At 69.9% G+C, this 56,049-nt stretch carries 55 protein-coding genes and 1 tRNA gene (2 of these 56 running past the window's edge); 13 read left to right on the plus strand and 43 right to left on the minus strand.

Annotated elements, in window-relative coordinates:
* A protein-coding gene (locus OH802_RS20010; RefSeq protein WP_406021378.1) for an LLM class flavin-dependent oxidoreductase crosses the window boundary here: on the minus strand, positions 1-904 show its 5' portion. Its footprint begins 443 nt before the window's first position; the window shows 904 of its 1,347 coding nt (coding positions 1-904); its start codon is at positions 902-904; its stop codon lies off the left edge, out of view.
* Positions 905-1,071: 167 nt separating this feature from the next.
* Between OH802_RS20010 and OH802_RS20015 the strand changes: the two genes are divergently transcribed.
* Together OH802_RS20015 and OH802_RS20020 are read left to right on the plus strand one after the other, a co-directional pair.
* The gene (locus OH802_RS20015) at positions 1,072-1,968 is read left to right on the plus strand and encodes a LysR family transcriptional regulator (RefSeq protein WP_406021379.1); all 897 of its coding nucleotides are present in this window, start codon (positions 1,072-1,074) and stop codon (positions 1,966-1,968) included.
* Entirely contained in the window at positions 1,968-2,492 is a 525-nt protein-coding gene (locus OH802_RS20020; protein WP_406021381.1) for a cupin domain-containing protein, read from the plus strand. Before OH802_RS20015 ends, OH802_RS20020 begins: the two co-directional genes overlap by 1 nt.
* 246 nt (positions 2,493-2,738) lie before the next feature.
* Here OH802_RS20020 and OH802_RS20025 read toward each other — a convergent pair whose 3' ends face one another.
* The 6 genes from OH802_RS20025 to OH802_RS20050 form a co-directional block, all read right to left on the minus strand.
* Entirely contained in the window at positions 2,739-3,209 is a 471-nt protein-coding gene (locus tag OH802_RS20025) for a DUF6325 family protein (RefSeq protein WP_406021383.1), read from the minus strand.
* Positions 3,210-3,402: 193 nt separating this feature from the next.
* On the minus strand, positions 3,403-3,930 hold the full coding sequence (locus tag OH802_RS20030; protein WP_406021385.1) for an RDD family protein: 528 nt from the start codon (positions 3,928-3,930) through the stop codon (positions 3,403-3,405).
* Positions 3,927-4,406, minus strand: coding sequence for a hypothetical protein (locus OH802_RS20035; RefSeq protein WP_406021387.1), 480 nt, complete (start codon positions 4,404-4,406; stop codon positions 3,927-3,929). Before OH802_RS20035 ends, OH802_RS20030 begins: the two co-directional genes overlap by 4 nt.
* Before the next feature lie 408 nt (positions 4,407-4,814).
* A complete protein-coding gene (locus OH802_RS20040) occupies positions 4,815-5,624 on the minus strand; it encodes a class II glutamine amidotransferase (RefSeq protein WP_406021389.1) in 810 nt (269 codons plus the stop codon).
* A gap of 250 nt (positions 5,625-5,874) precedes the next feature.
* Positions 5,875-5,948 (minus strand) — tRNA-Pro (locus OH802_RS20045).
* A gap of 61 nt (positions 5,949-6,009) precedes the next feature.
* The gene (locus OH802_RS20050) at positions 6,010-6,747 is read right to left on the minus strand and encodes a FadR/GntR family transcriptional regulator (protein WP_406021391.1); all 738 of its coding nucleotides are present in this window, start codon (positions 6,745-6,747) and stop codon (positions 6,010-6,012) included.
* A 123-nt stretch (positions 6,748-6,870) separates the two neighbouring features.
* Here OH802_RS20050 and OH802_RS20055 point away from each other — a divergent pair, with 123 nt between their 5' ends.
* The 3 genes from OH802_RS20055 (at position 6,871) to OH802_RS20065 (ending at position 9,496) form a co-directional block, all read left to right on the plus strand.
* Positions 6,871-7,374 carry a gluconokinase gene (locus OH802_RS20055; RefSeq protein ID WP_406029354.1) on the plus strand — a complete coding sequence of 168 codons (504 nt, stop codon included), beginning with the start codon at positions 6,871-6,873 and terminating at the stop codon, positions 7,372-7,374.
* A 76-nt stretch (positions 7,375-7,450) separates the two neighbouring features.
* Positions 7,451-8,836 (plus strand): GntP family permease, encoded by a 1,386-nt coding sequence (locus OH802_RS20060; protein WP_406021393.1) that lies wholly within the window; start codon positions 7,451-7,453, stop codon positions 8,834-8,836.
* A gap of 81 nt (positions 8,837-8,917) precedes the next feature.
* Positions 8,918-9,496, plus strand: a complete 579-nt coding sequence (locus tag OH802_RS20065; RefSeq protein WP_350658041.1) for a hypothetical protein — start codon at positions 8,918-8,920, stop codon at positions 9,494-9,496.
* Between the two features lie 57 nt (positions 9,497-9,553).
* On the opposite strand, the gene OH802_RS20070 is transcribed toward OH802_RS20065, so the two are convergent.
* Entirely contained in the window at positions 9,554-10,048 is a 495-nt protein-coding gene (locus OH802_RS20070; protein WP_406021395.1) for a VOC family protein, read from the minus strand.
* Between the two features lie 114 nt (positions 10,049-10,162).
* On the opposite strand from OH802_RS20070, the gene OH802_RS20075 reads away from it, so the two are divergent.
* Complete coding sequence (locus tag OH802_RS20075) at positions 10,163-10,654, plus strand: MarR family winged helix-turn-helix transcriptional regulator (RefSeq protein ID WP_406021397.1); 492 nt, start codon at positions 10,163-10,165, stop codon at positions 10,652-10,654.
* A gap of 73 nt (positions 10,655-10,727) precedes the next feature.
* Here OH802_RS20075 and OH802_RS20080 read toward each other — a convergent pair whose 3' ends face one another.
* Both OH802_RS20080 and OH802_RS20085 read right to left on the minus strand, forming a co-directional pair.
* Positions 10,728-13,631 (minus strand): S8 family serine peptidase, encoded by a 2,904-nt coding sequence (locus OH802_RS20080; protein ID WP_406029356.1) that lies wholly within the window; start codon positions 13,629-13,631, stop codon positions 10,728-10,730.
* 51 nt (positions 13,632-13,682) lie between these two features.
* Entirely contained in the window at positions 13,683-14,528 is an 846-nt protein-coding gene (locus OH802_RS20085; protein ID WP_406021399.1) for a hypothetical protein, read from the minus strand.
* A 116-nt stretch (positions 14,529-14,644) separates the two neighbouring features.
* Here OH802_RS20085 and OH802_RS20090 point away from each other — a divergent pair, with 116 nt between their 5' ends.
* On the plus strand, positions 14,645-15,676 hold the full coding sequence (locus OH802_RS20090) for a helix-turn-helix domain-containing protein (protein WP_406021401.1): 1,032 nt from the start codon (positions 14,645-14,647) through the stop codon (positions 15,674-15,676).
* Here the strand turns inward: OH802_RS20090 and der are convergent.
* The 17 genes from der to OH802_RS20175 all read right to left on the minus strand — a co-directional run bounded on the left by der (position 15,673) and on the right by OH802_RS20175 (position 32,233).
* Positions 15,673-17,058, minus strand: coding sequence for a ribosome biogenesis GTPase Der (gene der, locus OH802_RS20095; protein WP_406021403.1), 1,386 nt, complete (start codon positions 17,056-17,058; stop codon positions 15,673-15,675). The genes OH802_RS20090 and der overlap by 4 nt on opposite strands.
* Positions 17,051-17,734: a lysophospholipid acyltransferase family protein gene (locus OH802_RS20100; RefSeq protein ID WP_406029358.1), complete on the minus strand. Its 684-nt coding sequence runs from the start codon at positions 17,732-17,734 to the stop codon at positions 17,051-17,053. The genes der and OH802_RS20100 overlap by 8 nt, the downstream gene beginning before the upstream one ends.
* A 53-nt stretch (positions 17,735-17,787) precedes the next feature.
* Entirely contained in the window at positions 17,788-18,483 is a 696-nt protein-coding gene (gene cmk, locus OH802_RS20105) for a (d)CMP kinase (protein WP_406021405.1), read from the minus strand.
* Between the two features lie 10 nt (positions 18,484-18,493).
* Positions 18,494-19,594: a prephenate dehydrogenase gene (locus OH802_RS20110; RefSeq protein ID WP_406021407.1), complete on the minus strand. Its 1,101-nt coding sequence runs from the start codon at positions 19,592-19,594 to the stop codon at positions 18,494-18,496.
* A gap of 102 nt (positions 19,595-19,696) precedes the next feature.
* A complete protein-coding gene (locus OH802_RS20115; protein WP_406021409.1) occupies positions 19,697-20,095 on the minus strand; it encodes a VOC family protein in 399 nt (132 codons plus the stop codon).
* On the minus strand, positions 20,092-20,895 hold the full coding sequence (locus tag OH802_RS20120; RefSeq protein ID WP_406021411.1) for a helix-turn-helix domain-containing protein: 804 nt from the start codon (positions 20,893-20,895) through the stop codon (positions 20,092-20,094). The genes OH802_RS20115 and OH802_RS20120 overlap by 4 nt, the downstream gene beginning before the upstream one ends.
* Before the next feature lie 126 nt (positions 20,896-21,021).
* Positions 21,022-22,260: a threonine--tRNA ligase gene (gene thrS / locus OH802_RS20125; RefSeq protein ID WP_406021413.1), complete on the minus strand. Its 1,239-nt coding sequence runs from the start codon at positions 22,258-22,260 to the stop codon at positions 21,022-21,024.
* Positions 22,261-22,464: 204 nt separating this feature from the next.
* Positions 22,465-23,232, minus strand: coding sequence for a pseudouridine synthase (locus OH802_RS20130; protein WP_160023742.1), 768 nt, complete (start codon positions 23,230-23,232; stop codon positions 22,465-22,467).
* The gene (scpB, locus tag OH802_RS20135) at positions 23,229-23,909 is read right to left on the minus strand and encodes an SMC-Scp complex subunit ScpB (protein WP_406021416.1); all 681 of its coding nucleotides are present in this window, start codon (positions 23,907-23,909) and stop codon (positions 23,229-23,231) included. Before scpB ends, OH802_RS20130 begins: the two co-directional genes overlap by 4 nt.
* Positions 23,902-24,798, minus strand: a complete 897-nt coding sequence (locus tag OH802_RS20140; protein ID WP_406029360.1) for a segregation and condensation protein A — start codon at positions 24,796-24,798, stop codon at positions 23,902-23,904. Before OH802_RS20140 ends, scpB begins: the two co-directional genes overlap by 8 nt.
* A gap of 11 nt (positions 24,799-24,809) precedes the next feature.
* Entirely contained in the window at positions 24,810-25,178 is a 369-nt protein-coding gene (locus tag OH802_RS20145; protein WP_160023748.1) for a hypothetical protein, read from the minus strand.
* Complete coding sequence (locus OH802_RS20150; RefSeq protein WP_355017245.1) at positions 25,160-26,155, minus strand: AAA family ATPase; 996 nt, start codon at positions 26,153-26,155, stop codon at positions 25,160-25,162. The genes OH802_RS20145 and OH802_RS20150 overlap by 19 nt, the downstream gene beginning before the upstream one ends.
* A 258-nt stretch (positions 26,156-26,413) precedes the next feature.
* Entirely contained in the window at positions 26,414-26,560 is a 147-nt protein-coding gene (locus tag OH802_RS20155) for a hypothetical protein (RefSeq protein WP_350839477.1), read from the minus strand.
* A 30-nt stretch (positions 26,561-26,590) separates the two neighbouring features.
* On the minus strand, positions 26,591-29,209 hold the full coding sequence (locus OH802_RS20160) for a DEAD/DEAH box helicase (RefSeq protein WP_406021419.1): 2,619 nt from the start codon (positions 29,207-29,209) through the stop codon (positions 26,591-26,593).
* Positions 29,206-30,102, minus strand: coding sequence for a site-specific tyrosine recombinase XerD (gene xerD / locus OH802_RS20165; protein ID WP_378840886.1), 897 nt, complete (start codon positions 30,100-30,102; stop codon positions 29,206-29,208). The genes OH802_RS20160 and xerD overlap by 4 nt, the downstream gene beginning before the upstream one ends.
* A 237-nt stretch (positions 30,103-30,339) precedes the next feature.
* The gene (gene ald / locus OH802_RS20170; RefSeq protein ID WP_406021421.1) at positions 30,340-31,455 is read right to left on the minus strand and encodes an alanine dehydrogenase; all 1,116 of its coding nucleotides are present in this window, start codon (positions 31,453-31,455) and stop codon (positions 30,340-30,342) included.
* Between the two features lie 136 nt (positions 31,456-31,591).
* Positions 31,592-32,233: an NUDIX domain-containing protein gene (locus OH802_RS20175; RefSeq protein WP_406021423.1), complete on the minus strand. Its 642-nt coding sequence runs from the start codon at positions 32,231-32,233 to the stop codon at positions 31,592-31,594.
* 22 nt (positions 32,234-32,255) lie between these two features.
* Between OH802_RS20175 and pepN the strand changes: the two genes are divergently transcribed.
* Positions 32,256-34,694 (plus strand): aminopeptidase N, encoded by a 2,439-nt coding sequence (gene pepN / locus OH802_RS20180; protein ID WP_406021425.1) that lies wholly within the window; start codon positions 32,256-32,258, stop codon positions 34,692-34,694.
* 87 nt (positions 34,695-34,781) lie between these two features.
* A complete protein-coding gene (locus OH802_RS20185) occupies positions 34,782-35,255 on the plus strand; it encodes an SRPBCC family protein (protein ID WP_406021427.1) in 474 nt (157 codons plus the stop codon).
* 62 nt (positions 35,256-35,317) lie between these two features.
* On the opposite strand, the gene OH802_RS20190 is transcribed toward OH802_RS20185, so the two are convergent.
* From OH802_RS20190 to OH802_RS20220, 7 genes are all read right to left on the minus strand, one after another.
* A complete protein-coding gene (locus tag OH802_RS20190) occupies positions 35,318-37,030 on the minus strand; it encodes a CTP synthase (RefSeq protein WP_406021429.1) in 1,713 nt (570 codons plus the stop codon).
* Between the two features lie 14 nt (positions 37,031-37,044).
* A complete protein-coding gene (steA, locus tag OH802_RS20195; protein WP_406021431.1) occupies positions 37,045-38,976 on the minus strand; it encodes a putative cytokinetic ring protein SteA in 1,932 nt (643 codons plus the stop codon).
* Positions 38,977-39,146: 170 nt separating this feature from the next.
* Positions 39,147-40,925 (minus strand): DNA repair protein RecN, encoded by a 1,779-nt coding sequence (gene recN / locus OH802_RS20200; RefSeq protein WP_406021433.1) that lies wholly within the window; start codon positions 40,923-40,925, stop codon positions 39,147-39,149.
* Positions 40,918-41,844 carry an NAD kinase gene (locus tag OH802_RS20205; protein ID WP_406029362.1) on the minus strand — a complete coding sequence of 309 codons (927 nt, stop codon included), beginning with the start codon at positions 41,842-41,844 and terminating at the stop codon, positions 40,918-40,920. The genes recN and OH802_RS20205 overlap by 8 nt, the downstream gene beginning before the upstream one ends.
* 65 nt (positions 41,845-41,909) lie before the next feature.
* Positions 41,910-42,773 carry a TlyA family RNA methyltransferase gene (locus tag OH802_RS20210; RefSeq protein WP_406021435.1) on the minus strand — a complete coding sequence of 288 codons (864 nt, stop codon included), beginning with the start codon at positions 42,771-42,773 and terminating at the stop codon, positions 41,910-41,912.
* An 11-nt stretch (positions 42,774-42,784) separates the two neighbouring features.
* Positions 42,785-43,057 (minus strand): hypothetical protein, encoded by a 273-nt coding sequence (locus tag OH802_RS20215; protein ID WP_406021436.1) that lies wholly within the window; start codon positions 43,055-43,057, stop codon positions 42,785-42,787.
* Complete coding sequence (locus OH802_RS20220) at positions 43,054-44,103, minus strand: HAD-IIA family hydrolase (protein WP_406021438.1); 1,050 nt, start codon at positions 44,101-44,103, stop codon at positions 43,054-43,056. Before OH802_RS20220 ends, OH802_RS20215 begins: the two co-directional genes overlap by 4 nt.
* A 64-nt stretch (positions 44,104-44,167) precedes the next feature.
* Here OH802_RS20220 and OH802_RS20225 point away from each other — a divergent pair, with 64 nt between their 5' ends.
* Positions 44,168-45,328: a DUF1015 family protein gene (locus OH802_RS20225; protein ID WP_406021440.1), complete on the plus strand. Its 1,161-nt coding sequence runs from the start codon at positions 44,168-44,170 to the stop codon at positions 45,326-45,328.
* Here the strand turns inward: OH802_RS20225 and OH802_RS20230 are convergent.
* The 9 genes from OH802_RS20230 to argC all read right to left on the minus strand — a co-directional run bounded on the left by OH802_RS20230 (position 45,325) and on the right by argC (position 53,946).
* Positions 45,325-45,747, minus strand: a complete 423-nt coding sequence (locus tag OH802_RS20230; RefSeq protein WP_406021442.1) for a single-stranded DNA-binding protein — start codon at positions 45,745-45,747, stop codon at positions 45,325-45,327. The genes OH802_RS20225 and OH802_RS20230 overlap by 4 nt on opposite strands.
* Positions 45,748-45,869: 122 nt before the next feature.
* Positions 45,870-46,340, minus strand: a complete 471-nt coding sequence (locus OH802_RS20235) for a DNA-3-methyladenine glycosylase (protein WP_406021444.1) — start codon at positions 46,338-46,340, stop codon at positions 45,870-45,872.
* Positions 46,341-46,437: 97 nt separating this feature from the next.
* A complete protein-coding gene (gene argH, locus OH802_RS20240) occupies positions 46,438-47,862 on the minus strand; it encodes an argininosuccinate lyase (protein WP_406021446.1) in 1,425 nt (474 codons plus the stop codon).
* Positions 47,862-49,322 carry an argininosuccinate synthase gene (gene argG / locus OH802_RS20245; protein WP_406021448.1) on the minus strand — a complete coding sequence of 487 codons (1,461 nt, stop codon included), beginning with the start codon at positions 49,320-49,322 and terminating at the stop codon, positions 47,862-47,864. The genes argH and argG overlap by 1 nt, the downstream gene beginning before the upstream one ends.
* Before the next feature lie 26 nt (positions 49,323-49,348).
* Positions 49,349-49,876, minus strand: a complete 528-nt coding sequence (locus OH802_RS20250) for an arginine repressor (RefSeq protein ID WP_141804442.1) — start codon at positions 49,874-49,876, stop codon at positions 49,349-49,351.
* Positions 49,873-50,796 (minus strand): ornithine carbamoyltransferase, encoded by a 924-nt coding sequence (gene argF / locus OH802_RS20255; protein WP_160023808.1) that lies wholly within the window; start codon positions 50,794-50,796, stop codon positions 49,873-49,875. The genes OH802_RS20250 and argF overlap by 4 nt, the downstream gene beginning before the upstream one ends.
* Positions 50,793-51,974 carry an acetylornithine transaminase gene (locus OH802_RS20260; protein WP_406021451.1) on the minus strand — a complete coding sequence of 394 codons (1,182 nt, stop codon included), beginning with the start codon at positions 51,972-51,974 and terminating at the stop codon, positions 50,793-50,795. The genes argF and OH802_RS20260 overlap by 4 nt, the downstream gene beginning before the upstream one ends.
* On the minus strand, positions 51,971-52,912 hold the full coding sequence (argB, locus tag OH802_RS20265) for an acetylglutamate kinase (protein ID WP_378827758.1): 942 nt from the start codon (positions 52,910-52,912) through the stop codon (positions 51,971-51,973). The genes OH802_RS20260 and argB overlap by 4 nt, the downstream gene beginning before the upstream one ends.
* Positions 52,909-53,946, minus strand: a complete 1,038-nt coding sequence (gene argC / locus OH802_RS20270; protein WP_406021454.1) for an N-acetyl-gamma-glutamyl-phosphate reductase — start codon at positions 53,944-53,946, stop codon at positions 52,909-52,911. Before argC ends, argB begins: the two co-directional genes overlap by 4 nt.
* A 74-nt stretch (positions 53,947-54,020) precedes the next feature.
* Between argC and OH802_RS20275 the strand changes: the two genes are divergently transcribed.
* The 3 genes from OH802_RS20275 to OH802_RS20285 form a co-directional block, all read left to right on the plus strand.
* Entirely contained in the window at positions 54,021-54,854 is an 834-nt protein-coding gene (locus OH802_RS20275) for a maleylpyruvate isomerase family mycothiol-dependent enzyme (protein ID WP_406021456.1), read from the plus strand.
* Between the two features lie 10 nt (positions 54,855-54,864).
* The gene (locus OH802_RS20280; RefSeq protein ID WP_406021458.1) at positions 54,865-55,419 is read left to right on the plus strand and encodes a TIGR00730 family Rossman fold protein; all 555 of its coding nucleotides are present in this window, start codon (positions 54,865-54,867) and stop codon (positions 55,417-55,419) included.
* A gap of 80 nt (positions 55,420-55,499) precedes the next feature.
* A protein-coding gene (locus OH802_RS20285) for an ATP-binding cassette domain-containing protein (protein ID WP_406021460.1) crosses the window boundary here: on the plus strand, positions 55,500-56,049 show its 5' portion. Its footprint extends 461 nt past the window's final position; 550 of the gene's 1,011 nt are visible here — the first part of the coding sequence; the start codon lies at positions 55,500-55,502; the stop codon falls past the right edge of the window.

The following is a 56,049-nucleotide window of genomic DNA, read 5'->3' on the forward strand; positions in this document are numbered from 1 at the left end:
CGAGGGCCTCCGCGAAGCCGTGGTCGCGCTCATGGTCGGCGGCCTCGATCTCACGAGCCTCCTCGTCGGTGTCGCCGACCACGACCTTCACCCCCGGCATGATCACGAGCTCGTCCGGGTCGCGGCCGAAGCGGCGGGCGCGGGTCTTGATGTCGTCGTAGAACGCCTGGCCGCTGCCGATGTCGGGAGCATGGGTGAAGATCCCCTCCCCTACGGACGCACCGAGGTCGCGGCCCTGGTCGGAGTCGCCGGCCTGGAAGATGACCGGATGTCCCTGCGGGCTGCGCTGCAGGTTGAGCGGGCCGGCGACCTTGAAGTAGGTGCCCTCGTGGTTCAGCGCGTGCTGCTTGTCGGGGTCGAGGAACCGGGCGGTCTCACGGTCGCGTACGAACGCGTCGTCCTCGTAGGAGTCCCACAAGGCCCGGGCGAGCTCGACGTACTCCTGGGCGCGGCCGTAGCGGGTGTCGTAGTCGTAGTGCTCATCGAGCCCGTAGTTGGTCGCGGTACCGGCGTCACCGGTGGTGACCACATTCCACCCGGCGCGACCGTGGCTGATCAGGTCGAGGGAGGCGAAGCGGCGTACCAGGTTGAACGGGCTGTTGAAGCTCGTGGTCGCGGTGCCGACCAGACCTAGATGCTTCGTGTGGGTGGCCACCGCGGAGAGCAGGGTGAGCGGTTCGAGACGGTTGAGGTAGTGCGGCGGGCTGTGCGGGGTGATGAACTGGCTGTCCACGACGAACATCAGGTCGAAGCGGCCCTGCTCGGCGAGCTTGGCCGTCTGGATGAACCAGTAGATGTCCACGCTCGCGTCGCCCGGGATCTCCGGGTCGAGCCAGAGCCGGTGCTGGCCCGGACCGCCGGTGCCGTACGGAACGGCGCCCAGCTTGATCGTGCGTCGGGACATGCTGCCTCCGTGGTGGTCAGCCGCGGCCGGTTGTCAGCCCGCGGTGGCCCTCTTCCCAGAGAGCCTTATGTCTATGAGTTTGATAGACAAATGCCACCGGGTCCAACGACGTTCCACGATGCTGAACCATCACGAACGCTCATCAATTGTGTATTACTCTGATCGACATGAGTCAGAATCTGGATATCGCCCCTCTGCGCAGCCTCGTCGCCGTCGCAGACTTCGGCGGCTTCCAGCGGGCCGCCACCGCGCTGCACCTGACACAGAGCGCCGTCAGCCAGCACGTACGCCGCCTGGAGTCCGCGATCGGACGCACGCTGGTCGAGCGGCAAGGTCGTGGGTCCCGGTTCACCGCGGACGGGGCGGTGCTCCTGACGCAGGCGCGCCGGATCATCGCGTTGCATGATGAGACCGTGGCGAAGTTCCGTCCCTCCCCCGCCGACACCCCGGTCACGGTCACCATCGGGTCGACCGAGCACGCCGCCGCGCAGCTGTTGCCCAACGTGTCCAGAGCGCTGGCACAGTCGGTGCCGAAGCGCGACTTCCGATTCCGGATCGACCGCGGCAACAAGCTGCGCGAGGGCCTCAGCACCGGTGGCGTCGACCTGGCCCTGCTGATCCAGCAGGCCGACGATCCCCGGGCCCTCTATGTCGGAGACCTGACCCTCACCTGGTTCGCCTCCCACTCCTGGCGTCGCCCGGCGTCGACCGGCCCCGTGCCCGTCGTCGCCTTCGACGAACCGTGCGCGCTTCGTAGCCGGGCGCTGGAGACGCTCGCCGATCACTCGATCCCGGCAACCATCGGTGCCGAGGCCATCCAGCTGGCCGGTGTTCAGGCAGCTGTCGGCGCCGGCCTCGGCGTCGCACTCATGGCCACCCTCGGCGAGACTCCTGAAGGCCTGGTCCGGGTGCCCGACCTACCGACACCCGACCCGCTGCCGCTCTACGTCTGTACCCGACCCGGCCTGCCCAAGGAGACGGCCGCCCAGGTGGCCGCGGTCCTGCGACCACTGCTCGCCCTGCCGGGCAACGACCCCGTCCTCACCTTGGCCAAAGGAGCCTGATGTCCGCCGTTCACGTACCCGCCGGGTCCTCCGAGGGGGACTACATCCGTACTCCTAGCGGTGTCCTCGTTCCCGCCGAGATCGACGCCTTCCATCGGCATCTCCACCACGTGGCTCCCTCCGGTCTGGTCGACCAGACCGGGCAGACCTCCGGGATGCGACGACTCGAGGCGGTCAGCGGCAAGACCGTCGGCGCGAAGAACCTGTGGATGGGCCAGACCCATGTCCCCGCCTCGACCGCCTCTGCCAACCACCACCACGGCGCCTCCGAGACCGCGATCTACGTCGTCTCCGGCAACCCGGTCTTCGTCTTCCTCGACACCGAGGGAGACGAGCCCGTCGAGACCCGCGTGGAGACCGGCCCCGGCGACTACGTCTTCGTGCCACCGTGGGTCCCCCACCGCGAGGAGAACCCCGACACCGACACCGAGGCCGTCGTCGTGATCGCCCGCACCACGCAGGAGGCGATCGTCGTCAATCTCGACGGCCTCGACTGGTCCGAGGTCCGTCTGCGCAACGATTGATGGACGAACGTACGCTTCTTGCCGCGCTCAGGTGGAGGCCAGGAGGTCCTGGGCGGAGCCGGTGGACATCAGTCGAGGGGATATCAACGTCGTCGGTCTCGGCGGTCGTCTCGGCGGTCCTCGCGGCGATCACCCCGCCGGCGTACACCGTGGGTGACGACGGCGGCGGTACCTACGACAGCGGCCGTTCTGGCAACTGGTGCGGGGCCGATGACTCCCCGTCGTGCCCTGCGTCGCAATGGCATGTCAGTCCTCCTCCTCGAGATCTGCTTCGATAGCGGCCAAAATCGCCTGAACGGGGATACGGCCACTCGCGACGAGCTGTCCCCCGGCGTGACGCACCGCGGATCCGAACGGTGCGGCCCAGGTGTTCTCCCAGACCAACAGCGCGGCGGTGCTGCCCGGCTCGACGGCCGCCGAGACGGACTCCACGTCCTCCTGGCTCAGCAGGTTGGCCATCTCGGTCTCGTAGTCCCGGATGCCCCCGATCTCGCCCTCGTCGAGGTCGCTGATCTCGAACGCATCGAACGATCCGTCCTCGTCCTTACGGATCATCAGCAGGTCGAGGATCCGGATGATTCCTCGGTCGACGAGGTCCATCAGTGTCGGCGCGATCTCGCCGTTGAACCGGCTGCCGGGGAACTCCACCACGATCCAGTCGACAGGGCCGAGCTCGTCAAGGGTTTCACTCTCGTGCACGGTCATCTGGTCGGTCATGCCACCACCTCCTGCTCTGCTGGTTGCAGGCACCCCTGAGGCGCCACGTCCTTGCCATCATCGGCGGCGGAGCCCTGTCCACGCGTCATCCGATGTGGATGACTCGGGCGGCGTTCCGACGCGGGTTACCCAGGATTGGCACCACACGTCAGGGCGACGGAGTCGCGATTCCCTGGCCACCCTGCGGGTTTCGTCAGCGCTGCGGGGAGTCCGACTGGGCGCGGTTGAGGAAGTCCGAGAGTGGTCCCGGCATCTCAGCGCTCCGGTCCCCCCAGTCATAGACAACACAGGTCTTGGCGATCAAGTCGTGGACAGAACGATGTTCACGCTGCACCACGATCAGGAGCAGGCCGATCCCGAAGAAGATCACGCTGAGGGGAAACACCAGCGTCCTGACGAACATGGTGCGCACCCCTGGTGCAGTGCCGTCGGCGCGTACGACGCGCAGTCCGGTCAGTCCCTTGCCAATCGTCCGGCCGGTGATGGCGAGGCTGATGAAGACGTAGGAGAAGGCCCAGATCGCGAAAGCAGCGATCCCCAGCAGGGTCGAGCGGTCGCCGGTGAGCGACGTGGACGTGAACATGTCGAGCAGGTAGCCGAAACCGGCGACGCCCAGCGTGTAGAGGCCGGCGATGAGAAGGCCGTCGATGGCAGCGGCAACTGCCCTGCTGATCGCTCCCGCGTAGTGTCCGGACACCGAGCGGCGCACCCGGCGGGTCATCGTGCTGCCGTTCCTGGGTCGGACGCCCCTCGCTGGGCCGCAACCAGGTTGGGCGGCCCTTCCCGTCGCTCGTCCTCGCTCCGACGCATCAGCCGATCCACGACCCGGTCGACGACGACGTCGAGCCCCACCAACTGTCGCCGGGCGAGGTCGAGGGCGGAACCAGCCATCGAGTAGGTGCTCTCCGCGACGATGTCGGGGATGCCGGAGCGGCGTACGAGCGCCTCGAGGTCGACGTTCCTCAGCAGGGCGTCCAGGTCTACGTCGGCGAGGAGCGTGTTGAGGTCGACCCGTGCGAGCAACGCATCGATATCGACCCGCGCCAGGACCGCATCGAGGTCCACCCGGCTGAGCAGCGCGTTGAGGTCGACGTGTTCCAGGACGATATCGGGGTCGACGGTGACGACGACCCTTTCCGTCACCGCGCCGGCGACCCGACCGAGGAGCCTCTTGCCGTTCTGCCGACCCTCGGTCATGACTTCGCCGGCTCGGACACGCGGAGCGTCACGGCAATCAGCCGGTCAACGACTCGAGGGCGACGACCGCACCGGAGACGTCCTCGATCCCGAAGTCGTCGCTGATCGATGCCAGCTTCTGCCTCATCCGGAGCCGACGCACGTCTGGGTCGTCGCCTCGTCGTGCGCGCAAGATTCGCATCGCAGGTTCCGCCTCCTCCAGTCGTGGATCGCTGGAAGCCTAGAGCCGTCTGAGCTTTCTCTCATCACCCACGTCGGGTGATTCAGCGGTCTCGAATTGGCCAGTCGTTGACGCGTGCGGCCGCCGCTTCGACGCCTCCCGGAGTCGGTATCTGGTTCAAGGAACAGAAGCGCCTCTGACCGGCGTACACGCAGGTCTTGAGCCCTCAGACCCCTCCGCTAGCTACGTCATTCCAGCGCACGGGCAGGCGAAGGTGAGAACTCCTGCAGTTCCTCGTGGCCACCCTTGACGATGAGGCAGGAGGACTCCGGCACTTCCCGCCACGCCCCCCGCAAGTCCCCCAACGGCTCGGACACTACGAGGCGTGCGTCATCGGAGAGCTGATGCAGTACTGGGTTGTCGGGGTATTGGAGACGGAGTGTGGCGACGTCGGTGTTGTGGAACAGCGATCGGGACCTGCCCTCGCTGGAGTATCGGAATGCCCACGTGGTGTCCCCGTCGGTGGTCGCCACCGACATCTGGATGGGGTATTCGACTCCGTGGCGTCGCCCCGTCTCCTCGATGAGGCCAACTGCCTGAGCCACCGCTTCCGGCGGGTTCTCTTGGAGTCCGAAGGTCAGGGCGAGGAAGAAGAACAGCTCCGAGTCCGTCGATCCCTCGATGTCGGGGAACAGCCCGGGGCCGACGGCCAGGGTCAGGTCGCGCTTCAGCAACGGGAAGTCGGCGATGGCCCCGTTGTGCATCCAAAGCCAGCGGCCGTGACGGAAGGGATGGCAGTTGGTCTGCTGGACCGCCGTGCCGGTCGTCGCTCGGATGTGCGCGAAGACCCGACCGGCGGAAGCGTGGGCCGAGAGCTCTCGGAGGTTGCGGTCGTTCCAGGCGGGCTCGATGCTGTGGTAGGTCCCTGGGGTGTCCTGGGCGCCGTACCAGCCGACACCGAAGCCGTCACCGTTGACCGCCTCCACGCCCAGCCGTGCGTGCTTGCTCTGCACCACGAGCGAGTTCTCCGGCTTGAACAGAAGGTCCTCCAGGAGCACCGGCGAACCTGAGTATGCGAGCCAACGACACATGTCAATCTCCCTTCTCCGCCCCCGACACACATCGGAGCGCGACTGCTCCAGTACAACCGCGAAGACGGGCCCAGCGGATCACCCGTTGCGGATGGAGACGCATTTCGACCTCGTGAGCCCAGAATGGGCCCATGGCCCCACCAACGGGCAACGTGGTGAACTCGCGGACAGACGCAAAAACGCCCCTGACCTGCATGAGCAGGTCAGGGGCGATCTGTCGGGCTGACAGGATTTGAACCTGCGGCCCCTTGACCCCCAGTCAAGTGCGCTACCAAGCTGCGCCACAGCCCGAAACTGCGAGTGGATTTCTCCGCTCGAAGCGATCCGAACATTACCGCACGGCGTCACACGCTCACCAATCGGTATCCCCGTCCGGCGGGTCGTCAGCGGAGGCGAGGGCCTCGGCGGCTTCGTCGATGATGGCGCGCATGGCTTCCTCAGCGGCTGCCGGGTCGCCGTTGCGCACGGCGATCGCTACTTTCTCGTGCAGCTCGATGGCAGTTGGGTTCGGCTTGTCGGGCATCAGGTGGTGGTGCGTACGTCCGGCGAGGAGCTCGGCGACGAGGTCACCGAACGCGGCGAGCATGTCGTTGCCGCAGGCGTTGAGCAGGACTCGGTGGAAGGTCGTGTCGGCCTCGAGATACGCCTCCAGGTCGCCGGCGGCGGCGTGGACGACCATGTCGGCGACGGATCTGGCGAGGTCGCCGTGGTGCTGAGGCTCGGCCCGCTCGGCGGCGAGCCGGGCCGCGATCGGCTCGAACCCGAGCCGCAGCTCAGAGAGTGACAGCAGCTGCTCGCGCCGGCCCTCGCCGTCGAGCCGCCAGCGGATGACCAGCGGGTCGAAGACGTTCCACTCCTGCCGCGGGAGAACGGTGATCCCGACACGTCGCCGGGTCGTGACCATGCCCATCGCCTGGAGAACGCGCACCGACTCGCGTGCGACCGGGCGCGAGACGTCGTACGTCGCCTGGATCCCCTCCAGCGTGAGAACGGCCCCTGGTGGCAGCTCGGCGGAGACGATCCTGCGTCCGAGCGCGTCTCGGACGCTCTGGTGCAGTCGATGTACGGCATCACCGCTGGAAGTCGTCACTGCGGCATCGTCGCACAGTCCGAACGCGACGTAATCAGAATCCTTTATGACATCCCGCCTTGCCAAACGGATGCCTTTTGATGCACCCTGTGACGCGTGACACAGAACCCCCTCCTCGTCGTCATGGGAGTCTCCGGCTCCGGCAAGTCGACCGTCGGCGCTGCGATCGCCCAGCGCCTCCGGGTCCCCTTCGCCGACGCCGACGACTTCCACCCGCCGGAGAACATCGCCAAGATGGCCTCGGGCCGTGCGCTGAACGATCACGACCGGCAACCCTGGCTGGAGACGCTCGGCGGCTGGCTCGCCGAGCACGAGCAGACCGGGGCGGTGCTGAGCTGCTCGGCGCTCAAGCGCAGCTACCGCGATCTGCTCCACAGCCGCGCCCGCGGCCTGCGGCTCCTCCACCTCAGCGGCACCCCGGAGGTGGTCGAGGCACGCCTCGCCGCCCGCGCGGGGCACTTCATGCCGCCGTCGCTGCTCCGCTCGCAGTTCGCGACCCTCGAGCCACTCGCTCCCGACGAGCAGGGCACGACCATCGACATCGACCAGGACATCGACGCGATCGTCGACCGCTACCTCACCACCGAGAACCTGACCCCCACCATGATCTCCAAGGAGTCGGCATGAACGAGCGCAAGCGAGTGAACATCAACATCAGGCCGCCGCGTCCGTATTCTTCGCTCTTCACGACGGAGGCGGCGGCATGATCCTCCTCGCTGCGCCAGAGCCGGTCGCACCGGTCGCCTCCGGCGGCGTACTCCTCGCCGCCGCGCTGGCCTCGATCGCCCTGATCGTCATCCTCATCACCTACGTGAAGCTGCACCCGTTCCTCGCGCTCCTGCTCGGCGGCGTCGCGGTCGGTGTGCTGGCGGGACGCAACGTGATGGACGTGATCACCTCCTTCGGCGAAGGCTTCGGCGCGACAGCGACCAGCGTCGGCCTGCTGATCGCGCTGGGCGCGATGTTCGCCAAGCTCCTCTCCGACTCCGGCGGTGCCGACCAGATCGTCGACACGATCGTGGGCAGGTCCTCGGTTCGTACGCTGCCGTGGGCGATGGCGCTCGTGGGCGCGATCATCGGCCTGCCGATGTTCTTCGAGATCGGCCTGGTGCTGCTGATGCCGGTCATCTACCTGGTCGCCCGTCGCGCGCAGGTCTCGCTGATCACCGTCGGCATCCCCACCCTCGCGGGCCTCTCGGCGATGCACGGCCTGGTGCCGCCGCACCCGGGTCCGCTCGCCGCGATCGGCGCGCTGCAGGCCGACCTCGGCACGACGCTCGCGCTCGGCGTACTGGTCGCCATCCCGGTCATCGTCGTCAGCGGGCCGTTGTTCGGCAAGCTCGCGGGCCGCTGGGTCGTCGTCGACGCGCCGCACACCTTCGACGCCACTCCGGTGACCAACCCAGAAGGCGACACCCGTCGCCCTTCCTTCGGCGTCACCCTGTTCAGTGTCCTGCTGCCGCTCGTGCTGATGCTCGCCAAGGCGATCGTCGACATCGTCATCAACGACCCCGAGAACAATGTCCAGCAGGTCTTCGACGTGATCGGCTACCCGCTCGTCGCGCTGACCATCGCGGTCATCGTCGCCATGTTCACGCTCGGCCGCGGGTCCGGGATGGATCGCCGCCAGATCGCCAAGACGGTCGAGATGTCGCTGCCGCCGATCGCGGGCATCTTGCTCATCGTCGCCGCGGGTGGCGGGTTCAAGCAGTCGCTGATCGACACCGGCATCGGCACCCAGCTCGCCGATTGGGCCCAGGGTTCCGGCGTGTCCGCGATCGTGCTGGCCTGGGTGCTCGCGGTCCTCATCCGCCTCGCCACCGGCTCCGCGACCGTCGCCACCATCACCGCCTCGTCGCTGGTGGTCGACCTCGTCGCCAACATGCCCGCCGCCGAGGTCTCCCTCGTCGTGCTCGCGGTCGGCGCCGGCTCGGTGTTCTTCTCCCACGTCAACGACGCCGGGTTCTGGCTGGTCAAGGAGTACTTCGGCCTCGACGTCGGCCAGACGATCAAGTCCTGGTCGCTGATGGAGACGGTGCTCTCGGTGTCCGGTCTGGTGTTCGTACTGGCGCTCAGCATGGTGATCTGACACCCGCCCTCACGAAACTGTCGGTGCTGTCCGACAGAATCACTCCTGACACATGGATCACACCCACCACAGGAGCTCACCGTGTCGGACTTCCCCCTTGCTGACAACACAGCCCCGGGCAACACAGCACCAACCAGCAAGCTCGACCCGATCTCCCGCAAGGGCACCCCGGCCCATCGCACCAAGTCCAAGCGGGAGGGCGCCGGGCGGCGCCAGGGCATGCCGGTGCAGGCGATCAGCCTCTCCGTGCCGGCATCCCTGGCGGCGCAGTGGAAGACCTACAGCCAGGAGGTCCCGCGCTCGCTGGTCGACGTCATGCTCGACGCCGTCGCGGCGACCCGCCCCCGGCTGCCGGTCCTGCTGCGCGCCCACCAGGCAGCGCTGCGCGAGAAGACCAGGCCCGTATCCGACGGCACCTTCATGCGCACCGTCCCACAGCCGAAACGGCTCGAGGACCCGTACGTCACGATGCCCCTGCGTCTGCTGGCGACGAATGTCGACGTGCTGGACGCCATGGTCCACGAGATGGCCGCGGAGTCCCGCTCGCAGCTGGTCGTCGTGGCGCTGACGGCGTGGCTGGCCGACCGGAGGGCCGAGGAGCAGGTCTACGCCGAGCAGCTCGAGCTCGAGGTGCCCGAGGACCCGTTCGACCGTCCCTGAGCGCGGCCGGGACGGGCCACTCCGCCGTACCTTGGCCCGTCCCGGCTGCGCAGGGTCTCAGAGCACCTTGGTGCCGTACATCTCCCCCAGCGGGTCGGCGAGGAGCTCGAGCCGCTCGCCGTCGGGCCCCATGAAGTAGAGCGACGACTTGGACTCGACCATGTAGTCGACGCCGGCGACGTCGAGCTTGGCGCGCAGATAGTCCCACTTCTCAGGCGTCACGGAGATCGCGATGTGGTGCAGCCCGCCGAGCACCTCGGCGTACGGGCCCAGGTCGAGCCCGGGAAGCGTGAAGAAGGCCAGCAGGTTGCCCGCCCCGACGTCGAAGAAGAAGTGGTCGGAGCCGGCATAGTCGCGGTTCTCGAAGATCTCGGTCAGCGGGAACTCCAGGAGGCCCTGGTAGAAGTCGATCGACCTGCGTACGTCCGAGGAGAGCAGCGCGGCGTGGTGGATGCCGCGGGCCGTGCTGGCCGGGCGGGTGCCCTCCTCGCGGAGGTACTCCTTCCTGATCCGCTCACGGTCCTTCGTGATGAAGTCCATGTCGATACTCATCGTGCTCTCCTCATGCCATGACGTCTCAGATCCAGTCTAGTTTCTGCGTCAACAGTTGCCGGAGGCGGGCGGCGGTGCTGAAAGCGCGAGCTACGACTCGGTAAGGTATGCCTCATGGATGAGGTCAAGTGGCTCAGTAACGACGAACAGGTCGCGTGGCGTGCCTGGCTCGCCGTCAACGCACAGCTCACCTCGCGGATGAACCGCGACCTCCAAGCCAAGAACGGCCTCTCCCTCGCCGACTACGACGTCCTCGTCAACCTGACCGACGTCCCCGACCGCTCGCTGCGGATGTACGAGCTCGGCGACAAGCTGCAGTGGGAGAAGAGCCGGCTCTCGCGCCAGGTGATGCGGATGGCCGCGCGCGGCCTCGTCGAGCGCCGCGAGTGCCTCGATGACCGGCGTGGTGCCTTCGTCGATCTCACGCCGGCCGGGCTGGAGGCCATCGAGGCCGCTGCTCCCGAGCACGTGAAGCTGATCCGCCACGTCATGTTCGATGCATTCACCGCCGAGGAGGTCGCCGCCCTGACCAAGCTCTACCAGGGCGTGCTGGAGCGTCTCGAGGTCAAGCCCCCGTCGGTCGCCGCGGACGGCTCCGCCGCCTGAGCCCGGTCCGAAGACGTACGTCAGGCCCGCAGGTCACCACCGGTGACCTGCGGGCCTGAACTCTTGTGGGCTGCTAGCGCTTGACCCCGAAGGCCGAGACGACCTTCTGGGTCACCGTGTTGCCGGCGTCGTCCCGGGCGGTGGCCCGGAGCGAGACCAGGTCCGCGCCGCGGGCTGGGATCCGCAGGCGCGTCTCCCAACGGTCACCGTCCTTGCGCAGCTTCACCGCGGTCCAGGTCGAGCCACCGTCGTAGCTGACCTCCAGCGTCGCCGCCTTCACCGAACCGGCGCGCTCGGCGCCCGGCACCGTGTAGGGCACCACCGCGAACGGGACCTCGGAACCGGCGCGCACCGTGCCGTCCAGCGCCGTGTCGACGTCGTAGTCGAGCTGGAGCAGCGGCAGCGGCGTACCGGCCTCACCGTCCGGGACCGGGTCCGCCTGATCAGCGACGAACTCCCAGGACGTACGGGTGCTGGTCGAGTAGCGGTGCGTCTCGGCAGCCGCGTCGGTGTCGATCTCGAACCGGTACGTCTGTGGCCCCTCGGCAACCGGAACGCTGGTCTGGACCGCCTGACCGATGTTCTTCCGGATGAGGGTGTCGCCCCTGTAGAGCCGCGACTCGACGGGGGTCTCGCCCCACGGGAACCCGCCGGTGATCCCGGCCGGGCCGCTGGCGTTGGCCACGTTGACCGCGAACCAGTCACCGCTGTGCCGCGGACCCCAGTAGCCGTCGCCCGTGCGGGGCGCGGTCACCGGAGCGAACCAGTTGCGCACGGTGGTGGTGCGCGGCTCGTAGGCCTCCCGCACGCCGCGCTGCTCCCAGGTGCTCTCGTGCTCCACGGCCTCGTACCAGGTCACGTCGTCGTAGGTGGAGACGTAGTCGGTCCGCTCGGTCGCCGTGGGCTGCAGCGCAAACAAGGAGAGACACGGCGGCCACTGGTAGCCGCGGCAGTCGGCGCGGTTGTCGACAGCCAGACGCTGCTCGGTGTCGTTGTAGCGGCTCTTGACCGTGGCGAGCTGCCGCGAGGTCGGGGCCAGCGCCAGGTCCGCCGGGATCTCACCGGGCCAGCTCTTCGCCACGTCGTAGAGGTAGGTGGGGAACTCCACGGCATCACCGGTCAGGGTCACTCGCCCCTTCTCCGCCGCGGCGAGCAGCTTCGCGCCCTGTGCCTGCGACACCGAGACGACCGGCAGGTCAGCCTGGGTGGCGTAGTCGACCAGGGATCCGGGGCGGTCGTTGACGACCACGAGCAGGGCGGCACCGGCTGCCTGGGCGGCAGCCTCCCGCTCCGCGGCGGTGACGGCGTCGTCCCGGGTCACGAGAACAGCCCGATCCTTGGCGTCGACGCCTTCATAGTCAGCACTCGCCCCCTTGCCGGCCGCGACAGCCCGCAGCGAGACGCGACCGTCGAGCTTGGCCGAGCCGACCTGGTAGACCGGGTCGAACGCAAGCGGCCGGGAGCTCTTCGCGGTCACGTCGAGTGCCGGCTCGGTGGCCCTCCAACGTACGGCGAAGTCGAACTGCTCGCTGTCGACCTCACCCGTGGGTACGGCATAGAACGAGTCGACATCGGCCGGTACGGCGCGCGAGGCACTGAGGCTCGAGAGCGGGTCGTCGATACCCGAGTCGTTGAAGAACTGGAAGCGGCGGTAGTCGACGTCGCTCTCCTTGGGCGTCTCGAGAGTCAGCTCGGTCGCCTCGCTCGCGTCGAAGACGCGCGACTGGTCCGCGTCGGTGATGACGATCTGCGGGTCACCGACCAGCGCGACGCCGGTCGAGCCGTCCCCTTGCGAGCCCTCGACCTCGAGGAACGCAGTGGCCGAGTAGACGCCGGGCTGCAGGCGCTGCGCCGCGACCTTGCCGGTGGCCGGGTCGATGGGCAGATTGCTGACGTACTCGTCGCCGTAGTGGTAGAAGGTCACGTAGCCGCTGGCTGGTTCGCCGGACCGGTCGAGCAGAGTGATGTCGAGGCCGTAGCGCTCCTCCTCCTTGACCAGCGCGGTCGCGGTGCGCACGGTGATCTCGCCGGAGGCGTCCGTCGCGACGACGGCGCCGCTGTACTTGCCGGTGAGCGGAGCGGCGTCGGCGTCCGCCGTGATGGTGACCTCGGCGCTGCCGCCGGCCGGGACGACCACCTGGTCGGCCGAGAGCGAGACGAGGTCGCTCGCCTTGCCGTCGGGCCCGACGACGTCGGTGCTCAGCGCGAGGGTCACGTCGGCGTCGGTGGAGTTGGTGTACGTGACGGTCTCGCTGACGGGCTCGTCGCCCTCGTGCGGCCAGCCGTAGAAGCCGAGGAACCCGTCGCCGGAGCCGTCCACGCCGTCGAGAGCGGCGGGCACGTCGAGGCGGCCGGTGCCGACCTCGTACGCCGGTGCGTCGATGTCCGCGGCTGAGGAGACCAAGACGTTCTTGAGCTGCTCACCGGTGAGGTCGGGGTGGGCGCCCTTGATGATCGCGGCGGCTCCCGCGACGTGCGGGGTGGCCATCGAGGTGCCGTCCATCGAGCGGTACCAACCATCGCCGGACGACTGCTGGGAGCGGGCCGCGACGATCCCGACCCCGGGCGCGGTCAGGTCGGGCTTGATGGCGTGGTCACCGACCCGAGGGCCGTAGCTGGAGAAGTCGGCGCGTACGTCACCGTCGTCCACCGCACCGACCGTGAGGGCGGCGTCCGCGGTGCCGGGGCTGCCGAGCGATCCCTCGGCGTAGCTGTTGCCGGCCGCGACTACGAACAGCGCACCCGTCTCCTCGCTCAGCGCGTTGAGTGCCTGCGCCATCGGGTCGGTGCCGTCGTTGAGGCTGGAGTCGCCGAGGCTCATGGAGACGATGTCGGCGTTCGCCGCACCCCACTCCATGCCGGCGATGATCCAGGAGTCCTGGCCGTAGCCGGCGTTGTCGAGGACCTTGCCGACCAGCAGATCGGCGCCCGGGGCGACGCCCTTGTAGAGACCCTCGCTGGCCGAGCCGGTGCCCAGGACGGTCGAGGCGACGTGCGTGCCGTGACCGTGCGCGTCGCTGGTGGCCTCCTACCCCGGAACGAACGACTGCGCCTCGTCGACCTGGTCGGCCACGTCGGGGTGGGTGGCATCGATGCCGGTGTCGAGGACCGCGACGGTCGCACCCTTGCCCTCGAAGCCCGCGGCCCACGCCTCGGGCGCACCGATCTGCGCGGTGCTGCGGTCCAGGGTCGTCTCGGCCTTGCCGTCGAGCCAGATCTTCTCGACGCCGCCGCCGAGCTTCCCGGCCGGACCCGCGGCGCGCGCGGACGCCCCGCCGTCGGTCGCCGCCACCGCGGACCAGAACGCGGACGACTTCTTCTTGCTCACCGCGACGGCGTCGGCGTCGATGCTGGGCAGGTCGAGCGTACGCTCGGCGCCCGGCAGCTTCGCCGCCTTGGCACGGGTCGAGGTCTGCTCCAGGATCAGCGGAGTGGCGTCGACGGTCTCGTCGTCGTAGCTCATCTCGAGGAGCCCGGTGACGTCGAACAGCCGGCGGTCGACGGTGCCCGCGGCCAGGTAGGGCTTGGCAGCGGTGGGGATCGTATAGAGGTGATCGCCCACCTGCTGGGTCTCGATGGCACCGCCGGCGGAGTCGAACCCGAGGGTCAGGACGCCGTCGTCGGTCGCGGTCACGTCGATGACGTCGCCGGTCACGAGGGTGATCGTGGTCCGTCCGTCGTCGAGGGCGGGCGTACGTGGCGCCGTGCCGGCCGTGGTGGCGCCGGCGTCGGTCTTGGGGGCCTCAGGCGTGGGGTCGGCGCCTGGGGTCGCGTGCGCACTGGTGGCCATGGTCGCGACCAGGGCAGTCGCGGCAGCTGCAGCCGCGACGGCCTTGGTGGCGGCCGAGCGGCCGGATCTGGTTGGGGGTCTCATGGAGATGGACCTTGTCAATCGGACGCGACAGGCGACAAGAGCCATGTCGTGGCGGTTTTACGGCATGGCGAGCCTCCGTCAGCGGTGGAACGCACTCGTTCTGTCGTAGAAGTGACATGCTCGGCGACGTGCTCGGTCTGACCCCTGATGAGACCCTCGCCTACGGCGAGCTCATCTCCATGCCCTCCGCCACCGCCGCCGAGTTCGCGGCCGCCCTCAGCGCCTTCGGCACCTCCCCGGGAGAGGCTCATCTACTGCTGCGCCGGCTCGAGGAGCACGGCCTGGCCGCTCGGATCACCGGGGACGAGCGGCGCTTCGCCGCCGCCCCGCCCGCGATCGCGCTCGGCGCACTGCTCGCCCGACAGCAGGACGAGGTGCGGCATGCCGAGATCGAGCTCAGCCGCCTCGACGAGGCCTACCGGGTGGCCGCCGCCGGCCGTGGCCCCACGGACGTGGTCGACGTCATCCATGGCGAGGATGCCGTCCGGCACCGGTTCGAGCAGGTCCAGCTCGGCGCGCGCGAGCGCGTCGACGCGTTCGTCCGCCCGCCGGTGATCGTGACCTCCAGCCAGGAGAACTCAGCCGAGAACAAGGCGGTCGCGCGCGGCGTGCTGTACCGCGTCGTCGTGGAACGCAGCATGCTGGAGAGCCACGACGTGACGGTCGATGAGGCGATCGAGGCGACCGACGCGGGCGAGGAGGTCCGGTTCGCCGATCAGGTGCCGCTCAAGCTCATCATCGTGGACCGGCGGCTCGCCCTGATGCCGCTGACCTCCTCCGGCGACGTCGTCGGTGCGCTGCTGGTCCGGGAGAGCACCCTGCTCGACGCGCTGATCGCCCTCTTCGAGAACGTGTGGGACCAGGCGACACCGATGCTGGTGGGCACCTCAGGGCTCACCGGCGACGTCGCCCAGCAGGTGGACGACGAGGACGCGCAGGTCCTCGGACTGCTGCTCGCCGGGCTCACCGACCAGGCAGTCGCCAAACAGCTCGGTACGTCGCTGCGCACCGTGCAGCGCAGGGTGCGGGCGCTGCTCGACCTGGCCGGCGTGGAGACCCGGATGCAGCTCGGCTGGCACGCCGCGAACAACGGCTGGGTGCAGGCAGGGGCGGACGGTCAGCTGACGCCCGCCCCACCTGAGGACTAGCGCTTGCGCTTCTCCCGAACCCGCTGCTGGAGCACGATCGGTGTGCCGACGAAGCCGAACTCCTCGCGGAGGCGACGCTCGATGAAGCGCTCGTAGGAGGCCTCGAGCTTTCCGCTGGTGAACAGGACGAACGTCGGCGGCGCGGTCGAGGGCTGGGTGCCGAAGAGGATCTTCGGCTGCTTGCCGGACCGGACCGGGTGCGGGTGCTCGGCGACGAGGCGGCCGAGGAACGAGTTGAGCGCACCGGTGCCGATCCGCGTCTCCCAGCCCTCGAGGGCCTTGTCGAGAGCGGGGACGAGGCGGTCGACGTGCCAGCCCGTGCGGGCGGTGATGTTGATCCGCGGGGCCCACTGCACCTGGACGAGATCGCGCTCGATCTCGCGGTCGAGCTGCCAGCGGCGGTCCTCGTCGACGAGGTCCCACTTGTTGAACGCGATCACCAGGGCGCGGCCGGCCTCGCGGACGGTCTGCAGGATGCGGATGTCCTGCTCGGAGATCTTCTCGCCACCGTCGAGGACGAGCACGGCCACCTCGGCGCGGTCGATCGCGGTGGTGGTGCGCAGGGAGGCGTAGTACTCGTGGCCCGAGGCCTCCTTGACCCGCTTGCGGATCCCGGCGGTGTCGATGAAGCGCCACTCGCGGCCGCCGAGCTCGATCAGCTCGTCGACCGGGTCGACCGTGGTGCCGGCGACGTTGTCGACGACCGCCCGCTCCTCCTGGGCCAGCTTGTTCAGCAGGCTCGACTTGCCGACGTTGGGCTTGCCGACCAGCGCGATCCGACGCGGGCCACCGATCTCGGTGCCCTCGGGAAGCGGCGGCGGGTCGGGGAGCACCGCGAGGATCGCGTCGAGCATGTCGCCCGAGCCGCGGCCATGCAGCGCGGAGACCGGCCAGGGCTCACCGAGCCCGAGGTTCCACAGCGCGGCGGCCTCGGCCTCGGTGCGCATGTCGTCGACCTTGTTGGCGGCCAGGACGACCGGCTTGCCGGACTTGCGCAGGATGCGTACGACTGCCTCGTCGGAGTCGGTGATGCCGACCGTCGCGTCGACCACGAAGAGGACCGCATCGGCCAGCGAGACCGCGATCTCGGCCTGGGCGGCGATCCGCTCGGCCAGGCCCTGGGCGTCGGGGTCCCAGCCGCCGGTGTCGACCAGCGTGAACGCCTTGCCGTTCCAGTCGGCGTCGTAGGAGACGCGGTCGCGGGTCACTCCGGGGACATCCTGGACGACGGCCTCGCGACGACCGATGATCCGGTTGACCAGGGTCGACTTCCCGACGTTCGGGCGGCCGACGACCGCCAGCACCGGCAGCGGGCCGGTCGGGGTCTCGTCGGTCTCGGTCAAGTTCCGTACGTCCTCGTACGAAACGTCGGGGTCAGTCATTGTTCTCCTCGCTAGGTAGCGGACCGGGCAGTTCGCGACCGGTCAACGCCAAGGCATGGTCCTGTTGGACCTGCATGTGCTTCTGGATCAAACCCGAGACAAGCCCGACTTGTTCCCTCGTACGCGGCCAGCCTACGCGCTCGACGGCGAAAGGCTCGCCATAGACGATGTCGATGCGCGCACCCTTGTGCGGCAATGACGAGATGGCACCGCCCGGCTCGCGGCTGCCGACCATCGTCACGGGCACCACGACAGCACCGGAGGCGAGGGCGAAATAGGCCGCTCCGCGGTTGAACCGCACCAGGTCGCCCGCGCCGCGGGTGCCCTCGGGGTAGATGCCCATCGCGTTGCCCTCACGCAGCACCCGCAACGCCAGCTTCACCGCCGCCGGGTCGCTGCCGAACCGGTACAGCGGGATCTGGCCCGCCCAGCGCAGGAACGGACCGAGGAACCAGTGCTCGAACATCTCCGACTTGGTCAGCGCATGCACCGGACGCGGCGTGAAGATCGCCAGCAGCGGACCGTCGATGATGCCGACGTGGTTCGAGGCGAAGACCACCGGCCCCGTCTCGGGGATGTTGGCCGTCTCGTGCAGCCGGACGTCGAAACGGCGCCGGATCAGCCACCGGGCGTAGACGTTGAGGTGATAGAGCGCCCACCGGCTTGGATGCGGCACCTCATCCAAGAACGGGAGCTCGGTGCGGGGCGTACCCGCGTGCGGGCTCGCGCTCACTCCCCCGCCTTCTGGACGAGATCGACGACGAGGTCGATGACCTCCTCCAGCGTGTAGGGCGTCGTGTCGAGGTGGGTGGCGCCCTCCGGCACCGCCGCACCGCCCTTCGTGGAGTCGATCCTGTCGCGGTTCTCCAGCGACGCGCGGACGGCTTCTGCGTCGGTGCCGCCCTCCTCGGCCGCGCGCCGGGCGGCGCGGGCGGCGGGGTCGGCGGTGACGTACAGCTTCAGGGTGGCCTCGGGCCAGACCGCGGTGCCGATGTCGCGGCCCTCGACCACGATGCCGGAGCCGGCGGCGAGCGCTTCCCGGATCTCCTGCTGCTGAAGCGCGACCAGCCGGGCGCGGACCTCGGGGACGGTGGCGACCGGTGACACCGCCGCGTTGACCCGGTCGCTGCGGATCTCGACCGAGACATCGGCCCCGTCGAGGGCGATCGTCGGGCCGAGCGGGTCGGTGCCGGAGGTGATCACCGGCTTGCCGGCCGCGGCGGCGACCGCGTCCGCGTCGTGCACGTCGATGTCGTTGCTGAGCATCCACCAGGTCATCGCCCGGTACATCGCACCCGTGTCGAGGAAGCGCATGCCCAAGCGGTCGGCGACCCCGCGCGAGGTGCTCGACTTTCCGGAGCCGGAGGTGCCGTCGACGGCGATGACGATGCTTGCGGGGTCAGTGGTGGGATTGCTGCTGCTCACGGGCGGGAGCCTACCGGTGAGCGACCCAACCCCGGGACTCCAGAACCGTCTGCATCCGGTCGGCCGCGTCGTCGGCGACGATCAGCTCCATGACACCGACCGGGCGGCCGGGGTCGTGGTCGATGCGTACGTCCTCGATGTTGACGCCGCTCTCCCCCGCGTCGGCGAAGAGACGGGCCAGGTTGCCGGGCTCGTCGGGCACCGTGACGTAGATGGTCGCCTGCGCGGTCTGCGGCCGGCCGTGCTTGCCAGGGATCGCCCTTGTCCCGGCCTGACCTTCTTTGAGCAGTACGTCCAGGGCGGCCGCGTCACCGGTGCCGACCGCCGCGATCATCTCGTCGAGCTGGGCGCGCACCTCGGTCAGCAGGTCGGTCACCGCGCGGGCGTTGCCGGCCACAATCTGGCCGTAGAGGCCGGGGTCGCCGGCGGCGACGCGGGTCACGTCGCGTACCCCCTGGCCGCTGAGGCCGAGGTGTCCCTCGGGTGCCACCGCGAGGCGGCCGGCCACCAGGGCGGCCATCAGGTGCGGCACGTGCGAGGTGCGGGCGACAGCCTGGTCGTGGTCCTCCGGGCTGAGGGTCAGCGGAACGGCTCCGCACAGCGTGGCGAGCTCGCCGACGAGCTCGGTCGCCTCGGGGTCGGCCTCCGCATGCGGCGTGACCGCCCAGGGCCGTCCCTCGAACAGAGTCGCGGTCGCGGCCAGCGGCCCGGAGCGCTCGCTGCCGGCCATCGGGTGCCCGCCGACGTAGCGTCGTACGTCGTCGGGGCTGTGCTCACGGACGTAGGCCAGCGGCGAGGCCTTCACGCTGCCGACGTCGGTCACGACGGCGTCGGGGCTGTCGGCGAGCGCTCGGGCGATCACCTCGCCGAGGTGCGCCGGCGGGACCGCGACCACGACCAGCTGCGGCGTGTCGCCGGGCTTGCGGCGGCGGCCGGCGCCGAGGCCGGTCGCGGTGCGTACGTGGCTCGCGACCGAGTCGCTCAGCAGCACGTCGAGGCCGGCGGAAGCGCAGGCGAGCGCGACCGAGGTGCCGAGCAGGCCGACACCGACGATCTCGACCGGGCCGGTCAGAGCCGACAGCCCTCCCCCTGCGTGCCCGGTCTGTGTCATGCCTCCAAGGCTAAAGGGTCGGTGCCTCCGGAGCCTCCTCGTCTCAGCGCCTGTGGTGCGCTATCGCGGTCGGCGACCATGGTGTGCGATATCGCCTGGCGATCACGATGGCTGGTAGCTGCCGATGGACCAGGAGTTGCCCTCGGGATCGGTCACGGTGCCGCCGCGGCCGCCGTAGTCCTGGTCGACCATCGGCCGGTCCACGGTGGCGCCGGCGGCGACGGCCTTGTCGAAGACGGCGTCGGGGTCGTCGGTGACCAGGTAGGCGGAGGACGCACCGGTGTTCTTGATGCCGCCGTCCTCGCGTACCTGTCCGAACATCAGCCCGCCTCCCCCGGGCCAGAGCCACTCCGCGTGGTGCACGATGCCGCCCTCGCGGTAGGTGGCGTGCTCGACGAAGCCGATTGCGCTCAGCCACGTCATCATCGTCTCGGCGTCCTGGAACGCCATCGACTGCCAGTACTTGATCTTCGCTACGTCGTTCGTCTGCTCAATGGTCATGCATCCGAGTCAACCCCTGACGCCTCGGCCACGTCTTGAACGAATGGGAACTCCTCGCGCAGCCAGGTCGTCGGTGTGCAGCCGGCGAACTCCTGCCACTCACGGGTGAGGTGCGCCTGGTCGGCGTAGCCGCAGGCGGTCGCCGCCCGGGCCAGCGGCATCCGGCCGACGAGTCCGCGGGAGCGGTCGAAGCGCGCCAGCCGCTGGAACTGCTTCGGCGCCACCCCGGTCTCGGCGCGCACCAGGTCGCTGATCCGCCGGCGGCTGTAGCCGACGTCGTCGGCCACCTCCTGCACCCCGGCTCCCCCGGTCAGCAGCGCCAGCGCGCGGCCCACCTCTGCCCTCGGTCTGGGCTCACCGTGCCGCGCCAGCGCCTCGACCAGACCGCTCACGACCAACCGCGCCCACTGCCGCGGATCAGCCTCGGCCAGCCGCTCCGGAAGATGACGTACGCCACCGGGTGCCGCGACGTCGTCGAGGGCGAGGAGCTCGCCACGCCACGCCGCTGCCGGCATCCCGAACAGCCCCCGCACGCCGGCCGTCGTCAGCCCCAGCTGTACGCCCCGCTGGTAGCCGTGATGATGGATCGCCGCCGGCCGGGTGTGCAGCCCTGAGACCAGCGACCACGCCGTCACCGGCTCGGTCCCGCTCCCCCACGAGGTCACCAGCGGCTCATCGACCGCCAGCACGAAAGTGATCTCGGTCGACGGCATCCCCCGATGCACCCCGGGCGCCCCGAAATCCACGTCGTAGGTGACCAGCGAGGTGACATAGGGCCGCAGTACCTCCGGCACGGTCATATCTCGATGGTGCCACGGTCGGCGCGGGTTGCCCATGCACTATCGCGCTGAGCGAAGATTGTGTGCGATAGCGCTGGGCGTTGTGGCGCGTTGGCTGGTGTCCGCGGACCCGTTACGGCCCAGATCTCACCAGGACATCTCAACCGCCCGAGACATATACGCCGCCTTCATCACCCCCACGAGATCGTCGACATCGACCCGCCGCTCGACACCGGCCCCGACGTCGCGTACCTGAACCTGGCCAGACCCAGCCTCGACCGCCCCGATGACCGCGATCAACGGTTCACGCCGACGACGAGACTCGCGGATCCTGCCCCCGAGCGAGCCGCCCGCGTCCAGGCGCGGACGGAGGCCCTCGGCGACGAGCGCGTCGACGAGCCTGTGGGCCGCGGGGTCCTGAGATGCGGAGACCGGGAGGACGGCGATCTGGGCCGGCGCCAGCCACAGCGGGAGACGACCCTGGTAGCGCTCCAGGAGGGCGGCGGTGACGCGCTCCATCGAGCCGACGGTGCCGCGGTGGACCATCACGACCCGCTGCTGGGAACCGTCGGCGGCGTCGTAGGTGAGGTCGAAGCGCTCGGGCTGGTTGAAGTCGATCTGGACGGTGGCGATGGTCTCGTCATGACCGGCTGGGTCGATGACCTGAAGGTCGAGCTTGGGTCCGTAGAAGGCGGCCTCGCCAGGCGCCACGACGACCTCGACGCCGGCCTCGGCGGCCGCCTTCCTCAGCGCCTCCTCGGCGCCGTCCCACTGCTCGGCGGAGCCGAGGTAGGACGGGGAGGCGTCGCGGAGGGAGAGGCGGACGTAGTCGACCCGCAGACCGAGGATCTCCTGGGCCTTCAGCGCCGAGCGCAGCGCCTTCCCCGCCTCCTCGGCGACCTGGTCGGGGCGGCAGAAGACGTGGGTGTCGTCGAGGTTGATCTGGCGTACCCGGCTCAGCCCCGAGAGCACCCCGGAGCGTTCGGCACGGAACATCGGGGCGAGCTCGTGCAGCCGGATCGGCAGCTCGCGATAGGAGTGCTGGCGGGCCTTGTAGACCAGCGCATGGTGAGGGCAGTTGGCTGGACGGAGCACGAGCTCGTCGCCACTCTCCCCCGCCGGACCCGAACCCACGGCCATCGGCGGGAACATGTCCTCGGCGAACTTCGCCCAGTGACCCGAGCGCTCGAAGAGCGCACGCTTGCCGAGCACCGGGGTCTTGACCGGTACGCAGCCGTCGGCCCGGGCCAGGTCGGCGGCGAGCCGCTCCAGCTCGGCGAAGATGACGGCCCCGTCGGGAAGCCACAGCGGCAGCCCGGATCCGGCCAGCGGGTCGGTGGCGAAGATGTCGAGGTCACGGTTGAGCTCACGATGATCGAGATTCACGGGTAGATGCTCCTTAGGTCGGTGCCCGGAGCACCGCCACCAGAGACGAGAACCGCCCCGGAGCAATGCTCCGGGGCGGTCTGCGAAAAGTGGACAGCAGGTCAGCGCCAGAGTGGGTCCGGCGTCGTCGTGCTCATCGCGCGCTGCTGCATGCCGATCACCTTAACGGCTCAGGCCCACGTACGCACCAGGGTTTCCGACCCGTCAGAGCTCGGTGGTGTCGAGGAGCTCGCCGAGCTCCTCGCGGGAGAGGTCGCGCATCTCACCGGGCTTCATGGTGCCGAGCCGTACCGGGCCGATCCGGGTGCGGGTCAGCCGCGTGACCGGGTGGCCGAGGTGGTCGAGGAGGCGGCGCACGATGCGGTTGCGTCCCTCGTGGATGACCAGCTCGATGATCGACTTGTCCTTGCGGGTCTCCATGATCCGGGCCTTGGTCACGGTCACCGGGCCGTCCTCGAGGGTGACACCGGCGAGGAGCCGCTTGCGTACGTTGGGAAAGATCTCGCCACTGACCTCGGCGACATAGGTCTTGTCGACCTCGTAGCTGGGGTGCGCCAGCCGGTGGGCGAAGTCACCGTCGTTGGTGAGGATGATCAGGCCCTCGGTGTCGGTGTCGAGGCGGCCGACGTGGAACAGACGCTCCGGGCGGTCGGCGACCAGGTCGGAGAGGTTGCGGCGCCCCTCGGGGTCGCTCATCGTCGAGACCACGCCACGCGGCTTGTTGAGGGCCAGGTAGACCTTGCCGGAGATCGGGGGGAGCCGCTTGCCGTCGACGCGTACGACATCCTTGCCGGGGTCGACCTTGGTGCCGAGGCGGGTGACCACCTCTCCGTTGACCTCGACGGAGCCGTTGAGCATCAGGATCTCGCTGCCGCGTCGCGACGCGATGCCGGCCAGGGCCAGCAGCTTCTGGAGCCGGATCAGGCCCTCGTCGTCCAGCGGCAGATCGTCTCGCTCAGGCAGGTCACTCACGCTTGCGATTCTGCCGTATCCGCCGAGTCATCCCCATTTGCCGCGCTCTCTTCGGGCTGTGCGGCGAGCGCCTCCTGGCTGACCTGCTCGGTCAGCTCCTCCTCCATGTCCGCGAGGTCGGGCAGATAGGGAGCCAGCTCCGGCAGCTCGCCGAGGTCGGTGATGCCGATCCGCTCCAGGAAGTAGCCGGTCGTGCGGTAGAGGTTGGCGCCGGTCTCGTGGTCCTGGCCGGCCTCCTCGACGAGACCGCGGGTGAGCAGCGTACGCATCACGCCATCGACGTTGACGCCACGGATCGCGGAGACACGGGCGCGCGAGACGGGCTGCTTGTAGGCGACCACGGCCAGCGTCTCCAGGGCCGCCTGGGTCAGCCGGGCCTGCTGACCCTCGAGCACGAAACCCTCGACGACGGCGGCGTACTCCTCGCGGGTGTAGAACCGCCAGCCGCCCGCGACGTTGCGCAGGTCGAAGCCGCGGCCCTGCTCGGTGTATTCGGCCGCCAGGGCCTCCAGGGCATCGATCACCGCGGCCGTCGGGTGTCCCACCGCCGAGGCCAGCGAGGCCGCCGCCAGCGGCTCGTCGGCGACCATCAGCACCGCCTCGAGCGCGGGCCGCAGGTCGGCGAACTCGATCGCAAGGGTCTCCTCGGTGGTCTCCCCTGTCGCAGCCTCAGTCATCGTCCTTCTCCCCGTCATCGGCGCCGCCCTCCGCGGGCGGCTGCCCCTCGAACTCGTCCTGGATCAGCTCATCGACATCGAGCGCCTCATCGCCGGTCCAGCGTACGGTCAGCTCGCCCAGCGCGGTGACCTGGTCGAAGGCGACCGCACCCTCGCGGAAGAGCTCCAGCAGCGAGAGGAACCGGGCCACGGTGGTCAGCGTGTCCGGCGAGTCGGAGCACAGGCCACGGAAGGTCACCTGTCCCCCGGCGCGCAGCCGCTCGATGACCAGCGCCGCCTGCTCCTTGACCGAGGCCTTCGAGCCGTGGATGTGGGCGAGCCCGATCTCGGGCGGCCCCGGCTTGGGGGCCATCGCAGCCGCGGCGAGCTGGGCGAACTGCTCCAGCCCGATCCCGATCAGCACCTCGGGCAACAGCCCCGCATAGCGCGGCTCGAGCTGCACCGAGCGTGGGTGTCGCTTGGACTCCTTCGCGAGCCGCTCGCCAAAGACGGCCGCGACCAGCTTGAACGCCTTGTACTGCAGCAGCCGCGCGAAGAGGAGGTCGCGCGCCTCGAGCAGCGCGAGGTCCTCCTCGTCCTCGACGTCACCCTGCGGCAGCAGCCGAGCCGCCTTCAGGTCGAGCAGCGTGCTCGCGACCAGCAGGAAGTTGGAGGTCTGCTCGAGGTCCCAGGACCCGCTGTCGGCGGCGCCCTTCTTGACGTAGGCGATGAACTCGTCGGTCACCGTGGCCAGGGAGACCTCGGTGATGTCGAGCTTGTGCTTGGCGATCAGGCTGAGCAACAGGTCGAAGGGACCTTCGAAGTTGCCGAGGTGGACCTCGAAACCCCCGGTGCCGCTCGACTCCTGCTCGGCCCCCGCAGGGCCATCCGTCGTCGGCCCAGCCGGCATCTGCGTGACCGTCACTCGGCGAGCCGGTGCACGAGGGCGCTGTCGTCCCCGTACTCCTCGAGGTCGGCCAGCACGATCGCGAGCGCCTCGCGCACCAGTCGGCCGCGGTCGACCGCGATGCTGTGCTTGGCCCGCAGGTTGAGCCGGGCGTGCTCGAGGTCGAGCAGCTCCTCGGAGGTGATGTAGACCGTCATCTTCTCGTCATGACGTACGCGGCCGCTGGACCGCTTCTTGGCGGCAGGCGTCTCCTCGGCCGGCTCGGGCACGGCGTGCACCGGGCGGGCCTTCGCCTCGGCGGCAGGCCCGGCGGCGGCAGCGCCGTCGGACGTACGCCTGAAGAGGTCGTCGGCTGCCGGAACCCTCACTCGCCGCGTTGCCATCGGGCCAGCACCTCCTTGGCGAGCATCCGGTAGGAGTCGGCGCCGGTGGAGCTGGAGGCGTACTCGGTGATCGGCTCGCCGACCACGGTGGAGTCGGCGAACTTCACGGTGCGGCGGATGACGCTGTGGAAGACGCGGTCGCCCCAGCCGTTGACGAGGGTCTCCATGACCTCGCGGCTGTGCATGGTGCGGCTGTCGTACATCGTGCCCAGTATCCCGTCGATCTTCAGACGCGGGTTGAGCCGCTCCTGAACCTTGTCGATGGTGTCCTTGAGCAGCGCGACGCCACGCAGCGCGAAGTATTCGCACTCCAGCGGCACGACCACGGAGTCGGAGGCGGTGAGCGCGTTGACGGTCAGCAGGCCCAGGCTCGGCTGGCAGTCGATCAGGATCACGTCGTAGTTGGCGACGGCCGGAGCCAGGGCGCGGGCCAGGGTCTGCTCGCGGGCGACCTCCTGGACGAGCTGCACCTCGGCGGCGGAGAGGTCGATGTTGGCCGGGAGCAGGTCGACGCCGTCGATGCCGGAGGGGACGACGACGTCGTCGAGCGTGATGTCACGCTCCATCAGCAGGTTGTAGACGGTCAGCTCGATCTCGTTGGGCTGGAGACCCAGACCGACCGAGAGCGATCCCTGCGGGTCGAAGTCGACCATCAGGACCTTGCGGCCGTGCTCGGCCAGCGCGGCACCCAGGTTGATGGTGGTCGTGGTCTTGCCGACGCCACCCTTCTGGTTGACCATCGCGACCGTGCGCGCGGGGCCGCCGGTGGCGGGGCCGGGCTCGGGGAGGTTGGGCCAGGGGCGACCGGTGGGGCCCTTCTTGTTCTTGCCCGGGCCGTCGAACGAGCCCGCGTCGGGCTCGGGGGCGTTGGCGCGCAGCCGGGCCGAGGGCGGATAGGCCGGCGGCGGGGCTGCCGGCGTCTGCGGAGGCATCTGCGGCGCGGTCGCGCCACCTGCTCCGAAATAGCTGTCTTCCATTCCTCCACCCCCGGTTCAGTTGCCGCGGCCCTGGGACGATCACGGCTAGCGGGTCTATATGTCGACACGGCGACTCTAAGACCCGGATCTGCGCGACTGTAGGAGCCGCGCCGGGCGTGTCACAAGGCAAATCCGGGTGATTCTGCTACGCGACCGGAATCTGTTGATGACCTGTGCACTTGGCGCACCGCCAGCCCCACAGGAAGGGCCTTCGCTGTGGAGAAACCTGTGGATGAATCTCCGCTCGAACAGCCGGTCTCAGTGCGACCGACGGCGCTTCTGGAACTGGTCGTAGGCCTTGCCCGCAGCGTCCTTGATCTTCTTCTGGTTCTCGGGCTTGCGAGCCTCGTTGGCGATCTTGGCGATGGCCGCGACGACGACGGGGTTCTTCAGTAGCTTGCGCACGCCCCAACGCTAGCGGAACGGAGCAACCCGTCACAGCCGACGCATCGCCACCGTCGCCAGGACCAGCTCGCCGGCCTCGTCGCTCGCGTCCAGGTCGGCCACCGCCTCGATCACCCAGTCGTGGTCGCCGGCCGGGTCGTCGAGGGTCTGAGTGACCCGCCAGATGCGGGTCTCGTCGTACGTCTCGTCCTCCTCGTCCACCCCCGCCGGGGCGCCGCGCTCGGCGGTCCAGGTGAGCAGCTTGGGCGAGCGCGAGTCGGCGGAGATGCCCACGTCGTCGTGCTCGGCGAAGTAGGCCTCGAGGGCGTCGTCCCAGCGGGACCTGGTCATCACGACGTCGCGCGACGGCTCGACCCGGTCGGCGGCGGAGCGCTCCAGCGACATCAGCGTGTCGAGGTCGTCTCGCGAGACCGCGTCGACCCGGGCCCACATCGCGTTGCGGACCATGATCTCGAACGCACGGGTCTGCTGGGACAGCGACCGCGGCGGCGGTGGCGCCTCGTGGTGGGCGACTGCCGACGGGATGTGCTCGGGGTCGGAGAGCGCCTCCCACTCGTCGAGCAGCGAGGAGTCGGTCTGCCGGATGGTCTCCCCCAGCCACTCGATCAGGTCCTCGATCTCGGGGCTCTTGTGGGTCTCGGGGAGGGTGTGCCGGAAGGTGCGGTAGGCGTCGGTCAGGTAGCGCAGCACCAGGCCCTCGGAGCGGGCGAGCTGGTAGCGACGTACGACGTCGGTGAAGGTCATCCCCTGCTCGTACATCTCGCGCAGGATCGACTTCGGGTCGAGGGCGTCCTCGGGCAGCCACGGGTGGGTGCCGCGGTAGACCTCGAAGAGCGCCTCGAGCCGCTCGGCCATCGGCTTGGGCCAGGTGATCTCCTCGATGAGCGCCATCCGCTCGTCGTACTCGACGCCGTCGGCCTTCATGTTCTCGATCGCCTTGCCGCGGGCCTCGTGCTGCTGGGCGAAGAGGATCTGGCGCGGGGGCTCGAGGACGGACTCGATCACCGAGACGATCTCGAGGGTGTGCTCCGGGGACTCCGGATCGAGCGTGTCCAGCGCGGCGAGGGCGAAGTGAGCCAGCGGCTGGTTGAGCGCGAAGTCGGCGGGCAGGTCCTCGGTGAGGACATAGCGCCGCCCGTACGCATCAGGCTCGGCGAGCCTGGTCAGGACCCCGCTGTGGACCAGCGAGCGGGTCAGGCGCAGGGCCCGGCGGGCGAGCTTGAGCTGGGTGCGCCGCTCCTCGTGGTTGTCCATGGTGATCCGGCGCATCACCTCGAAGGCGTCCTCGTCGCGGGCGACCACGTTGAGGATCATCGAGTTGTCGACCTTCATCTTGCTCTGCAGCGGCTCGGGCGCGCCGTCGACGAGCTTGGTGAAGGTCGCCTCGGTCCACACGACCGTGCCCTCGGGCGGCTTCTTGAGCTGGGCCTTGGAGTTCTTCTTGCCCGCCTTGCGGCGCTCCTCGGACTTCGCCTTGGCCTTCTCGTTCTCGATGATGTGCTCAGGCGCCTGGACGACGACGTAGCCCTGGGTGTCGAAGCCCGCCCGGCCGGCTCTTCCTGCGATCTGGAGGAACTCCCTGGTGCGCAGGATGCGCTGGCGGCGCCCGTCGAACTTGGCCAGGCCGGTGAAGAGCACGGTGCGGATCGGGACGTTGATGCCGACGCCGAGGGTGTCGGTGCCGGCGATGACCTTGAGCAGCCCGGCCTGGGCTAGCTGCTCGACCAGCCTTCTGTATCTGGGGAGCATGCCGGCGTGGTGGACGCCGATGCCCTTGCGCAGCAGCTTGGAGAGGGTCTTGCCGAAGCCGGCGGCGAAGCGGACCGGCTCGAGCCGCTTGGCGATCTGGTCCTTCTCCTCGTTTGAGAGCTTCAGCCAGCCGGCGTTGAGCAGGGAGGTGCCGTGGGTGACGGCGTCCTTCTGGGTGAAGTGGACGACGTAGACGGGCGCCTGGCCGGTGGTGACGAGCTCCTCGAGGGTCTCCTGGAGCGGCGTGAGGCGCCAGTCGAAGGTGAGCGGAACGGGTCGTTCCGCCTGGTCGACGAGGACGGTCTCGCGGCCGTTTCGCCTGGTCATGTCCTTGGCCAGGGCGCTGGTGTCGCCGAGGGTCGCGGAGAGCAGCAGGAACTGGGCCTGCGGGAGCTCAAGCAGCGGCACCTGCCACGCCCAGCCGCGGTCGGGCTCGCCGTAGTAGTGGAACTCGTCCATGATCACGAGCCCGACGTCGGCGTGTTTTCCTTCTCGCAGCGCGAGGTTGGCGAGCACCTCGGCGGTGCAGCAGATGATCGGGGCGTCGGCGTTGACGCTCGCGTCGCCGGTGAGCATGCCGACGTTCTCGGCGCCGAACGTCTCGACGAGGTCGAAGAACTTCTCGCTGACCAGCGCCTTGATCGGCGCGGTGTAGAAGGAGACCTTGTCCTCGGCCAGCGCCGCCGCGTGCGCGCCCGCCGCGACCAGCGACTTCCCCGAGCCCGTCGGCGTCGCCAGGATGACGTTGTCGCCTGCCAGGATGGACATGATCGCCTCGTCCTGATGGGGGTAGAGGCTGCGGCCGCTCCCCTCGGCCCACGCCACGACCGCCTCGTAGACGTCGTCGGGGCTCGCTCCGACCTTGGGGATCCAGTCGCCGGGTTTGGTCGAAACGGTCACAGGGCCCTCGGGTGTGCGGTCGCGAAGACCTCTCGGAGATTGTCCACGGTGACAAGAGTGTAGATCTGCGTCGTGGTCACCGACGCATGGCCCAGCAGCTCCTGCACGACACGTACGTCGGCGCCGCCGTCCAGCAGGTGGGTGGCGAAGGAGTGGCGCAGGGTGTGGGGCGAGACGTCCTTGTGGATCCCGGCGCGCTCGGCGGCACGGGTCAGGACGGTCCAGGCCGACTGGCGGGAGAGGCGGCCGCCGCGGGCGTTGAGGAAGAGCGCGCCACCCGAGCGGGCGGCTGCGAGGTCGGGGCGGGCCCGGGTCAGGTAGGCCTCGACCGCCTCGATGGCGTAGGAGCCGACCGGGACGATCCGCTCCTTGCCGCCCTTGCCTCGCAGGAGTACGACGTGGTCGACCCGGTCGAGGTCGTCAACATCGAGGCCGACCGCCTCGGAGATGCGGGCGCCGGTGCCGTAGAGCACCTCGAGGAGGGCCCGGTCGCGCAGCGCGAGCGGCGTCCCGGGCGCGCCCGCCGCCTCCAGGATCGCCTCCACGTCGGCCAGCGGGAGCGCCTTCGGGAGTCGCTTCTCCGCGCGCGGGGGCTTCACGTGGCCGGCCGGGTTGGCCTCGACCAGCCCGTCGGCCACCGCGAACTTGTGGAACCCGCGCACCGCGACGACCGTCCGCGCCGCCGAGGTCGCGCTGAGCGCCGGATGCTCTTCGCTGCCTTCGCGCAGGTGTGCCAGGAACCCCGACACCGTCGCCTCCGAGACCCCGGCGAGGTCATCGACGCGTTGCTGGGCGAGGAACTCGGCGTACCTCCTCAGGTCGCGGCGGTAAGAGGACAGCGTGTTGGCCGCGAGCCCTCGCTCGACGGTGAGGTGGTCGAGATACGTACGCATCGCGTGCTCCACCGCTGAAGCGGAGCCCGAGGCATTGGATACCGCCGAAGCGGAGCTCGAGACGTTCGATGCGGCGGTCACGGGTCCATCCAACCAGGGGTGGTGGATCCGGTCGGGGAGGAATACCCGGTTAACCGGGCCCTACTAATTTTTATGGCCGGCACTTCTCGGGCAGTGCAATGCCCGAGAAGTGCCGGAATTGCCTGTACGGCGTGACTCCTGTGACTCCTGAGGAGATCAGCCGAGCACGTCCGCGAGCGCGACGGAGTCGATGCCGACCGCCTCGCCGACGGGACCGTAGGTGAGCTGGCCGGCGTGGGTGTTGAGGCCCTTGGCGAGCGCGGCGTCGTCACGCAACGCCTGGGCCCAGCCCTTGTTCGCCAGGGCGACGGCGTACGGCATCGTCGCGTTCGTGAGCGCGTAGGTGGAGGTGTTGGGCACCGCGCCGGGCATATTGGCCACGCAGTAGAAGGTGGAGTTGTGGACCTGGTAGGTCGGGTCCGCGTGGGTGGTGGCGTGGGAGTCCTCGAAGCAGCCACCTTGGTCGATGGCGATGTCGACGAGCACCGAGCCCGGCTTCATCCGCGAGACCAGGTCGTTGGTGACCAGCTTCGGCGCGGCCGCGCCCGGGATCAGCACGGCGCCGATGACCAGGTCGGCCTGGAGCACCTGCTCCTCGAGCGCGAGCTTGTTCGACGCGAGACCGTGGACCTGGTTGGAGTAGCGCCAGAACGACATCCGCAGCTTCTCCAGGTCAGTGTCGAGCAGCGTGACGTCCGCGCCCATCCCCAGAGCGATGTTGGCGGCGTTCTGCCCGGAGACGCCGGCACCGATGATGACGACCTTGGCGTTGGCGACACCGCCGACACCACCCATCAGCGTGCCGCGGCCGCCCTGGGCCTTGAGCAGGTTGTAGGCGCCGACCTGCGGCGCCAGGCAGCCGGCGACCTCCGACATCGGGTAGAGCAGCGGCAGCGCCCGGTTGGGCAGCTCGACGGTCTCGTACGCGATCGCGGTGACCTTCTTGGCCAGCAGCTCCTGGGTCAGCGGCTTGTCGGCGGCCAGGTGGAGGTAGGTGAACAGGGTCAGGCCCTCGCGCAGGCGGTGGTACTCCTCCGCGACCGGCTCCTTGACCTTGAGCACCATGTCGGCGTTGCCCCAGGTCTCGTCGGCATCTCCGAGGATCTTGGCGCCGACCGCGGCGTAGTCGCTGTCCGGGATCGAGGAGCCGACGCCGGCACCGGCCTCGACGAAGACCTCGTGGCCGTTGGCCACCAGCTCGTGGACGCCCGAGGGGGTGATCGCCACCCGGTACTCGTGGTTCTTGACTTCCTTGGGTACGCCGATTCTCATTGTGTTTCTTCCCCTGAATGTGGTGGTCCGTGGGTCTACGGGTCAGCCGGATGTGCGCCGCCTGACGCGGCATGTCTAACCCGGTGTGGCGCAAGTCACCAAAATCACGTCGCTCGGTCCTGACCAGACCCCCTGATCAGACTCTGCCACGAGACTTGAGAGCCGCGTACGCAAGCACGGCCTGGACTACCGGCGAGTCGGTCGCCCGGCCGCTCAGCACGGCCTCCAGGAGCTCCTCGAAGGGCACCCAGTGGACGCTCATCTCGGCCTCCTCGTGCTCGAGCTCGAAGCCGTCGCGGTCACTGGCGGTGAGGCCGCGGGCGAGGAAGAAGTGGTGGATCTCCTCGGTGAGCCCGGGCGAGGCGTACGTCGAGAGCAGCGGCGTCCACTCGGAGGCCTCGTGGGCCACCTCCTCGCGCAGCTCGCGCACGGCGACGTCGACCGGGTCCTCGCCGGGATAGTCGATCAGGCCGGCCGGCAGCTCGACGAAGCGCCGTTTGGCGGGATGGCGGTACTGGGTGATGACCAGGGCCCGCTCCTCCTCGTCGAGCGCCAGCACGACCGCGGCGCCCGGGTGCTCGACGACCAGGCGGCGGAACGGCTCCTCGTCCTCGTGGCCGGGACGGTTGATCCGGTCGGCACGCAGCGCGACCACCCAGCCGTCGCGGTGGAGGTCCTCGCTCGAGGCGACCGGCCAGCTCTCCGGGACGTCCCACTCGGTGAGCGGTCCCTGGTCCAGCGGCACGGGCGAGTCGGAAATTCGTGCGTCCGATGTCATGGCCCGAGGCTACCCTCGGCTCATGTCTCAGACCTCCCCCGCCGCCCCTGCCTCTCTCACCCAGGAGGAGGCGGCCGCGCGGGCCGCCACGGTCACCGTCGAGCGCTACGACATCTCGCTCGACATGACCGGCCTGCTGGAGGGCGAGACGCTCTCCAGCGTCTCCACGATCACCTTCTCCGCCACCCCCGGCTCGAGCACGTTCGTCGACTGCGTGGCGGAGGTCAGCGCGGCCACGCTCAACGGCACGGAGCTCGACCTCGCCACGATCAGCGCCGGCCGGATCCCGCTCGAGGACCTCGCCGAGACCAACACCCTGGTCGTCACCGCCTCCCAGTCCGACACCGCCTCCTCCGAGGGCGTGCTGCGCACCGTCGACCCCTCCGACGGCAACGTCTACGTGTGGACCTCCTTCGAGCCCGACGACGCCCGTCGGCTGTGGGCCTGCTTCGACCAGCCCGACCTCAAGGCCGTGCACGGGTTCACCGTGACCGCGCCCGAGCAGTGGACGGTGCTCTCCAACTCCGCACCCGCGAACGTCTCGGACGCGGCGGACGGCGCGCGGACCTGGGTCTTCGAGGACACTCCCCCGCTCTCGACGTACGTCGTGGTGGTCAACGCCGGGCCGTTCGTCGAGGTCCGCGAGGAGCGCGGCGGCTACGACCTGGGGCTATACGCCCGTCAGTCGCTCCGCAGCCAGCTCGAGCGGGACCAGGAGGAGATCCTGCAGGTCACCGAGCACGGGCTGGCCTGGTTCGGAACCAAGTTCGGGATGCCGTTCCCGCAGCGTCGCTACGACCAGATCTTCGTGCCCGACATGGGCGGCGCGATGGAGAACTGGGGCGCGGTCACCCACAGCGACGTGTTCCTCTACCGCACGGCACCGACCCACGCCGACCGGACCGAGCGCACCAACGTGGTCCTCCACGAGATGGCGCACATGTGGTTCGGCGACCTGGTCACGATGCGCTGGTGGGACGACCTGTGGCTCAACGAGGCCTTCGCCTCGTGGGCGGCCGTGTGGGCCTCGGCCGCGCTCCCCGACTACGCCGACGTGTGGGCCTCGATCGCGCTGACCGAGAAGAAGGCGGGCTACGACATCGACGCGACGCCGGCCACCCACCCGATCCGTGGGGTGGTGCCCAGCGTCGACGTCGCGATGGCCAACTTCGACGCGATCACCTACATGAAGGGTCAGGCCGTGCTGCAGCAGCTGCACGCCTACATCGGCGAGGAGGCCTACCTCGCCGGGCTGCAGTCCTACTTCGCCGAGCACGCCTACGGCAACACCGTCCTCGACGACCTGATGGGCGCCTTCGGCGCGGCCGCGGGCAAGGACCTCTCCGCCTGGACCACCGCGTGGCTCGATCACGCCGGCACCGACGTGATCACCCTCGCCGACGGCAAGGTGTCGGTCACCAGCCCGGACGGGACCGTACGTCCCCACCGGCTCGACATCGCCTCCTACGACGCCTCCGGCGCCCTGCTCGCCACCACTCCGGTCACCGTGGCCGGCGAGCCCGTCGCGGTCTCGCTCCCCGATGCCGCCGCGCACCTGGTCAACGCGACCGACGTGACCTTCGCGGCGGTGCGCTCGGACGATGCCAGCGAAGCCTGGCTCGGCCAGAACGCCGGCCTGCTGCCCGATGCGGTGGCGCGGGCGGTCGCGGTCAACAGCGCCTGGACGGCCCTGTTCCGTGGCGAGATCGCCGGTCCCGAGGTCGTCTCGCGCGTCCTCTCGGTCCTCGAGAACGAGCGCAACCCGCAGGTCACCGGCGAGTTCCTGGGCATGGCCGTCACCGCTGCCGAGCTGTGGACGGCGCCCGAGCGGGTCGCCGAGCAGCGCGCGCTGGTCGCCGGAGGGGCCGCGGCGCTCGCCGAGGACCCGGCCAACCGCGACACCGCTCTGCGCGTCCTCGCCTCGCACGCCTCCACGCCCGAGCAGCTCGCGCTGGCCGAGGAAGGGGCCGCCGAGGACGTACAGGTGGCCTGGCGGTTGCTCGGCCGGCGCGCCGAGACGGGCGACTACGACGCCGAGGCGGTCGCCGCTCTGGAGGCACGCGACCCGGACCCCGAGTCCTGGGTCAGTGCTCTGGGTGTACGCACCGCGCAGCCGCTCGCGGAGGCCAAGGAGGAGGCCTGGCAGGTGTCCATGATCGAGCGCCGGTTGCCGCGCACCGACGGCGGATACGCGTTGAGCTCGGCGTTCTGGCGGCCCGGCCAGGAGGAGATCCTGGCTCCGTACGCCCACCGCTATCTCGACGCCGTCGCCGCCATCAGGGGTGGCGGGCTGCTCGCCTACGGGCTCCAGCTCCGCTTCTACCCGGTGCAGGCCGGTGAGGAGGTCGCCGCTGCCGCACGCGCCGCCTGTGAGGGCGACACGCTGGTCCCCTTCGTCCGTCAGACGATCATCCGCATGGCCGACGTGCACTCGCGGCAGGTCGCGGCCCGCGCGCTGTAGCGCAGCCAGAATCCGGGCCCGAGAAGGTATGGCCCGCGAAGACGGCGGGTACCCCTCGTGTCGTACGCAATCGAGAGGAGACACGACATGAGCACGATCGAGAAGAGCGTCCAGGTCGCGGTCCCGGTCAGCACCGCGTACGACCAGTGGACCCAGTTCGAGTCGTTCCCCCAGTTCATGGAGGGCGTCGAGTCGGTCAAGCAGCTCGACGACAAGCACCTGCACTGGAAGGCCGAGATCGGCGGCGTGACGCGCGAGTGGGACGCCGAGATCGTCGATCAGGTTCCCGATGAGCGGATCACCTGGCGCGCCGTGGAGGGTGCCCAGAACAAGGGGACGGTGTCGTTCACCCAGGACCCGATGGCGAAGACGACCCAGGTGACGCTCCGCCTGGAGTACGAGCCCGAGGGCGCGGTCGAGAAGACCGGTGACGTTCTCAAGATCGTCGACATGCGGGCCAAGGGCGACCTCGATCGCTTCAAGAACTTCATCGAGCACCGCGGCACCGAGACCGGTGCCTGGCGCGGCGAGGTGAAGCCGACCGGCGAGGTACGTCGCTGACACACAGACACAGAGCCCCTGGATCCGGAAACACCGGTCCCAGGGGCTCTGTCAACTGATACTCAGGCGTCAGCCGTCTCCGGCAGCTCGACCTCGCTGACCTCACGGCGCAGGTTGGTCTCGTCGATCGGGAACCGCTGCTCCTTCTGCCGGTCGAGGGCCGCCTTCACCAGCCCGGCGAAGAGCGGGTGCGGGCGGGTCGGCCGCGAGCGGAGCTCGGGGTGGGCCTGGGTGGAGACGTAGTAGGGGTGTACGTCGCGGGGCAGCTCGACGAACTCGACGAGCTGGTTGTCCGGCGAGAGGCCGGAGAAGACCAGGCCGGCGTCCTCCAGCTGGTCGCGGTAGGCGTTGTTGACCTCGTACCGGTGGCGGTGACGCTCCTCGATGGAGGTCTCGCCGTAGACCTCGGCCGCGATCGAGCCCTTCTTGAGCTCGGCCGGGTAGAGCCCCAGGCGCATGGTGCCACCGAGGTCGCCCGCGCCCTCGACGTACGCCTTCTGCTCCTCCATCGTCGCGATGACGGGCTCGGGGGTCTCGGCGTCGAACTCGGTGGAGTCGGCCTTCTCCAGGCCGAGCACGTTGCGGGCGTACTCGATGACCATGCACTGCAGACCCAGGCACAGGCCGAGCGTGGGGATCTGGTGGATGCGGGTGTAGGTCAGCGCGCCGAGCTTGCCCTCCAGGCCGCGGATGCCGAAGCCGCCGGGGACGCAGACGGCGTCGACGTCGTGGAGGTTCTTCGCGGCGCCCTCGGGGGTCTCGCACTCGTCGGAGGGGATCCAGCGGATGTTGACCTTGGCCTCGTTGGCGAAACCGCCCGCGCGCAGCGCCTCGCCGACGCTCAGGTAGGCGTCGGGGAGGTCGATGTACTTGCCGACCAGGGCGATGGTGAGCTCTTCCTTGGGGTGGTGCACCCGGCGGAGCAGGTCTTCCCACAGCGCCCAGTCGACGTCACGGAAGGGCAGGTCGAGCTTGCGTACGACATAGGCGTCCAGGCCCTCGCGGTGGAGCACCTTCGGGATGTCGTAGATGCTCGGGGCGTCGGCGGCGGTCACCACGGCGTCCTCGTCGACGTCGCACATGAGCGCGATCTTGCGCTTGATGCCCTCGGGCAGCTCACGGTCGGCGCGGCACACGATGGCGTCGGGCTGGATGCCGATCTGGCGCAGCGCCATCACCGAGTGCTGGGTCGGCTTCGTCTTGAGCTCCTTGGACGGGCCGATGTAGGGCACCAGGGAGACGTGCACGAAGAAGACGTTGTCGCGGCCGAGGCGCTGGCGCACCTGGCGGGCGGCCTCGAGGAACGGGAGCGACTCGATGTCGCCGACGGTGCCGCCGATCTCGGTGATCACCACGTCGATCTCTGGGCCGTGCATGGCCAGGACCCGCTCGGAGATCTCGTCGGTGATGTGCGGGATCACCTGGACGGTCTCGCCGAGGTAGTCGCCGCGGCGCTCCTTGGCGATCACGTTGGAGTAGACCTGCCCGGTGGTCACGTTGGCGTGGCCGACCAGGTCGGTGTCGAGGAACCGCTCGTAGTGGCCGATGTCGAGATCGGTCTCGGCACCGTCGTTGGTCACGAAGACCTCACCGTGCTGGAACGGGTTCATGGTGCCGGGGTCCACGTTGAGGTACGGGTCCAGCTTCTGCATGGTCACGCTCAGACCACGCGAACGGAGAAGACGGCCGAGGGACGATGCCGTCAGGCCCTTTCCCAATGAGGAGGCGACGCCCCCGGTGACAAAAATGTGCTTGGTCAAGCTCGCCGACTTCATGGGCCTCAATCCTATCAACGCTTCAGCAGGCCACCGAAACCTGACGCACCGAAATCGCCACCTTGTTGACTCATCTGTCGAGCCAGCGCGAGCGGAGCGGCGACCTGACCGGTGCTGGTCTCGATGCCGTCGACCGACGCGAACCAGCCCGGCCAGTCGTTGGCGCGGAGCGTCTCGAGGTCCTCGGAGCCCGTGGGGGCCGTCACGACCAGGCCTTTCGTGGTCGCGCCGAGACCCTCGACCAGGCCCTCGACCGCGGTCGTGTCCGCGCTGTCGTCGCCGAGGACGACCAGGACGAGGCCGGCCGGTCCGGTCGGTCGTCCCTGGGCCTTGACCAGGTCGCCGGTGAGCAACGCCACAGCGGCGGTCTTCGCGGGCTGGTCGAACGCTGTCGGCGGCTTCGTACCGGCGTAGGTCTCCCCGATCACCTGGCCCATCCGCTGATAGGTCGCCTGTTTCGTGTCGCCCCGGCCCAGCTGCTTGACCAGCTGGGTGGCCAGGCTGTCGACGTACTGCTTGCGGTCGGGGTCCAGCAGATTCGGTCGTACGTCGAGCACCCCTGTGGTCTCGCCGCCGGCCGTCTCGATATTGCCGGTGAGCGCGTCGACCGTCTTCCGGTCGGCGCCGGGAAGGGTGACGACGGCGACCTTCTGGCCGGTGAGCGTGCCGGGTAGGAGCGCGTCGCCGGCTTCGGCGACGAACTGGGCCTCGGCGCTCTGCTGGGGGTCCTTCGCGGCCTTCGTCTCGCTCTCGCCGGAGGTGGGGCTCGCCGCCGCTCCGTCGCCGGCTCTGTTCGCGATTCCCGTGCCGATCGCGGTGAGGTCGTGGTCGGCCACCCAGACGCCGGCGGGTACGCCGATCGCCAGCGCCGTCACCGCCGCCAGGACCGGAAGGACGAGCCGACGGCTGCGGGGCTCCTTGCGGCGCACCGCCGGAACCGCGGACGCGTCGATCAGCGTCGGGCCGAGGGCGAGCCGGGTCAGGTAGGTGCCGGCCAGGCCCGGGCGCTGGTCCTCGAGGAAGTCGGTCAGCGTGGTGCTCAGCCCGGCCCCGACCACCAAAGAGGGGTGCTGGGCGTAGGCGACCAGGAGGGCGGCGTCCTCGGGGGCGAGGGCGGACTCGAACCGCTTCGGCTGCACGCCGATCCGGTCGAGGAGCTCGGTGGCGTTCTCGCTCGCGGAGGCGCCGGGGGCGAGGACGACCTCGGCGGCGCTGGTGAGCACCTTCGGTTCGGGGTAGCCGTCGGTGTCGGGGCCCAGGACGATCACGGCGTGGCGTACCTGCTTCTTGGTCAGCCTCTTCGCCGCGGGGCCCACCGCGATGACGGCCGGGCGCTGCTCGCGCAGGAAGCCGGAGAGGTCGCCGAGGAGCCGGTCCAGGTCGGGGTGGTCGGCGACCACCACGACGGGCCGGCCCGCCAGGGGCGTGTCGAGAGGAGGTACGCCGTTGCCGTGCAGCAGCACCTCCTCCTCGCGCTTGAGCAGCTCGCTGCTGTTGTGGGTGAAGAGATCCAGGTGGGAGCTCAGGCCCCGCTTGGCGTCCTCGAGGTCCTTGTCGAGGGACTCCTGGTCGACCGCACGGCCCGAGGTCAGCAGCTGCTCACCGTCGAAGATCTCGCCGTCGAGGATCCGGGCCTTCCGCCCGTCGACCAGCTTCTCCAGCCCCGCCTCGCCGATCTTGTCGATCAGCTCGATCCCGGCGTCGGCCAGCGTCTGCGGGCCCCGGTTCGGGTAGCGGCCCGAGACCAACGGCTGGGCGTTGACCACGGCGATCACGCCCTTGGCCACGATCGCCAGCGCGGTGCTCCGGTCCAGGTCGACATGGTCGATGACCGCGATGTCGCCCTCTTTGAGCCGCGGGATCAGGGCCCTGGTCGGCCGCCCCGCGCGGAGCGTGCCGCGGATGCCTGGCAGTACGGAGGGAATCTGGCGAGTAGGCAGTCTCATGTCCCGCCAATCCTCCCCCGTCGCCGGCGCGCGTCCCAGGATCTCCCATCCGGCGAGTCGGTCGTCGTGGCGGCCGAATGCGTACGTTTGGCGGCCGAGTCGGTCGTTGTGGCGTGTGTCGTTCGCCACAACGACCGACTCGGGTCGCCAGAACTGAGGTTTCGGCGGGGTCAGACCTTCGCGGCGCGGGCGACCTCGAGGAGCTCGCGGGCGTGCGCGATGGCGGTGTCGGAGGCCGTGAGCCCGGCCAGCATGCGGGAGAGCTCGCGCTCGCGGGACTCGTCGTCGAGGACGGTGAGGCCGGAGCTGGTGACCACGCCGTCGCTGGTCTTCTCGACTGCGACGTGGTGGTCGGCGAAGGCGGCGACCTGGGGCAGGTGGGTGACGACCAGGACCTGGGCGGTGCGGGCGAGGTGGGCCAGACGACGGCCGATCTCGACCGCGGCGGTGCCACCGACGCCGGCGTCGACCTCGTCGAAGACGAAGGTCGGGACCGGGCTGGTGGCCGCCAGGACCACCTCGATCGCCAGCATCACCCGGGAGAGCTCACCGCCGGAGGCGCCCTTGTGGAGCGGGCGGGGCTCCGAGCCGGTGTTGGCGGCCAGCAGCAGCTCGACCTCATCGAGGCCGTTGGAGCCGTAGCGCAGCCAGCGGTGGTTCTTGCCCGAACCGACCTGCCCCGATCCAACCAGTAGCGGCGCGTGCGGCTCGTCCTCGGATGCGGGCGCGTCGGTCTCCTTCTGGCGTACGTCGACCACCAGACGCGCGTGCGGCATGGCCAGTCCGGTGAGCTCGTCGCTGACCGCCTCGGCCAAGGCGCCGGCGGCGTCGGTGCGGGCGGCCGACAGCGCCATGCCTGCGTCAGCGAGGGCGGCTCGCAGCCGGGTGCGCTCCCCGCGGAGCTCCTCGATCCGGTCGTCGTCGGAGTCGAGCTCGAGCAGGCGCTTGGCGCCGGTCTCGGCCCAGGCGAGCACCTCGTCGATGGTCTCGCCGTACTTCCTGGTCAGCGCGGTCAGCGCCGCACGGCGCTCGGAGACCACGGAGAGCCGCGCCGGGTCGGTCTCGATCGCGGTCGCGTAGGAGGCGACATCGGCGGCCAGGTCGGAGAGCAGGTAGGAGACCTCCGCGAGCCGGTCGGCCAGGGAGGCGGCGTCGGGGTCGTGGTCGCGCACGCCGTCGAGGGCCTGGCGCGCGGCCGAGATGGCGCCCAGCGCGTCGGGGGCGTCGACCTCCGAGGAGAGCGCCTCTCGGGCCTGCTCGGCGGCGGTGCGCAGTGTGTCGGCGTAGCCGAGCTTCTCCTCCTCCTGGGCGAGGGTGACGTCTTCGCCGGACTCCGGTGAGACCTCCTCGACCTCACCGAGGCCGAAGCGGAGCAGGTCGGCCTCCTGCGCCCGCTCGCGGGCGTGGGTGGTGACCTCGTCGAGCTCGCGCTCGACGCCTCGGAGCTCGGCGTGGATGTCGCCGTAGGCCGCGATGAGCTTGGCGACCGCGTCCCCGCCGAAGCGGTCCAGCGAGTCGCGCTGGGCGCGCGGCTGCAGCAGCCGGTGCTGGTCGGACTGTCCGTGGACGGCGACCAGCGGTGAGGTCACCGAGCCGAGGGTCGCGACCGGGACGGTCGCTCCCCCGACGTACGCCCTCGCTCGGCCTTCGGCGGCGACGGTGCGGGCCACCAGGACGCGGCCCTCCTCGACCTCTCCCCCGGCCTCCTCGGTCGCCTCGATGACGCTGGGCAGCGACCGGGCATCGATGACGCCCTCGACCCGGGCCGCCTTCTTGCCCTTGCGGACCGAGCCGGCGTCGCCGCGGCCGCCGAGCAGCAGCCCGAGCGCGGTCACGATCATCGTCTTGCCCGCGCCGGTCTCACCGGTCACCACGGTCAGCCCCGGTCCGAGCTCCAGGGTCGAGGACTCGATGATCCCGAGTCCGGAGATCCTGATCTCCTCAAGCATTCTCGCCTCCGTTCATCCTGAACGGACGCCGTTCCGCGGCGCCTCGCCATCCCTCCACAGACAGTCCGAACTTCCGCACCAGACGATCCGTGAACGGGGCCTGATGCAGGCGAACGAGTCTGACAGGCTCCACCCCCCGGGTGACCTCGATCCGGGCACCTGGGCCCAGGTCGTAGGAACGCCTACCGTCGCACCAGAGCACGCCGGCGCCGTCGGCACGCGAGATGACCTCGACGGCCAGCACCGAGGTCGGCGCGACCACCATGGCCCGCGCGAAGAGCGCGTGGGCGCTGATCGGGGTCAGCAGCAGCGCCTCGACGCCCGGCCACACGACCGGGCCACCGGCGGAGAAGTTGTAGGCCGTCGAGCCGGTCGGGGTCGCGCAGACGACGCCATCGCAGCCCCACCTCGACAGCGGCCGGCCGTCGATCTCGACGACGACCTCGAGCATCCGCTCGCGCGCGGCCTTCTCGACGCTGGCCTCGTTGACCGCGAACGTACGGAAGACCTTCTGACCGTCCTCGAAGACGCTGACCTCGAGCGCGAGGCGGTCCTCGGAGGTGTAGCGACGCTGCACGATCGCCTCGATCGTCGACTCGACGTCGTCGTACTCCGCCTCGGCCAGGAACCCGACGTGTCCGAGGTTGACCCCGAGCACCGGGGTGCGGTGGGGCTGGACGATCTCGGCCGCGCGCAGGATGGTGCCGTCGCCACCGATGACCAGGGCCAGCTCGCAGTCTCGGCTCGCGTCGTCCTCGTCGGCGGCGAGCTCGAGCTTCGGTTCGTACGCCTCCGGGTCGATGCCCAGGTCTGCCGCCTCGCTGGCCAGCACCCTGACCACGATCCCGTGGACCGCCAACGACTTGGCACAGGCGAGGCCGACCTCGCGGGCCTCCTCGCGCCCGGTGTGGATGAGCATGAAGACCCGCCGAACCTCGGCTGGGTCCACAGGCGTTGGGTCCACCGGAGCGGTGTCGGCATCGGTCACGGATCAACCTTCTCAGACGGCACCGACACAACCCCGGTGGCGGGGCTCTCCAGGCCGCGCTGCTCGCGTACGGCCTCCTCGATCTCCGCCTCGGTGACGGTGGCCTCCCCGCGGCGCAGCCACAGGAAGAACTCGACGTTGCCCGACGGGCCCGGGAGCGGGCTGGTCGTGACCGCGCGTGCGCCCCAGCCACGCCTCGCGGCGGCCGCGGCGACGGCGTTGACGGCCTCGGCTCGCAGGACGGGGTCGCGGACCACGCCACCCTTGCCGACGCGGTCCTTGCCGACCTCGAACTGCGGCTTGACCATCAGCGCCAGGTCGCCGTCGGGGCTGGTCACCCGGATCAGCGCGTCCAGGACGAGCTCGAGGGAGATGAAGGAGAGGTCGCCGACGACGACGTCGACGGGTTCGCCGACCACGTCGAGGGAGAGGTCGCGGATGTTGGTGCGGTCGTGGACGACGACCCGCTCGTCCTGCTGCAGCCGCCAGGCGAGCTGGCCGTAGCCGACGTCGACGGCGACGACCTGCCGGGCCTCGTTGCGCAACAGTACGTCGGTGAACCCGCCCGTCGACGCGCCGGCGTCGAGGCAGCGGCGGCCCTTGACCGAGAGGCCGAGCGGCTCGAACGCCGCGAGTGCTCCGGCGAGCTTGTGCCCGCCGCGGGAGACGAAGTCGGGACGGTCGGGGTCTTCGCTGACCACGATCGCGACATCGGTGGTGACGCCTGTGGCCGGCTTGGTGGCTCGGTTGCCCGAGACCGTGACCCGCCCGGCGGCGATCAGCTCACTGGCGTGCTCGCGAGACCGGGCCAGCTTGCGCCGGACCAGCTCGGCGTCGAGACGCAGGCGGCGAGGGGGCATGCGCTCGCCTCTCAGGGCTGGTCGGTCGGCTGGGACTCGCCGGAGGCCGCGGCGATCCGGGCCATCGCGTCGTGGGCCCCGGTGTCGGGGTCCAGGGCGCGACGCAGCTCGGTGTGAGCGGCCTCGAAGACACCGACGTGCTCGGCCAGCGGCAGCTCGTCGAGCCGGTCGAGCGTCTCGAGCACCGCGTCGACGCGGGCGACACCGGTGTGCGGCGCCGTGCCGGCGCCACCCCGCCCGGCCGAGGCCTCAGCCGGAGTCTCGTCGAAATGCTGCTCGCTCATGAGGCTGAGACTACCGTCCCGCCGTCGGCATCCGGGCCAGGCGGCACGGCCTGTGCGCCGATCGTGGCCACTGATCCGGTGGCGTCCAGGTGTGCCCAGGCGCTGGCCGCGGCGACCCGCCACCAGTCGTCGGGTCTCCCTTCGCCGGTGACCTGCAGCTCTCCGTCGTGTACCTCTGCCGTCCAGCCGCCGAGCCGCGCGGTCGTGCCTTCGGTCTCCGGCGCCGGGTGGGTCTCCAGCAGCCCGCCCAAGTCGGCGGAGATGTAGGAAGGCCGTCGCTGCGGGTCTGCCGCGACCAGATCCTCGAGCCCGGTGACCCCGGTGAGCACCAGCAACGTGTCGATGCCGGCGTTGCGGCCGCCCTCGATGTCGGTGTCGAGCCGGTCGCCGACCATCAGCGGGTGATCGGCCTCGGTGCGCCGGATGGTCTCCTCCAGCAGCGGTCGCGAAGGCTTGCCCGCCACGACCGGCTCGACGCCCGAGAAGCGGCGCAGCGTGTCGACAAGGACGCCGTGGCCCGGCGCGATCCCGTAGGCCGCCGGGAAGGTCATGTCGGTGTTGCTGGCGACCCAGAAGAGCCCGTCCTTGATCCGCACCGCCGCGCGCAGGATGTCCTTCCACAGCAGCTCGGGGTTGTATCCGGTGACGATCGCCTCGGCGTCCTCGTCGACGGCCACCGGCACCAGGCCGGCCGCCTCGAGCGGCTCGCGCAGGCCGGCGGCACCCAGGTTGACGACCTTCGCCCCAGGAGCGAGCCGCTCGGCCAGGACACGCGCGGCGGCCTGGGCCGAGGTGACCACGTCCTCGGCGGTAGCGTCGATCCCCAGGTTGCGGATGTTCTCGGCGACCTTGGCCGGAGGCCGGGCGGCGTTGTTGGTGATGAACGCCAGCCTGAGCCCGGCCTCGCGTGCGGCGGCGAGCGACTCGGGGGCGCGCCGGACCGCTGTGCCCCCGATGTAGACCACGCCGTCGAGGTCGAGCATCGCCACGTCATGGGCGGCGGCGAGCGGCTGGGCTGAGCCCTTCAACTGATGGCCGGTCAGCACACGAAGTTCCTTCTCTGAGTCGGGGGTTCGGCGAATGGCACCAGTGTGACCCTACGATGTGCGGATGGACGATACGGGTGTGGTCAGGGCGCCGTACCTCGGGCGTCCGCTGCGCCTCGAGCCGTTTCGAGCGCTCTCGTTGGCCCCTTCACGGATCGGGGACCCGACCTCCGCACGGCTCTACTCCCGCCCCTATCGAGGGGTCGCCTCCCGGATCAGCTCGTGGCTGGCGCGTGGCGATCTGCGCCAGCACCAGGAGCTCGCGCTCTACCTCCACGAGTACACCGCCGCCGGAATCACCGTGCGTGGCGTCGTCGGAATCCTCGACGTCTCGCACCGCACCGACGACCCCGCTGGTGCCGCGGTCATCCCCCACGAGGGCGTACGCACCGCCCAGGCCGAGCAGCTCGCCTCCCGGATGCGGCAGATGCGGGTGCATCCGGCCCCGATCCTGCTCACCTACCACGCTCCCGACGGAATCGCGGCCCTGCTCGACCGGGTGCAGAGCGGCACGCCCGAGGAGCAGTACGACGACCACGGCGGCCAGCACCATCGCGTCTGGGCGATCACCGACGAGGCGCTGATCGGGCAGCTGCGCACCGCATGGGCAGATCAGCAGGCGCTGATCGCCGACGGACACCACCGCTACGCTGCGTACGCCGAGCTCCAGGGTCTCGCCGAGCCCGGCGACGGCGCCGCGACCGACTTCGGTCTGGCGATGCTGATCGACCAGGACGACACGCCGTTGCAGCTCGGGGCGATCCATCGCGTGCTGGCCGGGGTGAACCTGCGCGACCTACGGGCCGCGGCCGAGTCCGTCGGCGCCGAGTGGACCGCCGGCAGCCGCGACGCCGCTTTGAGCAGGCTCGGACCTGGTGTCATCGTGCTCAGCGACGGCCGGGGCTGGGCAACCCTCGACGTCGACACCGCCAACAGCCCGATCACCGGCGATGTCGGCTATCTGCACGACCGCGTCCTCCCGGAGCTGCGCCGGCAGCCGTCGCGGGTGCTGCACGCCCACCAGGTCGACGCCGCTCTGAAGCGGGCCCGCCCGGGTCGCGACGTCGCGGTGCTGTTGGCGGCCCCGACCTTCGACACCATCCTCTCCTCCGCCTCGATCGGGCAGCTGCTCCCGGAGAAGGCGACGTCCTTCCAGCCCAAGCCGCACCCGGGCGTGCTCATCCGTCTTCTCGACTCGGCACGGCTGGAGAAGTCGCGCCACTAGCTGGCCTGCCTGGTCGCGGCGGCTGCCCGGCTCACCCGTCTGGCCGACGACACCTCCACCTCGGTCATCGACTGCAGCCGGCCGCCGGTCTTGAAGAACCGGCGACGCAGGGAGCCGTTGACCTCGATGACGTCGCCGACCTGCCAGGTCATCGCCGCTCGCCGGACCCGGGCGACCCAGGTGTGACACTCGAGCGCGTCGATCTGCACCCGGCTGCTCCCCCGGCGTTTGTCGCGTGGCCTGTTCACGACGACCCGGAACGCGGTGAGCTGATCTCCGCTCGGCAGCTCCTTCTCCTCAGCGGCCAGCGACAGCCGACCGATCAACCGCACCTCGTTGACCGTCGCCAGCCCGCCGGCCGGCCCCATGCGCTCGCCATCGTCCGGTGATGGCTCCTTCTCTACCCTTGCGACCGTCATCTCGATCACCTCCGACCACCATCCTGATCAGGGGCACCGACAGTCCCGCCCGGGCCTATGCGGCCTGTGGAGAACCGCGGTCCGAACCGGGCCTGTGGACGGTCATCGGCCCGTCCGGCCAGCTATCGGAGGGCTTTCGCCGGCCGGTAGGGCGAAACCGTCGGGTCACCTGAGACCCAGAACCGCCAGGGACGGTCCGGAGCCAGACGCAGCCCGACCCGCGGTCCGGCCGCGACCTCGATCCCCGCCCACGTCTCGGCCGGCGCCAGGTCCAGCTCGAAGTCGGTGGTCCCGTTCATCGTCAGGTCGATCCCGAGCGCCGAGCAGAGCCGCGCTGGTCCCCGGGCGAGATCGACGTCGCGTACCGCTCCACGTCGCTCCCGAGCGACCTCGATCCCCTCGATGATCTGGCCGGCGCGCAGCAGGATCCCGCCGGGCTCACCCTCCGGATGGCAGACGAGGTTCGAGCAGTAATGCATTCCGTACGTAAAATAAACGTAAAGCCGCCCCGGCGGACCGAACATCACCCGGTTGCGGTTCGTCTCACCCCGGAAGGCGTGCGAGCCGGGATCGTCGGCCGCGTACGCCTCCACCTCGGTCAGAGCACCTTCACGCCGTCGAAGGACAGCGTCGCCCCGAGGAGCCGCGGAGCGGTCACCTCGGGGCGCTGGTTCAACAGGCTCGCGAGCACTACGACGGACGGAACCCGGCTGCCTTGGCCCGGAGCTCGGCGAGCTGCTCAGCGACCCGGTCAGGAGCCGTGCCACCACGGCCGTCGCGGGACGCGACCGAGCCTTCGATGGTCAGCACCAGGCGTACGTCAGGGGTCAGCGCCGGCGAGATCGTGGCGAACTCCTCGTCAGTGAGCGCGTCCAGCTCCACACCGCGCTTCTCCGCCGCCTGGACACAGGCACCGGCGAGCTCGTGCGCGATCCGGAACGGGGTGCCCTGCCGGACCAGCCACTCGGCGATGTCGGTGGCCAGTGAGAATCCCTGAGGGGCGAGCTCGGCCATCCGGTCGGTGTTGTAGACCAGCGTGGCGACCTGGCCGGTGAAGGCAGGGAGCAGCACCTCGAGGGTGTCCAAGGAGTCGAAGACCGGCTCCTTGTCCTCCTGCAGGTCGCGGTTGTACGCCAGCGGCAGCGCCTTCAGCGTCGTCAGCAGCCCGGTCAGGTTGCCGACCAGGCGTCCGGCCTTGCCGCGGGCGAGCTCGGAGATGTCGGGGTTCTTCTTCTGCGGCATGATGCTCGAGCCCGTCGACCACGAGTCGTGCAGCGTGACGAAGTCGAACTCCTTGGTCGCCCACAGGATGATCTCCTCGGCGATCCGGCTGATGTCGACCCCGATCTGCGCGCACACGTAGGCGAACTCGGCGACGAAGTCACGCGAGGCGGTCCCGTCGATCGAGTTGGCGCTCGAACCGGTGAAGCCCAGCTCGGAGGCGACCAGCTCGGGGTCGAGCCCGAGCGACTGCCCCGCGAGCGCCCCGGACCCGTACGGCGAGTCGCATACGACCCGCGCCTGCCAGTCGTTGAGCCGGTCGACGTCGCGCAGCAGCGACCAGGCGTGGGCCATCAGGTGGTGGGAGAGCAGCACCGGCTGGGCGTGCTGGAGGTGCGTACGTCCGGGCATGATCGCGCCCATATTCTCGTCGGCCTGCGTGGCGAGCGCGTCGATGAGATCGAGCACGAGCCCACGGAGCACCCGCTCGTGGTCGAGCAGATAGCTCCGGAACAGGGTCGCGATCTGGTCGTTGCGCGAGCGCCCGGCCCGCAGCTTGCCGCCGACGTCGGGGCCGATCTCCTCGATGAGCAGCCGCTCCAGCGCGCCGTGTACGTCCTCATCCGAGGCAGCCGGAAGCAGCCGTCCGGCGGTGAACCGGTCGGCGAGGACGTCCAGGCCCCGGTGGATCTCGTTCTCCTCGTCACCGGTGAGCAGCCCGGCCGCGCCCAGCGCCTTCGCATGGGCGTGGGACCCGGCGATGTCGTAGAGCGCCAGCCGCCAGTCGAACTGCGTCGAGCGCGAGAGCGCCTCGAGCTCCGGCGATGGACCACCGGCGAACCGGCCGCCCCAGAGCTTGCCCTCGTTGGTGGTGTTGGCAGGTGTGTTCGACATCAGTCGTTGCCCGCCTCCAGCGCGGCCTCGTCCAGGATCGTGTCGTCCAGGACGGACGCCTCGACCGGAAGAGCGGCCGGGAGCGGCTTGCCGTCGGTGGCGGCGATGCGGTCGAAGCCGCCGGCGGGCAGCTCGCCGAAGAGGGTGCCGTGCTCGACGAGCACCGTTCCCTGGTCCAGGGGGTGCCCGGCGTAGATCTCCAGCTTGGAGCGGGAGTCGGCGATGTCGAGGTTGCGCATGGTGAGCTGGCCGATGCGGTCGACGGGACCGAAGGCGGCGTTCTCGACGCGCTCCATGGAGAGCTTCTCGGGGTGGTAGGAGAAGTGCGAGCCCTCGGTGTTGAGGATCGTGTAGTCCTCGCCGCGGCGCAGCCGAAGCGTGACGGTCCCCGACACCAGCGAGGCGATCCAGCGCTGGATCGACTCGCGCAGCATCAGCGCCTGCGGGTCGAGCCAGCGGCCCTCGTAGAGCAGCCGGCCGAGCTTGCGGCCCTCGTTGTAGTAGTTGGACATGGTGTCCTCGTTGTGCACCGCGTTGAGCAGCCGCTCGTAGGCCGCCCACAGCAGCGCGATGCCCGGCGCCTCGTAGATGCCGCGGGACTTGGCCTCGATGATCCGGTTCTCGATCTGGTCGGACATGCCCAGGCCGTGGCGGCCGCCGATCGCGTTGGCCTCGTAGACCAGCTCGACGGGGTCGGAGTAGGACTTGCCGTTGATCGCCACCGGGCGGCCCTCGACGAAGGACACCGAGACGTCCTCGGTCTCGATGGAGACCGACGGGTCCCAGAACTTCACACCCATGATCGGCTCGACCGTCTCCAGCGACACGTCGAGGTGCTCCAGGGTCTTGGCCTCGTGGGTGGCCCCCCAGATGTTGGCGTCGGTGGAGTAGGCCTTCTCGGTGGAGTCGCGGTAAGGCAGGTTGTGCGCGACCAGCCACTCCGACATCTCGTGGCGTCCACCGAGCTCGTGGACGAAGTCGGCGTCGAGCCACGGCTTGTAGATGCGCAGCTCGGGGTTGGCCATCAGGCCGTAGCGGTAGAACCGCTCGATGTCGTTGCCCTTGAAGGTCGAACCGTCGCCCCAGATGTTGACGTTGTCGGCCTGCATGGCCCGCACCAGCATGGTGCCGGTCACCGCACGCCCCAAAGGCGTGGTGTTGAAGTAGGCACGGCCACCGGAACGGATGTGGAAGGCACCGCAGGCGAGCGCGGCCAGGCCCTCCTCGACGAGCTGCGGCTTGATGTCGATGGCGCGGGCGATCTCGGCGCCATAGGCCATCGCACGGTCCGGTACGCCGGAGATGTCGGGCTCGTCGTACTGCCCGATGTCGGCGGTGTAGGTGCACGGCACCGCGCCCTTGTCGCGCATCCAGGCGACCGCCACGGAGGTGTCGAGACCTCCGGAGAAGGCGATGCCGACGCGCTCACCCTTGGGAAGGGAGGTCAGGACCTTGCTCACGAGATGTTGCTCCTTGCTCTGAAACTTTACGGAATGTCTGTGGTCTTGCCGGCGAGGCTGAGGAAGCGGTTGACGAGCGCAGCGCCGCCCTTGGGCTCGCGGCCGATGACGAGCACGGTGTCGTCGCCGGCGATGGTGCCGAGGATGTCGGGATATTCGGCCCGGTCGATCGCGGAGGCGAAGTACTGGGCACCCCCTGCAGGAGTACGCAGCACCACGAGGTTGCCACTCCCGTCGGCGCTCACCAACAGCTCGCGGGCGAGTCGGCCGAGCTTGCTGCGACCGCTGGCCGACTCCCCCGGGGCGACCGCGGTGCGATCACCACCCTCACCGGGAACCGCGTAGACCAGCGCACCCGAGGGCGCCCGCACCTTCACCGCGTCGAGCTCGTCCAGATCACGCGAGAGCGTCGCCTGGGTGACGTTGACCCCGTGGGCGAACAGCGCCTCGGAGAGCTCGGTCTGGGACCGGATCTCCTTGCCCCAGATGATGTCGACGATCAGGGACTGGCGTGCGCCCTTGGTCGCGGGCCGCTGGGTCTCGTTGGTCGTCATCGTCGCTCCCACAGGAAGGCCAGGATCGCCTTCTGGGCGTGGCGCCGGTTCTCCGCCTCGTCCCACACCAGGCTGCGCGGACCGTCGAGCACCTCGGCCTCGATCTCCTTGCCGCGGTAGGCGGGCAGGCAGTGCAGCACGACCGCTTCGGGGTCGGCGTGGCCGAGCAGGTCGGTGGTGAGCGCGTACGGCGAGAAGACCGCGACCCGCGCGGCCGCCTCGCTCTCCTTGCCCATCGAGACCCAGGTGTCGGTGATGAGTACGTCAGCCCCGGCTGCCGCCGCGACCGGGTCGGAGGTCACCGTGACCGAGCCGCCGGTCTCCTCGGCGATCTCCTTGGCCCTGACCAGCACCTCCGCGTCGGGCGCGTAGCCCTCCGGCGCACCGAACCGGACGTGCATCCCGGCGATCGCTCCGGCCAGCGCCCAGGAGTTGCCCATGTTGCAGGCGGCGTCGCCGAGGAAGGCCGCGGTCAGGCCCGCCAGCGATCCCTTGTGCTCGCGAAGCGTCTGCAGGTCGGCGAGCAGCTGGCAGGGGTGGAACTCGTCGGTGAGCGCGTTGACGACCGGAACCCCGGAGTGGGCGGCCATCTGCTCGAGGTCGGTCTGTGCGAACGTACGCCACACGATCTCGCCCGCCTGACGGCCGAGCACCCGGGCGACGTCGGCGACGGACTCCCGCTCGCCGATCCCGGCCAGGCGGCCGTCGACGAGCATCGAGTGACCGCCGAGCTCGGCGATCCCGGAGGAGAACGACGCCTGGGTGCGCAGCGTCGGCTTGTCGTAGATCGTGGCCACGGTCACCGGGCCGGCGAGCGGCTTGGCGGCGTAGGGGTCCTGCTTCATCGCTGCCGCGAGCGCCAGCACCTCGGCCTGCTCGGCCGGGGTGAGGTCGTCGTCGCGGAGGAAGTGTCTGGTCATTTCGCCCCCGTTTCCTGGGCCGCGTCGAGGATTGCGGGCCACGCGGCCAGGAGGCTCTCGGCATCGTCCTCGGTGAGCACGAGCGGCGGCACGATCCGGATCCGCTCAGGCGTGGCGTTGTTGAGGATGAAGCCCGCCTCGAGGGCGGCTGCGGCGACAGCGCCCGAGTCGAGACCGGCGAGAACCACTCCGATGAAGAGGCCATCCCCGTCGACCCTGGTGACCCGCGGATCGGCGGCGAGGCCGTCGCGCAGCTTCTGGCCGAGCACGGTGACGTGCTCGAGGAGCCCGTCGGCCTCGATGGTGTTGATCACCGCGAGACCTGCCGCGCAGGCGACCGGGTTGCCACCGAAGGTGGTGCCGTGGTTGCCGGGCTCGAAGAGCGTCGCAGCCCGGCCCAGGCCGATGCAGGCACCGATCGGGAAGCCGCCACCGAGGCCCTTGGCGAGAGTGACGATGTCGGCGGTGATGCCCGAGGTCTCGTGGGCGAACCAGCGACCCGTGCGGCCCAGGCCGGACTGGATCTCGTCGAGCCAGAGCAGGGCGCCGTGCTCGTCTGCCACGGCCCGCGCCGCCGCCAGGTAGTCGGCGGGCGGCATGATGACGCCGGCCTCCCCCTGCATCGGCTCGAGGATGATCGCCGCGGTCTCGTCGGTGACCGCCGCCGCCAGCGCCTCGGCGTCGCCGTAGGGAACGAAGGTGACCTCGCCCGGCAGCGGCTCGAACGGCGCCCGGTAGGCCTCCTTGGCGGTCAGCGCCAGGGCGCCCATCGAGCGGCCGTGGAAGGCGCCCTGGGCAGCCACGATGTGCTTCCGCCCGGTGCGCCGGGTCAGCTTGAAGCCCGCCTCGTTGGCCTCGGTGCCGGAGTTGGTGAAGAAGACCCGCCCGGTCTCGCCACCGGGGACCCGGGCGAGCAGCGCCTCGGCCAGCTCGACCTGCGGGTGGGAGGTGAAGAAGTTGGAGACGTGGCCGAGGGACTCCATCTGGGAGGTCACCGCGGAGACCAGCGCCGGGTGGGCGTGGCCGAGCGCGTTGACCGCGATGCCGGCCAGCAGGTCGATGTACTCCTTGCCGTCCTCGTCCCACACGTGGGCACCCTCGCCTCGGGTGAGGACCAGCTTGGGAGCACCGAAGGTGTTCATCATCGCGCCGGCGTAGCGCTCAGAGTAGGTCGTCATTTGTCGAGCTCCCTTGCCTTGCGGGTCTTCGTGGTAACGCCGGGGAGCACCTGGGTGCCGACCCCCTCGGCGGTGAACAGCTCCAGCAGTACGGCGTGCTCGGCGCGGCCGTCGACGACGGTGGCGCGCTTGACGCCGCCCTTGACCGCCTCCAGGCAGGCGCTCATCTTCGGGATCATCCCGCTGGCCAGCTCGGGCAGGATGCCCTCCAGCGCCTCGGGACTGATCTCCCCGATGACCTCCTCGGGGTCAGGCCAGTCGAGGTAGAGGCCCTCGACGTCGGTCAGGACCAGCAGCTTCTCGGCTTCGAGCGCGACCGCCAGGGCCGAGGCCGCGCGGTCGGCGTTGACGTTGTAGACGGCGCCGTCGATGTCGGGCGCGACGCTGGAGACGACCGGGATCCGGCCGGCCTGGATGAGATCGAGGACCGATTCGGGACGTACGTCGACGACCTCGCCGACCTGGCCGAGGTCGATCTCCTCACCGTCGATGACGGTGCTGGCCGGCTCGGCGGTGAAGAGTCCGGCGTCCTCGCCGGAGAGCCCGACGGCCAGCGGACCGTGCTCGTTGATCAGCCCGACGAGCTCGCGCTGGACCTGGCCGACCAGGACCATCCGGACCACGTCCATGGCCTCGGGGGTGGTCACCCGCAGCCCGCCGCGGAACTCCGACTCGATGCCGAGCCGGTCGAGCATGCTCGAGATCTGGGGGCCACCGCCGTGCACGACGACCGGCTTGAAGCCGGCGAACCGCATGAAGGCGATGTCCTCGGCGAAGGCACGCTTGAGCTTGTCGTCGGTCATGGCGTTGCCGCCGTACTTCACCACGACGATCTTGCCGTGGTACTCCTTCAGCCATGGCAGGGCGCCGGCGAGCGTACGCGCCTTGGCGGGGTCGGGGCGCCCGGGCTCGTGGGCAACGGTCTCGAGGTCGATCACGGGGCTACTCCTACCGTCGTCAGGCCCGTGGTCTCCTCGAGACCGAGCGCGAGGTTCATGCACTGGATCGCTCCCCCGGCGGTGCCCTTGGCGAGGTTGTCCTCGGCACCGACGACGACCAGCCGCCCGGCGGCCTCGTCGACGGTCACCTGCAGGTGGACAGCGTTGGAGCCGAGCACGGCCTGGGTCTGGGGCCACTGGCCCTCGGGCAGCAGGTGGACGAAGGGCTCGTCGCCGTACGCCTTCTCGTAGACGGCACGCGCATCGGCAGCCGTCACGCCGTCGCCGAGCTTGGCCGAGCAGGTGGCCAGGATGCCGCGCGGCATCGGCACCAGCACCGGGGTGAAGGAGACCGACACCTCTCCGTCGACCAGCGTGGAGAGGTTCTGGACGATCTCGGGGGTGTGCCGGTGGACGCCGCCGACGCCGTAGGCGCTCACGTTGCCCATGACCTCGGCACCGATCAGGTGCGGCTTGGACGACTTCCCCGCGCCGCTGGTGCCGGTGGCGGCGACCACGACGACCTCGGGCTCGACGATGCCGGCCTCGACCGCCGGGGCGAGGGCCAGGGTGGAGACAGTCGGGAAGCAGCCCGGCACCGCGATCCGGTTGGCCGAGGAGAGCGCGGCCCGCTGCCCGGGAAGCTCAGGAAGCCCGTAGGGCCAGGTGCCGGCGTGGTCGGTGCCGTAGAACTTCGTCCACGTCTCGGCGTCGGCGAGCCGGTAGTCGGCGCCGCAGTCGATCACGACCACGTCGTCGGGAAGGCCGGCCGCGATCGGCCCGGACTCGCCGTGCGGCAGCGCCAGGAAGACGACGTCGTGACCGGCCAGGGTCTCGGCGGTGGTGGGCTCCAGGACTCGTTCGGCGAGCGGGATCAGGTGGGGCTGGAGGCTCCCCAGGGTCTTGCCCGCGCTGGAGGCGGCGGTCAGGGCGCCGATCTCCACCTCGGGGTGGGCCAGCAGCAGCCTGAGCAGCTCACCTCCGGCATATCCACTGGCACCGGCGACGGCGACGCGCTTCTTCGTCATGTGCATGAACATACGTCAGACTGCATGTATGTCGCAAAACCCGTTCGGAGATTGAGACGTGGGCGCCTAGTGTTCGCTCCATGACAACCCGCCTCACCCCCACCGCCTACCTCGACCACATCCGGTCGGAGTCGGCGCGCTTCCGTGCCGTACTCGCAGACACGGATCCCACCACCCCGGTGCCGACCGCACCGGAGTGGACCGCCGCCGACCTGCTGTGGCACGTCGCCGCCGAGGTTCAGCACTTCTGGGCATACGTCCTGGAGACTCGGCCGGCCGAGCCCAGCAGCGAGACCTACTCCGAGCCGGAGCGCCCGGAGGACGCGACCTACCAGGACCTGCTCGCCCACTTCGACGAGCTCAACGCCAAGTTCCTCAAGACCCTGGAGCAGACCGGGCCCGAGGAGCCCACCTGGTCCTGGTCGCCGGACCAGACCGCCGCGTTCACCTACCGCAGGCAGGCGCACGAGATCCTCATCCACCGCCTCGACGCCGAGCTCACCGCCGGCGCCGTGACGCCGCTCGACCCGGCCCTGGCCGCCGACGGGATCGACGAGATCCTCGACGTGTTCTACGGCGGCAAGCCCGAGTGGGCGAGCTTCGCCGGAGGCGGTCAGTACGTACGCGTCGACGCGGTCGACACCGACACCCAGACCTGGGTCGAGCTGGGCCTCGTGTCCGGCACCCGCCCCAACGGCGACAGCCTCGAGGACGAGCCCGACCTCAGCGTCGTCTCCCAGGACGAGATCCCTGGCGGCACCGAGCCCGACGTGGTCATCGCGGGCACCGCGGCCGACCTGGACGCCTGGCTCTGGCGCCGGCGCGACGACGCGGGCATCGAGGTCACCGGCGACAAGGACGTCTACGAGCGCTTCCGCGCGTTGACGAACCAGGCGATCACCGACGACGACTAACCTCACGCCCATGATCAAGCACCTGGCGGTCTTTCTCGGCTCCCGCGACGGCAACGACCCGGCGCTCTCGGAGACGGCCTACGAGGTCGGCAAGGGGCTCGCCGAGCGCGAGATCGAGCTGGTGTACGGAGCGGGCGGCGGTGGCCTGATGGGCCAGATCTCCCAGGGCGCGATCGACGGCGACGGCAAGGTCTTCGGCGTGATCCCAAGGTTCATGGTCGAACGCGAGTGGGGTCGCGTCGAAGGCGCGCCGGGGATGCAGACGGTCGTGGTCGACACCATGCACGAGCGCAAGGCGCTCATGGCCGAGCGCGCCGACGCGTTCCTCGCGCTCCCCGGCGGGATCGGCACCCTCGAGGAGCTCTTCGAGGTCTGGACCTGGCAGACCCTCTCGCTGCACGGGAAGCCGGTCGGCCTGTTCAACGTCAACGGCTTCTGGGACCCGCTCGTGGAGATGATGGAGCGCGTCGCCGCGGCGGGCTTCCTGCACGGCTCCCCCGCGGAGTCGCTGGTCGTGGGCGACGATCTCGACGACGTCCTCGACCGCCTCGACGCAGCCCGCTGAAACCGGCTACTGAAACCGGGCCGGCAGTCGTGAAACCACGGTGAAGGCGCCCTGAAACCGGCGCCCCACACCCTGGGAGCATGACAACAACCACCGAACTGGCCGTATCGGCCTCAGGTCTGGTCAAGACCTTCGGAGACTTCACCGCGGTCGACGGGGTCGACCTCGAGATCCGCCGCGGAGAGGTCTTCGGCGTGCTCGGCCCCAACGGCGCCGGCAAGACCACCACCTTGAAGATGCTCGCGACCCTGCTCCCGATCGATGCCGGCAAGGCTGAGATCTTCGGGGTCGACGTCAAGGCGCACCCCCACCAGGTGCGTCAGCTCGTCGGCGTGACGGGGCAGTATGCCTCCGTCGACGAGAACCTCACCGCCACCGAGAACCTGGTCCTCTTCGGCCGCCTGCTCGGCATGTCCGGCAAGTCCGCCCGGGCCGCCTCGGAGGAGCTGCTGGAGTCCTTCGGGCTCCAGGAGGCCGCCAAGCGGCAGATCTCGAAGTTCTCCGGCGGCATGCGCCGTCGCCTCGACCTCGCCGCCTCGCTCCTGTCCCGCCCGCCGCTGATCTTCCTCGACGAGCCGACCACCGGCCTGGACCCACGCACCCGGGGCCAGATGTGGGACACCATCCGTA

The sequence above is a fragment of the Nocardioides sp. NBC_00850 genome, assembly GCF_045207335.1.
GTDB lineage: Bacteria > Actinomycetota > Actinomycetes > Propionibacteriales > Nocardioidaceae > Nocardioides.

What these genes read in the sequence shown, in the direction of transcription:
- OH802_RS20015 (WP_406021379.1), top strand. Translation starts at nt 1,072, where the DNA reads ATGAGTCAGAATCTGGATATCGCCCCTCTGCGCAGCCTCGTCGCCGTC.
- OH802_RS20020 (WP_406021381.1), top strand. Translation starts at nt 1,968, where the DNA reads ATGTCCGCCGTTCACGTACCCGCCGGGTCCTCCGAGGGGGACTACATC.
- OH802_RS20025 (WP_406021383.1), bottom strand. Translation starts at nt 3,209, where the DNA reads ATGACCGACCAGATGACCGTGCACGAGAGTGAAACCCTTGACGAGCTC.
- OH802_RS20030 (WP_406021385.1), bottom strand. Translation starts at nt 3,930, where the DNA reads ATGACCCGCCGGGTGCGCCGCTCGGTGTCCGGACACTACGCGGGAGCG.
- OH802_RS20035 (WP_406021387.1), bottom strand. Translation starts at nt 4,406, where the DNA reads ATGACCGAGGGTCGGCAGAACGGCAAGAGGCTCCTCGGTCGGGTCGCC.
- OH802_RS20055 (WP_406029354.1), top strand. Translation starts at nt 6,871, where the DNA reads ATGGGAGTCTCCGGCTCCGGCAAGTCGACCGTCGGCGCTGCGATCGCC.
- OH802_RS20060 (WP_406021393.1), top strand. Translation starts at nt 7,451, where the DNA reads ATGATCCTCCTCGCTGCGCCAGAGCCGGTCGCACCGGTCGCCTCCGGC.
- OH802_RS20070 (WP_406021395.1), bottom strand. Translation starts at nt 10,048, where the DNA reads ATGAGTATCGACATGGACTTCATCACGAAGGACCGTGAGCGGATCAGG.
- OH802_RS20075 (WP_406021397.1), top strand. Translation starts at nt 10,163, where the DNA reads ATGGATGAGGTCAAGTGGCTCAGTAACGACGAACAGGTCGCGTGGCGT.
- OH802_RS20085 (WP_406021399.1), bottom strand. Translation starts at nt 14,528, where the DNA reads ATGAGACCCCCAACCAGATCCGGCCGCTCGGCCGCCACCAAGGCCGTC.
- OH802_RS20090 (WP_406021401.1), top strand. Translation starts at nt 14,645, where the DNA reads ATGCTCGGCGACGTGCTCGGTCTGACCCCTGATGAGACCCTCGCCTAC.
- der (WP_406021403.1), bottom strand. Translation starts at nt 17,058, where the DNA reads ATGACTGACCCCGACGTTTCGTACGAGGACGTACGGAACTTGACCGAG.
- OH802_RS20110 (WP_406021407.1), bottom strand. Translation starts at nt 19,594, where the DNA reads ATGACACAGACCGGGCACGCAGGGGGAGGGCTGTCGGCTCTGACCGGC.
- OH802_RS20115 (WP_406021409.1), bottom strand. Translation starts at nt 20,095, where the DNA reads ATGACCATTGAGCAGACGAACGACGTAGCGAAGATCAAGTACTGGCAG.
- OH802_RS20120 (WP_406021411.1), bottom strand. Translation starts at nt 20,895, where the DNA reads ATGACCGTGCCGGAGGTACTGCGGCCCTATGTCACCTCGCTGGTCACC.
- scpB (WP_406021416.1), bottom strand. Translation starts at nt 23,909, where the DNA reads ATGACTGAGGCTGCGACAGGGGAGACCACCGAGGAGACCCTTGCGATC.
- OH802_RS20140 (WP_406029360.1), bottom strand. Translation starts at nt 24,798, where the DNA reads ATGCCGGCTGGGCCGACGACGGATGGCCCTGCGGGGGCCGAGCAGGAG.
- OH802_RS20145 (WP_160023748.1), bottom strand. Translation starts at nt 25,178, where the DNA reads ATGGCAACGCGGCGAGTGAGGGTTCCGGCAGCCGACGACCTCTTCAGG.
- OH802_RS20150 (WP_355017245.1), bottom strand. Translation starts at nt 26,155, where the DNA reads ATGGAAGACAGCTATTTCGGAGCAGGTGGCGCGACCGCGCCGCAGATG.
- xerD (WP_378840886.1), bottom strand. Translation starts at nt 30,102, where the DNA reads ATGCGTACGTATCTCGACCACCTCACCGTCGAGCGAGGGCTCGCGGCC.
- ald (WP_406021421.1), bottom strand. Translation starts at nt 31,455, where the DNA reads ATGAGAATCGGCGTACCCAAGGAAGTCAAGAACCACGAGTACCGGGTG.
- OH802_RS20175 (WP_406021423.1), bottom strand. Translation starts at nt 32,233, where the DNA reads ATGACATCGGACGCACGAATTTCCGACTCGCCCGTGCCGCTGGACCAG.
- pepN (WP_406021425.1), top strand. Translation starts at nt 32,256, where the DNA reads ATGTCTCAGACCTCCCCCGCCGCCCCTGCCTCTCTCACCCAGGAGGAG.
- OH802_RS20185 (WP_406021427.1), top strand. Translation starts at nt 34,782, where the DNA reads ATGAGCACGATCGAGAAGAGCGTCCAGGTCGCGGTCCCGGTCAGCACC.
- OH802_RS20190 (WP_406021429.1), bottom strand. Translation starts at nt 37,030, where the DNA reads ATGAAGTCGGCGAGCTTGACCAAGCACATTTTTGTCACCGGGGGCGTC.
- steA (WP_406021431.1), bottom strand. Translation starts at nt 38,976, where the DNA reads ATGAGACTGCCTACTCGCCAGATTCCCTCCGTACTGCCAGGCATCCGC.
- recN (WP_406021433.1), bottom strand. Translation starts at nt 40,925, where the DNA reads ATGCTTGAGGAGATCAGGATCTCCGGACTCGGGATCATCGAGTCCTCG.
- OH802_RS20205 (WP_406029362.1), bottom strand. Translation starts at nt 41,844, where the DNA reads ATGCTCATCCACACCGGGCGCGAGGAGGCCCGCGAGGTCGGCCTCGCC.
- OH802_RS20210 (WP_406021435.1), bottom strand. Translation starts at nt 42,773, where the DNA reads ATGCCCCCTCGCCGCCTGCGTCTCGACGCCGAGCTGGTCCGGCGCAAG.
- OH802_RS20215 (WP_406021436.1), bottom strand. Translation starts at nt 43,057, where the DNA reads ATGAGCGAGCAGCATTTCGACGAGACTCCGGCTGAGGCCTCGGCCGGG.
- OH802_RS20225 (WP_406021440.1), top strand. Translation starts at nt 44,168, where the DNA reads ATGGACGATACGGGTGTGGTCAGGGCGCCGTACCTCGGGCGTCCGCTG.
- OH802_RS20230 (WP_406021442.1), bottom strand. Translation starts at nt 45,747, where the DNA reads ATGACGGTCGCAAGGGTAGAGAAGGAGCCATCACCGGACGATGGCGAG.
- argH (WP_406021446.1), bottom strand. Translation starts at nt 47,862, where the DNA reads ATGTCGAACACACCTGCCAACACCACCAACGAGGGCAAGCTCTGGGGC.
- OH802_RS20250 (WP_141804442.1), bottom strand. Translation starts at nt 49,876, where the DNA reads ATGACGACCAACGAGACCCAGCGGCCCGCGACCAAGGGCGCACGCCAG.
- argF (WP_160023808.1), bottom strand. Translation starts at nt 50,796, where the DNA reads ATGACCAGACACTTCCTCCGCGACGACGACCTCACCCCGGCCGAGCAG.
- OH802_RS20260 (WP_406021451.1), bottom strand. Translation starts at nt 51,974, where the DNA reads ATGACGACCTACTCTGAGCGCTACGCCGGCGCGATGATGAACACCTTC.
- argC (WP_406021454.1), bottom strand. Translation starts at nt 53,946, where the DNA reads ATGCACATGACGAAGAAGCGCGTCGCCGTCGCCGGTGCCAGTGGATAT.
- OH802_RS20275 (WP_406021456.1), top strand. Translation starts at nt 54,021, where the DNA reads ATGACAACCCGCCTCACCCCCACCGCCTACCTCGACCACATCCGGTCG.
- OH802_RS20280 (WP_406021458.1), top strand. Translation starts at nt 54,865, where the DNA reads ATGATCAAGCACCTGGCGGTCTTTCTCGGCTCCCGCGACGGCAACGAC.